This is a genomic window from Streptomyces sp. NPDC127038 (genome assembly GCF_042725875.1).
Lineage (GTDB): Bacteria > Actinomycetota > Actinomycetes > Streptomycetales > Streptomycetaceae > Streptomyces.
Genome location: NZ_JBHXDQ010000055.1, coordinates 1 through 56,750, shown reverse-complemented (window position 1 = coordinate 56,750; position 56,750 = coordinate 1). Strand labels below are relative to the sequence as shown.

Below are 56,750 nucleotides of genomic sequence, written 5' to 3'. Positions count from 1 at the left end.
CGTACGCCCCGGCGCAGTCGGGGGCCGAACTGCACCAGGCGCTGGGCGAGATGCTGCGCAGACGCTCCGCCGCCTGGACGCTGCTGGTCACCGGCGCGGCGAGCGCGCTGTGGTCCGCGTCGAGCTACCTCGCGGTGTTCCGCCGGGCCCTGCACCGCATGCACGACGTGGCCGACCACCGCTCGGCCTGGCGCACCGCGCACCGGCTCGTGCTGACCGCGCTGGCCCTGCTCGGGCTGCTCGTCGTGAGCGCGCTCGTCCTGCTGCTGACCGGCCCCGTGGCGGAGGCCGCGGGCCGGGTCCTCGGGGTCGACCGCACGGTGGCCCTGGCCTGGAACCTGCTGCGCTGGCCGGTGCTGATGTGCCTGGTGGCCCTGCTGGTCCTCGTCGTGTTCCGCACCGGGCCTCCGGCCGCCCGCCGCCGCCGGCACACCCTGCCCGGCGGTCTGCTGGCCGCCTTCCTCTGGCTCGCCGTCTCGGCCGGCTTCGCGCTGTACGCCTCCGTCCTCGGCACCTACAGCAGGCTCTACGGCTCTCTCGCGGGCCTGGTCGTGTTCCTCGTGTGGCTGTGGCTGTCCAACCTCGCGCTGCTGGCCGGGGCGCAGTTCACGGCCGAACTGAACAGGGCCGCGGCGGCGGACCGTACGCCTGTGTGAAGTTCCCAGGTTTGTTCCGGCCGGGACGGCGCACACGGTGTGAGGAAGCCACATCTTGTACGGACGGACGATGGAGGAACTGTGGGCATCATCGCGTGGATTCTGATCGGACTGCTTGCCGGCGCCATCGCCAAGCTGCTCCTGCCGGGCAAGGACCCGGGCGGCGTCATCGTCACCATGCTGATCGGTGTCGCGGGCGGCCTGCTGGGCGGCTGGCTCGGCAAGGTGATCTTCGGCGTCGACTCGATCGACGGGTTCTTCGACCTGTCGACGTGGGTCGCGGCCATCGCCGGATCGCTGATCCTCCTGATCCTGTACCGGGTGCTGACCGGCAACAGCCGCTCGCACCGCCACGCGTGACGGGCCCCCGGCCCGTTCACCGCGTCACCACCCACGGCCCGGGGCCGGCACCGGAATCACCGGTCGCCGGCCCCGGGCCGTTCCCCGTGGAGCGGCGCCCGTCCCTCCGGCGGGAGCCCGGGCACCCCGTCCGGGAGGGCGCCACCGCCCCGCCCCGCCTTTCCCGGTGATGGGCCACCTGCCATGATCACCGGAGAGCACGGACCCGCCCGGACACGGGACCCCGCCTGCCGAAAGGCGGTCGCGGGCCTCCCGGCGCGGGCCGCGACGCAGCCAGTGAGGAGCCCGAGTGACGTACGACGTCGGCGCCCTGCGCGCCGAGATCCCCGCCCTGCTGTCCGGTGTCGCGCACTTCGACGGGCCGGGCGGCACCCAGACCCCGGCCCGGGTCGCCCGGGCGATCGCGGACGCCCTCACCGGCCCGCTGTCGATCCGGGGGCGCCTGACCCCGGGCGAGGTGAACGCGGAGAACCTCGTCCAGGGGTTCCGGCGGGCGGTGGCCGACCTGGTGGGCGGTGAGCCGTCCGGGGTCGTCTTCGGCCGCAGCGCCACCCAGCTCACGTACGACGTCTCCCGGGCTCTCGCGAAGGACTGGGCTCCCGGCGACGAGGTCGTCGTCAGCCGTCTCGACCACGACTCCAACATCCGGCCCTGGCTCCAGGCGGCCGAGCGGGCCGGAGCCCGGGTGCGCTGGGCGGACTTCGACCCGGTGACGGGTGAACTGCCGCCCTCCGCCGTGGAGGCCGTGCTGACCGAGCGCACCCGGCTGGTCGCAGTCACCGCCGCCTCGAACCTGCTCGGCACCGTGCCGGACGTCGCCGCGATCGCCCGTCTGGTCCACCGCGACCCGCGGACGCTGCTGTACGTCGACGGGGTCCACCACGCGGCGCACGCCTTCGTCGATGTCGGCCGGCTCGGCGCCGACTTCTTCGTGTGCTCGCCGTACAAGTTCCTCGGCCCGCACCACGGAGTCCTGACCGCCTCGCCGGCGCTGCTGGAGCGACTGCGTCCGGACAAACTGCTGCCGTCCAGCGACACGGTTCCCGAGCGCTTCGAACTGGGCACGCTGCCCTACGAGTTGCTCGCCGGCACCACCGCCGCCATCGACGTCCTCGCCGGGCTCGCGGGCGACGCGGCGGGCGGGCGCAGGGACCGGCTGCGTACGGCGTTCGCGGCGATCGAGCGCCACGAGGGCGCGCTGCGCGAGCGGTTGGAGACGGGCCTGGCCGAACTCCCCGGGGTCACGGTCCGCTCCCGGGCCGCCGAGCGCACCCCCACCCTGCTGCTGACGTTCGACGGGCGGGAGGCCGCCGACGCCTCCGTGTTCCTGGCGGACCGCGGGGTGCACGCGCCGGCCGGATCGTTCTACGCGCTGGAGGCGTCCCGGCATCTCGGCCTCGGTGACACCGGGGGCCTGCGTGTCGGGCTCTCCCCGTACAACGACGAGGGCGACGTCGACCGGCTGCTGGAGGGACTGGCGGAGTTCGTGCGGTCCTAGCCGGACGGAGGGCTCCGGCCGTCACCGGATCCGGAGTCGTCCAGCGGTTCCGGAGCGGTCGCCGTGCCCGTGCGGTCGCCGTGCCCCGCGCGGACGTCGGGCCGAGGGTGGGCGTCGGTCCGGGTGCGGCCGTCGGGTCAGGCGCGGGCCGGAGCCGTCGCGGCGGCCGTCCGGTCGTCGGGGGCGGTGATCAGGCGGAGGGCCTCGGCGAGGTGCCCCGGGCGCAGGAGTCCGGGTCCGGGTTCGTCGCCCCAGCCAGGTCCGCCCAGCAGGACCCGGCTCCGGGTCCGTGCTCCCCGTACACCCCAGCGGGTCGCGGCGAGGTGCCGGGCGAGCGGCAGGTTCGCCGTGGACCACGACTGGGACCACAGGACCACCGCCGGGGGGCCGACGCGCCGCACCGCGGCCGTGAGCGCCTCCGGCGGGACGGCGGCGCCGAGCATCAGCACCGGTACCCGCCGTTCCGCGAGCGCCGCGTTGAGCGCTTCGAGGGAGAGGGTGTGCAGTTCGCCGGGGACGCAGGCCAGCAGCACGGGGGACGACGAGACGGGCGGTTCGTGGCCCGCGGCGGACACGTAGACGCGCAGCAGGGTGGCGGACACGTGCCAGGACATGAGCCGTTCGACCTCGACGTGACGGTCCCCCGAGGCCTCCCAGCGGCGGCCCACGGCCCGCAGGGCGGGCACCATCACCTCTTCCCAGGCCCGGGTCAGCCCGTGGGTACGGACCGCGGCCGTCAGCAGTTCCTGGACGGCGGGGGCGTCCAGGCGGACGGCGGCGCGCGCGAGGCCCCGGCATTCCTGGGCCAGGTCCGCCCCCGTCCGGCCGTCCGCCGTCTTGGGTTCCGGGCCGGGGCCCGCCGCCTTGGCCCGCTGCGGGGCCCGGGCGCCCGTCCGTGCGCGCGCGGTGGTCCGGGTCCTGGTCTCAAGCGCCGGTGAAGCCGCGACCCGCCCCCGAGCGGTCTCCTTCGCGGCCCGGGCCGCCTCGGCGGGCGGCAGACCGGCGGCGGTCAGCCGGCACATCTCCTGGAGCATGGCCACGTCGTCGGGGGACCAGCGGCGGTGCCGGCCGTCCACCCGCACCGCGGGCCCCAGGCCGTAGCGCCGGTCCCAGGAGCGCAGCGTGGTGGGCGACACGCCGAGCCGGCGTGCCAGGAAGCCGGTGGTGACCCCGGCGCCCGCGGTGCTCGTCCCGTCCTCGGTGGTCAGTTCCACGGTGCCGCTCCCGGGAGAGTCGTGGACGGTGGTCCGTCGAAGGCCGTGTCCCTCCGGCGGGCGGCGGCTGTCGATGCGGGGCGGCGGCGGAACATGACGGGCCTCACCTCGGTATCGGAGCCGTCGGGCGCCCGGCCGGAACGCCGGGCCCATCCCTGTCTTCGGCGCGGAGCGGCCCGCCGGATGCAGCGTTCCGGCCCGCCGTGGTGCCCTGCCGGCCCGTGTGGTCCAGGGGGCGGTGCCGGGGCCGGGTCAGCGGCTCCCGCGGGGACCGTCGAGGAGGCCGTGCAGGATCGTCTCGGGGTCGGTGAGCGCCGAGCGCAGCAGGGCCCGTTCGTAGCCGTCGTCGCCGAGGAGGGCGCGGGCCGTGTCCTCGTAGCGCTCCCGGACCGGGCCCAGTTCGGGGGTGCCGCGCTGGGGATGGCCCACCGCGCTCCAGTACGTCTCCCCGGCGCCGTACGCGGCGACGGCCCGTTCGCCCGCGCCCTGTGCGGCCAGGGCGGAGGCCAGCAGATCAAGGCCCAGCGCGATCCCGAAGCTGTCCCCGAGGTGCCGCTTGCCGTCCAGCATCGACAGGGCGTGGGCGGTGGCGTCCTCCGCGCGGTCCTCGAACAGGCCGATGAGCGCCAGCTGGTAGTCGGTGTACGAGCGGGTCCACCACTCGCCGCGCTCCACGCAGCCCCGCCGCAGTTCCTCCGCCTCCCGGCGTGCCTCGTCGAGCAGCCCCGCCCCGGTGAGCGCGAACACCCGGACCAGCCGGCACAGGAGGTGCCCCGCGGAGGTGAACGCCGTCCCGCCGGCGTCCCGCAGGGCGCGTTCGACCTCCTGCCTGGCCGCCATGGGCCGCCCCAGCAGCAGATGGGTCAGACCGAGGAGATAGGCGGCGTGCAGTGTTCCGTCGACGTCGTCCTGGACGTCCGCGCGGTCGCGGCAGAACGCGGCCAGCTGCGCCGCCTGTTCGTGCTCGCCGCGCAGCACGCGGGTGATGCCCAGTGCCCACAGCGCCCTCGTCCGGACCGGGCCGGAGGCGGCGGACAGCGCCAGCGCGTCCTCCAGGTAGGCCGCCGCCTCCCTGAGGTGCCCGCAGCAGCTCCACGGGAAGGCGAGCAGGCCGATCAGTTCGAGCGCGCTGTCGGGCTGCCGGGACAGCAGGTGGTCGAGCGCCGCGCACAGGTCGGCGTGCGCCGAGCCGAGCCGCTCGTACCAGCGCGCCTGCTGTTCTCCCAGCCAGCCGTCCCGGGCGTCGCGGGCCGTCCCGAGGAAGTGCGCGGCGTGCCGGTCCGCCGAGGCCCGGCTCTCGCCCAGCCGGTCGAGCCACATCCGGCCGTACTCCCGGACGGTGTCGAGCATCCGGTACAGGCCGTCGGCGTGGGAGAGCACCGACTTCCGCGACAGGCCCGTCAGCGCCCGGCCGATCTCGTCCCCGTCCAGCGGACCCCCGGCGCACACGAGCCGTACGGTGTGGGAGTCCACCGGCTCACGGAACACCGATATCCGTGCCCACAAAAGGCGTTCGGCGGGTGCGCACAGTTCGTGGCTCCAGCCGATCGTCGTCCGTACCGCGCGGTGGCGCGGCGGCCCGGGGAGCGTGCCGTCCGCCGTGATGTCCAGGCGCGCGCCGAGTTCCAGCTCGACCTCCTCGACCGTACGGTGGGCCAGTTGTCCGGCGATCAGCTCCACCGCCAGCGGCATGCCTTCGAGCCGTGCGCACAGCCGGGCGACGGCGACCAGGTCCGCGGGGGAGGACACAGGGGAACCGGCCGCGGCCGCGCGCAGCCGGAACATCTCGACGGCGTCCGTGGCGGGTGGCAACGGCCCCACGTCGACGAGGTGTTCGCCGGGGAGTCCGAGCGGCTCGCGGCTCGTCACCAGCACGGTCAGGCGCGGGCAGGAGTGGACGAGACGGGCGACCAGGCGGTGGCACGGCTCGACCAGGTGCTCGCAGGAGTCCAGGACGAGCAGGGCGTCCCGGTCGGCCAGCCAGTCGGCCAGGGAGTCCAGGGCGGGGTTCGTGGTGTGGTCGGCGAAGTCCACCGCGTCGGCCACGGAGGCGACGAGCAGCCGGTCGTCCGGCAGCGGCCACAGGTCGGCCCACGCCACCCCGCGTTCTCCCGCGCGCAGCGTCCGGTCCGCCGCCTCCAGCGCCAGCCGGCTCTTGCCCACCCCGCCGGCCCCGGTGAGGGTCACGACCCGCTGCGTGCGCAACGCCTCGGCCAGGTGGGCGAGTTCCTCCCGGCGTCCGACGAATCCGGCAGGAACGGTCGGCAGATTTCTCAGCACACGCACAGTCTTTCGGCCCGGGCGCCGCCGTGGGGCGACTTGGCCGACTTGGTACCGGGTCGGTGCACCGGCGGGCGGGCGGGTGCGAACGCCGTCGTGCGGCCGTTCCTCACACCACCGCCGTGACCGCCCGGGCGCGCTGCGGTGCCATCGCCCAGCGGACGGCCGAGGTGAACGCGCAGCCGAGCGGGCGTACGCACACGCTGTCCACCAACGAGAGCCGGGGCAGCCGGAGTTCGGACGCGGCCCAGGGCGGCAGCAGGGACACCGCGTTCGCGGCGAGCACCCCGTACGGCAGGCGGGCGACGAGCGGCACCGGCGGGTTCAGCAGCAGGAAGCGCGCGGCGTCGCGGGCCTCCGGCGTGGACCGCACCTCGCCGCGGTACGCGGCCAGCCGCTCGGCGAGCCCGGCGCGGTCGGTGGGCGGGTCCTGGACGCCCAGCGCGGAGGCGACGCGGGCGGTGTCCGCCACGTACGCGTCACACCCGGCCCCGGACAGCGGCCGTGCGCCGTACCGCTGGTGCGCGCGCAGGAAGCTGTCGACCTCCGCGACGTGGACCCAGCCGAGGAGATGCGGATCGGCCGCGTGGTACGGCGTTCCGTCCGAGGTGACACCGCGGACCCGCTGATGGACCGCCCGTACCCGGTCGCAGGCGTCCTGGGCGCTGCCGGCCGTCCCGTACGTGGTCACGGCGAGGAAGGTGCTGGTGCGCTGGAGTCTGCCCCAGGGGTCGCCGCGGAACCCCGAGTGCGCGGACACCGCGGCCATGGCGAGCGGATGGAGCGACTGGAGCAGCAGCGCGGACAGGCCGCCGATGAACATCGACGCGTCGCCGTGCACCGTGCGGATGGGGCGGTCGGGGCCGAACCAGCGCGGTCCGGGCGTGCCGTGGATTCGGGCGCGGTTCTCCGGTCCGTCCGGGCCCGCGACCCGCGCGAACAGGGCGCTGCCCAGCCGTTCCCTCACTCCGCCGCCGTTCGCTCCGGTCCGTGTCATGGGGCGTCGGCCTCCCTTCGCGTCCCGATCCGCCGGTGCCCGCGGTCCGTCCCGGACCGGTGGAACCGGCGGTGGCACCTTCAGCATGGTCGAACCGGGGGACGAAAGTCCACGGACCCGCGCCGGGCGCCCGGACCCCGTCTCACAGGGCGATGCGGGTGCCCCACCCCTCAGCGCGGGCCACCGCGTCGGCGACATGGGCGGCGGCCACGTCGAGCGCGGCGTGGCCGGTCGACTTGAACAGGGTGAGTTCGGTGTCGTCGCGCCGGCCGGGGTGCTCGCCGCCGAGGACCGAACCGAGGAGCGTCACCTCCCGCGCGGGCGGCAGGTCCTGGAGTTCGTGGGCGCCTGAGGGGGGCCGGGTCGTGGCGGCGCCGGGCCACTCGGCGAAGAGCGCCGCGTCCCGGACGGTGTCCGCGTCCAGCTCGGGCCCGTGGGAGCCGCCGACGGAGCTGACGTGCGTGCCGGGGGCGAGCCAGGCGCGACGGATGACCGGACGCTCGGCGCCGGTGCAGCAGAACACCGTGCCCGCCCCTCGTACGGCTGCCTCGATGCTCTCCGCGACCTGTCCGGCCGGGTGGAGCGCGGCGGCGCTCCCGGCGCGCACGGGGTCGCGGCCCGCGACGACGACGGGGGTGGCGGGGTCCACGGCCGCGAGCAGCGCGATCTGGGCCCGTGCCTGGGCGCCCGTTCCGACGACGGCGATCCGGCCGGCGTCCGGACGGGCCAGGGCGCGGGCGCTGAGCGTGGCGGTCGCCGCGGTACGGATCTCGGTGAGGGGCTCGGCGTCCATCAGGGCCAGCGGGCGGCCGTCGGTCTCGTCGAACAGCGCGACGACGCCCCGGTGGCTGCTGCGCCCGGGGCGCAGCGGGTCGACGAACACGGAGACGAGCTTCGCCGCGAGCCCGAGGCCGGGCACATGACCGGGCATCGCGCCGAGCAGTCCGTGCGGGGTGTGCGCGGCGATCCGCGGCGGTACGGAGACCTCGTCCCGGCCGATGGCGACGAGGGCCGTGGCCACCGCGTCCAGGACGCGGTGCGGATCGAGTGCGGCGCGCGTCCGCGCTCCGTCGAGGAAGAGGATCTCGCTCATGCCGTGCCTTCGGTGGACGGGGCGGGGGACGGGGGTGCGGAGGCCGCGGGGCCGGAGAGGATCCGTGCCAGGTCGTCCGTCGCCTCGCGCAGCCGCTCCCGCAGCCCGGGAAGACGGTCCTCGGCGAAGTCCGGCCCCAGTCCGACCAGGGTGAGGGCGCAGGCGGGCGTGCCCGAAGGGGTGACCACGGCGCGGGCCAGGGAGGCGACCGGCTGTTCGTTGCGCCCGTACTCGACGGCGAATCCGGTGCGCTCGGCCTCCTCGATGTCGGCCAGCAGCCCACCGGGTCCCTCCAGCGGGAACCCGGCCTCCTCGGCGGCGCGCAGATACGGGACCCGGTCGGCGGGGCCGAGCGCGGCGACCAGGGCGAGCGGGCCGGCGAACCGATGCACGGGCAGGGCCTGCCCGGTCAGACTGCTGATCATCGCCAGCCGGTCGGGCCGTACGACGTCGATCACCCGGGACCGGTCGGCCTCGGGCACCTGGAGGTTGACCATCAGGCCGGTGTGCTCGGACAGCGCCACCAGGACCGGCCGCGCCAGCGCGCCGAGCGAGTTCCGTGCCGCCGAGGACGACAGCTGGAGGACCGCCGTGCCGGGCAGGTAGCGGTCGCCGGCGCGGAGCACCCAGCCGCGCCTGACCAGGTCGACGAGCACGCGGTAGGCGGTCGCGCGATGCAGGCCGACCTCCTCGGCGAGGTCGGTGAGACGCGGTGGCTGTGCCGCCCGGGCCACGGCCTCGACCAGGTCCAGGGCCTTGTCCACCGCGGTGCGGGGTGCCTCGGGCAATTCGGGCCCCTCCTTGTGACGTCGTCGGATGCGAGCGTACGGTAGCGCATGTTGCGAGAGACGATACGGCTGTTACGTAGAGCGTAACAAGATGGTCCAAGCGGCCGACCGGACCGGGCGGAGCCACCGCCGACCCCGACACAGCTACCACTGAGGTGAAGATGACGGACGAGACTGCGGGCGCCCCGGCCCCGCACGCGCCCGCGGCGGCGGGAGCCGTCGCGGTCTACCGCGGCGCCACACTGTTCGACGGAACGGGCGCCCCGGCCCGGGGCTCGACGTCGATCGTCATCGACGGCCAGGTCATCCGCGCCGTCGGCGACGACGCCGAGATCGCCGCGGACCTCCCCGCCGACGCCCAGGTCTTCGACCTCGGCGGACGCTTCGTCATCCCCGGTCTGATCGACGCCCACCAGCACATCGCGACCCCGCCCGACCGGCCCGTCGCCGAGGCCGTGCTGCGCCGCCTCGTCCACAGCGGGGTCACCGCCGTCCGGGACATGGCCGACGACCTGCGCCAGGTCGGCGACCTCGCGCGGGCCACGCTCGTCGGCGAGATCCCCGGCCCCGACATCCGCTACGCAGCGCTGATGGCGGGACCCGGCTTCTTCGACGACCCGCGCACCCACCAGGTGTCCCAGGGCGAGACCCCCGGCGCCGTGCCGTGGATGCAGGCGATCACCGAGGAGACCGACCTGCGGATCGCCGTCGCCCTCGCGCGCGGCACCCACGCGTCCGCGATCAAGGTGTACGCCGACCTCGACCGCACCACCGTCGCCGCGATCACCGCCGAGGCGCAGCGCCAGGGCATCCCCGTCTGGGCCCACGCCACCGTCTTCCCGGCCTCGCCCGGCGAGGTCGTCGCGGCCGGCGTGAACAGCGTCTCCCATGTCACGCTGCTCGCCTTCGAGGGCACCGACGAACCGCTGACCAGCTACAAGACCAAGCCGAAGGTCGACCACGACCGGTTCGCCGACGGTGACGACCCCCGGATCGAGGAACTGTTCGCCCTGATGCGCCGGCGCGGCACCGTCCTCGACGCGACCGCCGGCATGTGGGCGAGCGAGGCCCTCGCGGGCGAGGGGCCCGAGGACGCGGCCCGAGCCGCGGCCAACACCGAGCTCGCCGCCGTCCTCACCGCCCAGGCCCACCGGGCCGGCGTGGAGATCGCGACCGGCACGGACTACGAGACCGACGCGGGGGACCCGTTCCCCGCCCTCTACGACGAGCTGGCCTTCCTCGTGCGGCGCTGCGGGATGTCCCCCGCGCAGGTGCTGCGCTCCGCCACGCTCGTCGGCGCGCGCAGCGCGGGCGCCGAGGACCTCATGGGCAGCGTCGAGGCGGGCAAGCTCGCCAACTTCGTCGTCCTGGAGGACGATCCGCTGCGGGACATCGAGAACCTGCGCAGCCTCACCCTGACCGTCAAGCGAGGCCGGCGCTTCGAGCGCCGGGACTTCGACGGCGCCGCCGTGAACCACCCCGCCGAGGAGACCCGATGACCGACCTCCCCCTGATCGTCAACGCGCTCGGGCAGCTCGACAATCCGAACGCTCCCGGCTCGGCCGAGGCCGCCGCACAGCTCAACCCCTCCAGCGAGCAACTGACCGTCGACGCCCGTACGCTGGCCGACGCCCACGCCTCCGGCCTCACCGCCGTGAACATCACGCTCGGCTACACGATGGGCGATCTGCCGCCCTACGAGCACACCCTGCACGAGATCGACGTGTGGGACGGGATCATCCGCGACAACGCGGCCGACCTGCTCAAGGTCCGCACGGCGGCGGACATCCGGCGGGCCCGCGAGGAGCGCCGGATCGGCGTGATCTACGGCTTCCAGAACGCCGTCGCCGTCGGCGAGGACACCGGACGCGTCGCCACCTTCGCCGAGCGCGGTGTCCGGGTCGTCCAGCTCACGTACAACCAGGCCAACCACATCGGCGACGGCTCCATGGCGCCGGAGAACCGGGGGCTGACCGACTTCGGCCGCACCGTGGTCGAGGCCCTCGACGAGCACCGCCTCATGGTCGACCTCTCGCACAGCGGCGAGCGGACCTGCCTGGAGGCCGCCAAGGTGGCGCGCCGCCCCGTCTCGATCAACCACACGGGCTGCCGCGCCCTCGCCGACCTCCCCCGCAACAAGACCGACGAGGAACTGCGCCTGGTGGCCTCGCGCGGCGGCTTCGTCGGCATCTACTTCATGCCGTTCCTGAACGTGTCGGGGCACGCGACGGCCGCCGACGTCGTCGAGCACATCGTCCACGCGGTCAACGTGTGCGGAGAGGACCACGTCGGCATCGGCACCGACGGGACCGTGACGTCCATCGACGACCTCGACGCCTACCGGGCGCATCTCGCCGAGCACGTGGCCCTGCGGCGCGAGGCCGGGGTCGGCGCGGCGGGCGAGCGCGACGACACGCTCCCCTTCGTGATCGACCTGCGGGGCGTGGACCAGTTCCGCGACCTCGTCCGGCTGCTGGAGCGGCGCGGCTTCCGCTCGGAGCGCATCGAGAAGATCCTCGGCACGAACTTCCTGGACTACGCCGACCGGGTCTGGGCCCCGGAGGCTTCCGTGTAGCCGGACTCCGCCCCCGGTGGGTTCCGGAGAGCGACAACTGATTCGAGCGTCCCTGCGCTCGAATCAGTTGTCGATACGCTCGAATCGAGCGTCGGACCTTGCTTCGGTGCCGCATGCGTTCGTACTCTTGATGTATCCGCTCGCCGTCCGCGCCCGTCGGCCCCATGGCCGACCGGCCCCGGCGATCGCAGCCGCCGACAGAGGAGCCCCCGATGGACCGCACCCGCCTTCAGCAGCTCCTGGCGCGTGAGAGCGCCGAGGCCGAGAGCCGCAACCCGCGGTCCAGGGCCGCCTACGAGCGCGCGGAGCACCTGTTCGGCCGGGTTCCGATGACCTGGATGAACAAGACCGCCGGAGCCTTCCCGCGCTATCTGGACGGCGCGCGCGGCGCCCGGGTCACCGACATCGACGGTCACGAGTACATCGACTTCTGCCTCGGCGACACGGGCGCGATGGCCGGTCACTCGCCCGAGGTCGTGGCCGAGGCGGTGCGGACCCGGTTCGCCGAGAGCGGCGGCGCGACCGCCATGCTGCCCACCGAGGACGCGGAATGGGTGGGCGCCGAACTGACCCGCCGCTTCGGGCTCGCCCGCTGGAGCTTCTCGCTCACCGCGACCGACGCCAACCGCTGGTCCATCCGGCTCGCCCGAGCCGTCACCGGCCGCCCGAAGATCCTGGTGAACAGCTACAGCTACCACGGCAGCGTCGACGAGTCGCTGATCGTGGTCGGCCCCGACGGGCACGGCGAGGCCCGTCCCGGAAACGTCGGCGCGCCCTGCGACGTCACCCTCACCAGCCGCGTCGCGGAGTTCAACGACCTGGAGCAGCTGGAGCGCGAACTCGCCCACCGGGACGTCGCCGCCGTCCTCATGGAGCCCGCCCTCACCAACATCGGCATCGTGCTGCCCGAGCCGGGCTACCTGGAGGGCGTCCGCGAGTTGACGCGCCGGTACGGCACCCTGCTCATCAACGACGAGACGCACACCTTCTCCGCCGGCCCCGGTGGCTGCACGGCCGCCTGGGACCTGGAGCCCGACATGCTCACCATCGGCAAGGCGATCGGCGGAGGGATCCCGGCCGGCGCGTACGGGCTCTCGGCCGAACTCGCCGACCAGCTGCTCGGCCGCGCCGACCTGGACCTGGTCGACATGGGCGGCGTCGGCGGCACCCTCGCCGGGAACGCCCTGTCCACGGCGGCGACCCGCGCCACCCTGGAGCACGTCCTGACCGACGCCGCCTTCGAGACGATGGCGAAGCTGTCCGAACGCTTCGAGGCCGGGGTGCGTGCTGGCATCGGCACCTGGGGCCTGCCGTGGTCGGTGAGCCGCCTCGGAGCCCGTACGGAATACCGGTTCGCCGACCCCGCGCCGCGCACCGGAACGGAATCGGCCGCCGCCGCCGACACGGAGCTTGAGGACTTCCTCCACCTCTACCTCGCCAACCGGGGCATCCTGCTGACCCCGTTCCACAACATGGCGCTGATGTGCCCGGCGACCACCGAACAGGACGTGGACCGGCACACCGAGGTCTTCGCCGCCGCCCTGGCCGAACTGATGGGCTGAACGGCGCCGATACCCTGGGTCCCGGCCAGCCGGAGAGGAACAGCGTGGACGAGATCGACCGGGCCATCCTGCGTGAACTTCAGATCGACGGCCGTATCGCCTACGCCGAACTCGGCCCCAGGGTCGGGCTGTCCGCCTCGGCGGCCCGCCAGCGCCTTCAGCGCCTGCTCGACTCGCAGGCGGTCCAGGTCGTCGGCGTCACCGACCCGATGGGCATGGGCGGACAGGCGATGGCCCTGCTCGGCATCGCCGTGGACGACGACCCGCGGACGGTCGCGGACACGCTGGCCGAGCGGCCCGAGGTCGTCTACTCGGTGCTGACCTCGGGCGGATTCGACCTGTTCGCCGAGGTCGTCTGCCCGGGGCCGATGGATCTGCTGGACTTCGTCAACGACGTCGTACGGCAGATCGAGGGCGTCCGGCAGGTGCAGTCGTTCCCCTACTTCGGGATCCACACGCACCGGTTCCTGTGGAACGTGGGCTGAACACCGGCGGCGGACGCGGGTCCGACGCCCGCCGCTAGCGTGCCGCGCTCCGGGCCGGCTCCTTCTTCGCGGGGGTGGAGATCCGCACGCCCAGCGGCCGGGCCAGACCGATCACGCCTTCGTCCAGACGCTGCAGATGACGCAGGACGCGGCCGGTGACCCGGTCGTGGCGGGGCGAGTCCGGGGTCTGCGGCTCCAGCATGGCGGCGAGGCTCGCCCCGGTCTCCGCGACGCCGTCCCCGGTGTCGCGCGTGACCCGGGCGACGAGGGCGTCGATGTTGTGGCTGAGCCGGCGGCCCGCCAGTTTGAGCCGGGGGTCCGCGGCGACCGACTTGCTGTAGGGCAGGAGCTCGGCCGTCGCCGCCAGCGAGCGCGCGTGGTAGGCGCACGTCTCCAGCAGGGCGACGATGTACCGCGCGGTCTGACGGCGGGCCCGCCACGGAGTGATCGGATGGGTCAGCGGTTTGGTGGAACCCCGCAGATTGTCCAGCGCCGTGTCGAGATCGCGGGCCCGGTCCAGCAGATCGAGCGCGATCCCGCCGCTCAGCTGCTCCACCGCCGCCCCGGTGACGTCCCCGAGCCGGACGAGCACGGCGGCGAGCAGCTCGTCCGTACGGCGGTCGGTCTGCACCGGCAGCACCACGACGGCCGCGACCATCCCGCAGACGGCGCCGAGCGCCGTCTCCTCGATCCGCAGGACGAGCACCGCGGGACTGTAGGTGTTGAGCACCGTGTACAGCAGCCCCAGCATCGCCGTCACGAAGAACGACATCAGGACGTACGACACCGGAGCGGTGAAGTACATGGCGAAGATAAACAGCAGCACCAGCGCGAACGCCGTCCAGGTGTGGTTGCCCACCACACCGGCCAGGATGACTCCCGCGATCACCCCGAGGACCGTCCCCAGCAGCCGGCGATAGCCCTTGACCAGGATCTCCCCGGTCGACGACGTGTTCAGGAAGACGACCCAGCAGGTCAGCACCGCCCAGTACCACCGCTGCGGGGAGAGCAGCTCCCCGCCGACGATGGCCAGCGAGGAACCCACCGAGACCTGCACCGCGGCCCGGGTCGTGGGCCGGTCGAGACCCGTGGGACGGGGGTCGTCGTGCTTCTCCTCGGCGGCGATGGAGGCGTCCTCGGCGTCCAGCTCCTCGCGGGAACGTTTCGTCTCGGGGGAGTCGTCGCTCTCGTCCTGCGGGCCGTCGAGCGCCAGCCGCAGTCCGAGGGCCGCGCGGGCCGCCTCCCCGATGCCACGGAACACGTCCTGCACGGCCGCCGGGGCGTTCGGCAGGTTCTCCTCCTCCCGGTAGCCGAGCAGCCGGTTGCGCAGCTGGGCCACCCCGGTCCCGTGCTCGCCGGTGACCGGGCCGGCCACCAGCACCCGCAGGGCTTCGAGATCGCGGTGCAGCGTCGCGATGGTGTCGTCGCGCTGCTGGAGCCGGTCTCCCGGCTCGGGCAGCGGCGCGTGCGGCAGATGCAGGGCGAGCGTGTCGGCCTGCTCGGCGCTGCGGGCGGTGAGGATGAGGATGCCCAGCCGCTCGGCGGCGATCTCGGCCTCGGCCACCCGCCGCTGGAGCAGCGAGGCGCTCGCGCTGTCGGAGGTCCCGTCGTCCAGGCGGTCCTGGATCATCATCGCGCTCTCGTGCAGCCGCGCGGTGTGCACCCGTACGTCGTCCAGGGCCTTCTCGACGTCGTCCCGATCGGCGTCGAGCAGGTCGATCTGGACGGAGACCAGCTGGGCCACGCGGGCCCGGAAGGCCTTGCGCAGCCGTTTGAGGACACGCTCGGTCGACTCGGCGACCACGCCGAAGCGGACCACGGCGCTGCACGCGAACGCGACGACCAGCGCCGCGCACAGCTCGGCGAGGGTGGAGTAGCCGGCCCCGCCGAACAGCGACAGGAAGTAGATCTGGAACGCGATCAGCCCGAGCGCGGTGCCGCGGTCGCCGTAGCGGCGGCAGTAGACGGCGACGAAGATCAGGGCGATGAAGCACACGTCGCCCGCCAGTGTGTGGGTGCTGAGCACGGCACCCAGCGACATCGCCGCGACGGCGACGGGCAGTCCGAGCGCGAGGGTGACGGCCTGCTGGCCGCGGTGCTTCTCCTTGATCGAGAAGGTGGCGACCATGGCGGTCATGGCGCCGCTCACCATCAGGCTGGGACCGGCCCCGCGCATTCCGAGGACGGCGAGGGTGAGGGCGATGGCACCGACGGTCCGCAGTCCGGCCATGAGCCGCAGCAGGCCCGGGTCGGACGCCACGAACCGGTTCCAGATCGCCGCTCGATTCGGCCGTGTCACTGTCCTCACGCTGCCGTCGTTCCCTGCTCCCAGGTCATGATCCGGTACTTCAGCATCGCATCAAGCGGCGCCCCCCGCTCCCTGTCCGGCCCCGGCGACGCCGCTGCGCCGACCCTTGTGGGAGCGCTCCCAAGGCGTCAGGATGCCGGTCATGAACCCATCGCCGATGATTCGTGCCTACCGGTCCGCCGACCGTGCCGCCGTCGCCGACGTGTGCGTGAGCACAGCGGACGAGGGAGGGGACTCGCGAGCCCTGTACCCCGACGAGCAGCTCATGCCGGCCCTCTTCGCCGCGCCCTACTGCGTTCTGGAGCCCGGACTGGCCTTCGTCCTGGACGACGGGAGCGGACGGGCCGTCGGTTACGTGGTCGGCACCGGCGACACCGCCGAGTTCGCCGCCCGGTTCCGGGACACCTGGATCCCGCGCGTCGCCCACCGCTATCCCGCCCCCACGACACCGCCCCGCACCCCCTCCGAGGCGATGGTCGCGCTGCTGCACACGCCCGAGCGCATGGTCCTGCCCGAGCTGGCCGCCTATCCGGCGCATCTGCACATCGATCTGCTGCCCGGCTTCCAGCGGCGCGGCCACGGCCGGGCGCTGATGCGCACCTTCCTCGCCGCCCTGCACGACCGCGGCGTGCCCATGGTCCACCTGGGCATGGTCACCGCGAACCGGCCTGCGCGCGCGTTCTACGACCGCCTCGGCTTCCACGAGATCCCCGTGACCGACCCGGGACCGCTGACCTACCTGGGCAGGCGGACGGCGCCTGAAGAAGCCGAACGCCGTCCGGTGCACGGCTCAGGCGATGCCCAGGGGGCCTGACGCGGCGAGGGGCGCCGGGTAGTCCTCGACGGTCACGGAGTCGTGGAAGCGCGCGCTCTTCGTGGTGAGGCGGACCAGGGCCCTGCTGGGGCGCGCGGGCAGGGCGGAGATCAGCCGGGCGCCCTGGGCCAGCCCCCACACGCCGAGCCGCGACGTGGGGACGAGGGTCTTCGCCGCGCTCAGCGCGACCGCGCGGCTGCCTCGTACGTGCTCCGCCATCGCCCGCTCGTACGCGGGGAAGGCGCGCTCGTGGTCGCCGCCGGCCCGCGCCAGCTCTCCGGCGAGAACATAGGCGCCGACGACGGCGAGGCTGGTGCTGCCGCCGACGGCGGCCCCCGGGCAGTAGCCCGCGTCGCCGACCAGCGTCACCCTCCCCTTCGACCAGGTGTCCATACGGAGCTGGGTGATCGAGTCGAAGTAGAACGCCGGGGTGCGGTCGAGCTCGTCCAGCCACCGGTCCACCTCGGTGTGCATGCCGGTGAACGCGGCGCGCAGCCGTGCCTTCTGCCGGGCCACGTCATGGTGGTGACAGCCGGGATCGAGCTCGCCGCGGAACAGGAACAGGGCCCGCGCGTCGCCGAGGTGCCGGGCGCCGTACAGGCCGGCGGTGCGGCCGACGCCGACGTGGATGAGGAGTTCGCCGTCGAGCCCGGAGACGTTCGGCAGGCTCATCACCCCGAAGTGGGCCCCGACGAAGGAGTCCGTGCGGGACCCCTCGCCGAAGACGAGCCGGCGCACGGTGGAGTGCAGCCCGTCCGCGCCGACCACCAGATCGAAGCGGCGCGGCGCCCCGTTCTCGAACGTCACCTCGCCGCCGGGCGAGATCCCGGTGACGGAGTCGCCGAAGACGTACTCGACGTCGTCGCGCGCGGCGTCGCGGTAGATCTCGCTCAGGTCGTCACGCATGATCTCGGCGTGCCGGCCCGAAGCCCCGCCGAAGATCTTGGAGAGGTCCGCCCGGACCGGACGCCGTGAGCCCTCCCGGTGAACGGTCAGCCGGTGCGTGCCGGTGGCCCGCTCCTCGATCCGCGGGAGCACGCCCATCCGCTCCGAGATGTCCATCGCGGGCCGGAACAGGTCGACCGCGTGACCGCCGGTCCTGCGCGGCGCCGGGGCCCGCTCGACGACGGTGACGCCGAAGCCGTACCGGGTGAGCCAGTGGGCCAGCACCGGACCGGCGATGCTCGCGCCGGAGACGAGAATCCTCATGACACCCTGCCCTTCCGCCGGTCCGCCCGTACGGCGGGGATCGCCGGGACCGTCCTGAGCCCACTGTCCCCGCCCGCACCCGTCGGTGGATTGGACGAATGTTCCCCTCAACCGGCGTGCGTAGCATGGGGACATGCGGACCTTCGTGCACGGTGCGGAGACCTGGGGCGTGGCCCGTCCGCCGCGGCCGAGCCGGGTGGCCGGTGTCGGCATGGCCGGGTTCCGCGTGCGTGAGCTGGACGGGCTCCGGATGGTCCCGCACCCGGCCGTCACGGTGCTGCTGGAGTTCGGTGCCGGTTCGCCCGTCGTCGTCGGCCCCGACGGAGACCGGCGGTGCGGAAGCGTCGTCGCCGGGCCGGGGACCGGGGCCGGCGGTGGTGTCCGGGCCTGGGGAGAGAACGTCGAGTGCGTGCAGGTGCGGCTGTCCCCGGTGATCGCCCGTGCGGTCCTGGGTGTTTCCCCCGAGGGACTCGACGGCGCCGTCGTGCCGCTGGACGCCCTGTGGGGCCGGGAGGCGTCACGCATCCGTGAGCGGCTCGGTGAACTCCCGTCGTGGCAGGCCCGCTTCGCGCTCACGGACGCGCTGCTCGCCCGCCGGTACGGGGCGGGGCCCGCGGTGGACCCGGAGGTGGCCTGGGCCTGGCACCGTGTCGTCGCCGCCCGGGGGATGATCCGGGTCGACGACCTCGCGGCCGAGGTCGGGTGGAGCCGAAAGCGGCTGTGGTCCCGGTTCAGGTCGCAGCTCGGTACGCCGCCCAAGCGTGCCGTGAAGCTGGTCCGTTTCGACCACGCGGCCCACCGCCTGGTCGCGGGCGAGGGCGCGGCCCGGGTCGCGGCCGACGCCGGGTACGCCGACCAGTCGCATCTGCACCGGGACGTCATGGCCTTCGCCGGGACGACCCCGGGGGCCGTCACCGCTGAGCCGTTCCTCGCCGTCGACCACCTCGCGTGGCCCGGTCGCGGGACCTTCACCTTCGCCGCGGGTACGCCGGACCGTACGGCCAGGCCGTAGGACTCCGCGTCCCGCCGCGCCCGTTCACCGGCAGGCGGGACGAGAACCCTGTCACCAGGGAGTACGGACGTACCGGCCCCGGCGAGCCCAGGGGGCGCCGGAGCCGGTACGGGGGCCGTGGAACCTCAGCGGGTGGCCGCGGCCGTCTCCGGCGTGGCCGTCGGGCCCGCCTTGTCGTCGCCCGCGGCGGCGCGGACCGCCGGGATGACCGCGCCGATGGCGGCGGCCAGCAGGGCGACACAGCCGCCGACGACGAGACCGGTGCGGAAGCCGCCCTCGGAGGTGAAGGTGTAGCCGGCCGCGCTGGTCGTCATCTGGGCGAGGATGACGCCGATGACCGCAGAGCCGACCGAGGTGCCGAGCGAGCGCATCAGGGTGTTGAAGCCGTTCGCGGCGGCCGTCTCGGAGAGCGGGACCGAGCTCATGATCAGGGCCGGCATCGAGCCGTAGGCGAGACCGACGCCGCTGTTGATGACCATGCCGGTCAGCATCAGGCCCCAGGGCGTACCCATCAGGGCCAGCGCGAGCCCGTAGCCGAGCGCGATCACGAGGACACCGCAGACCAAGGTGAACTTCGGGCCGCAGGCGTCCGTGAGCTTCCCGCCGAGCGGGGAGACGATCATCATCATGATGCCGCCGGGGGCCATCCACAGACCGGCCGCGAGCATCGACTGGCCCAGGCCGTAGCCGGTGGCCTCGGGGAACTGGAGCAGCTGCGGGATGATCAGCATGCTGGCGTACATGCCGAAGCCGACGAAGATCGAGGCCACGTTGGTGAACAGCACCCGGGGGCGGGCCGTGGTGCGCAGGTCGATCAGCGGGTCCTTGGTGCGCATCTCCCAGGCGCCCCACGCGATCAGGACCGCGACGGCGGTGACGAAGAGCCCCACGGTCGTCGCGGACCCCCAGCCCCAGTCGGCGCCCTTGGAGACGCCGAGCAGCAGACAGACCAGGCCCACGCCGAGCCCGAGCGCGCCGAGCACGTCGAAGCGCTGACCCTTGGCGCCGGCCGGCACGTCCGGGATGAGGAACCAGATCAGCGTTCCGATGGCCACGGCGAGCACGGCGGAGCCCCAGAACAGCACGCGCCAGTTCGCGTACTGGGCCACCGCGGCGGAGATCGGCAGACCGAGGCCGCCGCCGATGCCCATGGACGCGCTGACCAGCGCGATGGAGGAGCTCAGCTTCTCCGCGGGCACCACGTCACGCAGCAGGGCGATGCCCAGCGGCACCATGCCCATGCCCATGCCCTGGAGACCCCGTCCGACGATCATCGGGACGACGGAGGAGGAGAGCGCGCAGACCACGGAGCCGACCACGAGCGGGACGGAGCAGGCGAGCAGCATCCGCCGCTTGCCGAGCAGGTCGCCGAGGCGGCCGGAGACCGGGACGCAGACGGCCGCGACGAGCAGGGTCACGGTGATCACCCAGGCGGAGTTCGCGGGTGAGGTGTGCAGGATCTGGGGCAGCTCGGCGATGAGCGGGGTGACCAGCGTCTGCATGATCGCCGCCACGGTGCCGGCGAAGGCGAGCGTGGCGACCACGCCGCCCGCTCGGGCGGGGGGCTGGGGGGCGTCCATGGGACTCCTCGGATCTGTCTGCGGGGCAAGAGATGTGCATCGTACATGTCCTATGTATCGCGCATGCTGTGTGGCGTATACATGTGATGTGGCTCGTGCACGGGCGTGTGGGAGCATGGAGCCGGGCCGCACCGCAACGCGTGGGACGCGCGGCCCAAGGTGACAGCGGGAGGCGGCAGGCGGATGGTCAGGCCCACACACGAGGTCGAGTACGAGCAGATGCTGCTCAGCCGCCATGGATGGATGAACCACAGAGGCGGCCGCACCAAGGACGGCGTCCTGGAGCGCAGCGCCTACATCCTGCTCAGCCGGATCCGGATCCAGGGGCCGATGTCGATCGGTGAACTGAGCGACGCGTTCGGACTCGACGCCTCCACCCTCAACCGGCAGACCGCGGCGGCGATGCGCGCCGGGCTGGTCGAGCGGATCCCCGACCCCGACGGCGGCATGGCCCGCAAGTTCCGCATCACGGACGAGGGGGCGCGGCTCCTCGACGAGGAACGGCAGGGGCTCATCAGTTCCCTGGACCGTGTGATGGCCGACTGGCCGGAGGACGACATCGCCGCCTTCGCGTCCTACCTCCGCCGTTTCAACACCGACATCGAGCGCATCGGCGGACGGCCCTGGCCGCGTCCGTGACCTGCGCTCGGGCCGCGTCCGTGACCTCCGCTCCGGACGCCGTGACACCGGCCGCCGGTGGCCGGTCCGCGGGCCGGAGCGGAAATCGGGATGCCGTCCGGGTGTCCCCGCTTCTACGCTCTCGCGCATGAACAGTGCCGGGGGACTCCTGAACGTCGTCGATGTCGAGGCCACTTGCTGGGAGGGCCCGCCGCCGCCCGGAGCGGTGAGCGAGATCATCGAGATCGGTCTGACGGTCGTCGATCTGGACGAGGGCGTCCGGGTGGCGAAGCACCGTCTGCTGGTCCGGCCCGCGCGGTCGTCCGTCGGCGACTTCTGCACGGAACTGACCGGGCTGACGCAGGAGGAGGTCGAGGGGGGTCTCTCGTTCGCCGACGCCTGCCGTGAGCTGGCCGCGGTGCATCGCGCGGGGGAGCGGCCGTGGGCGAGCTGGGGCGACTACGACCGTCACCAGTTCACCCGTCAGTGCGAGGCCACGGCGACCCCGTACCCCTTCGGCCGGCGGCACACCAATGCCAAGGCGGTCTTCGCCGACGCCCACGGGCTGAAGAAGCGGCCCGGGATGGCACAGGCCCTGCGCCTGGCCCGGCTCCCGCTGGAGGGACGGCACCACCGGGGCGAGGACGACGCGTGGAACATCGCCGCACTCGTCCTTGAACTGGCGGGGGGGCGGGCACTGGCGTGAGGCGTGAGGTCTGGGGTCTGAGGTCTGGGGGTTGGGTCTGGGTCCGGGTCTGAGGTCTCGGGGCCCGAGGGCTGGGCCTTGAGACCTGGCGCCCGGGCGTCGGCGGGTTCGGACCCGGTGTCAGGCCTCCTTGGCGGCGTCCCGGGCCGCCTGCTCCAGGCGGGCCCGGTAGTCCTCCCACCACTCCGGGCCGCCCGGCATCACGCTCTCGTTCGTCTCGCTCATCCCGACGGTGCCGTCCATGAGTTCGCGGATGATGTCCGCGTGCCCGGCGTGCCGCTGCGTGTCGGCGATCACGCGGACGACCGCGTGATGCAACGTCACCTCGTCCTTCCCGGCGGGCCACCACGGCACCCTTCCGGTCGTCTCCAGCGGCAACGCGTCGATCGTCGCGTCCGCGTGGGCCCACGCCCGGCGGTAGAGCCCCACGACGAACGCGCGCGACTCCTCGGCGGTGGCCCACATGTCCCCGTTCGTCTCGCCCGCGTGCTCCAGCCAGGGCAGCGGCTCGGCGGACGGCCGTCCGAACGTGGCGCCGAGATAGCCCAGTTCCATGGTGGCCACATGCTTGACCAGACCGAGGAGGTTGGTCCCCGTGGGCGTGAAGGGGCGGCGGACGTCGTACTCGGAGAGACCTTCGAGCTTCCACAGCAGCGCGTCACGAGCCGACTGGAGGTAGCGGTGGAGGTCGGCCTTGGCATCCGGTGAAGTCATGCCGCCCAGTGTGCCGTTGACGCGATCCCCGGCCCCAGGATTCCGGCTTTCGAGGCGCACCCGGATCGAGTAGGGTCCTCCGACGTGAACACCGGACCGGCTCTGAGCCACACACGGATCGGCGATCCGGCGGAGGACTGACCGCGCGGAGAGTGCCTCCGAGGCGCCGACTCCCTCCGGCACGCGGACCTCCCGGCTGCCCTAGTGCACCCGTGAGTCCCCTTCCGTGCCGAGCACCGCTGAGGTCAGCCGAATGACAGTCACCTTCAACCACACCATCGTCGCAGCCAAGGACCGCCACGAGTCGGCGCGCTTCTTCCGGGAACTGCTGGAACTGCCCGAAGCGCCGTCCTGGGGCCCGTTCACCAACATCCAGTTGTCCGACGGCGTGCTGCTCCAGTTCGCCGAGCCGCCGGTGGACATCCAGATGCAGCACTACGCGTTCCTCGTCGACGACGACCTGTTCGACCGGGCGTACCGGCGGCTCTCCGACCTGGGCATCGTGCACTGGGCGGATCCCGGGATGCGGCGCCCGGGGGAGATCAACCACGAACACGGCGGCCGGGGCGTGTACTTCAAGGACCCGGCCGGCCACGCGATCGAGCTGATCACCCGCCCGTATCTGTAACCGCGCCGAGCCCGGCCGGGGGTCGCCGTGTGCGGCGCCCGGCCGGGCTGCGGCCCGGCCGGGCCGGTGCGCCGCCGGACGGAGCGGTCCGCCGGCGGGCGCACCTGTGCGCGGCCGGGCGCCGTGCGGTGCGGGGCCGTGCGCCGGAGTGCGGCCGGTTCACCCCGATGGGTTGTTTTGTGGCGGGTTGTCGTGATCGGGGCGTGGGCGCTGCCGGTCCGGGGAGAACCTGGGACGTACGCGAAACGCCGTCATCGAGGAGTGCCGCGTGTCCGATGTCGTCTTCACCGCGGATTTCGCCTCGCCTCGGCAATGGGTCGCGGGCCATTCCTGGGCCTATCCCGACGGCGGTCCGGTCAATCCGGACGACGGGAAACTCGACCACCTCGTCACCGATCCCGCCTACTGCCGCACGGGCCGCTTCCGGGCCACCCGCAGACCGGACGGCGACTGGGACGCGGGCCTGCTGACCACCGAGGGCAGCGCGGACGGCTTCATGGTCCGCACCGGGGACGTGCTGGAGACGCGGGTCAAGCTGCCGACGGTGACCGGGGCCTGGCCTGCCGTCTGGACCTGGCGGGACGGCGGCCAGGAGATCGACGTCTTCGAGTACCACCCGGACAACCCGGACCTGCTGGAACTCTCCAACCACGTACGCAACACCCACCGTTACTACCGCAATCCTGCCATTCGCCCCGGTGGCTGGGTCGACATCACGGTCGAGTTCGGCGCCCACCGGGTGGTGTGGTGGGTCGACGGGATCCAGGCCTTCGACGACCGGCGCGGAGTGGGCCGGTCGTGGCACGCCTATCTCATCGTCAACCTGTCCGTGTGCGCCGGGCGTTATCACCCGCCACCCCCTCCCGGGGCCACCGAGATGGACTTCGAGGTGGCCCGTCTGATGGTCCGCAGGCCCCCGGCCGACAGGCCGTTCCCGGTGGCCGCGGAGTACGAGGCGGACCTCCTCGACTGACGAGCCGCCCGGGCACGGGCCGGAAATCGGTTCTCGCCCGGTGCATCCGCCGGGGCCCTCGGCGCAGAAGCACGGCATCAGAAGCGGCGCAGCGCTCGTGCGCGTCGCACCGACTGGTGCCGAGGGTCATGTCGAATCCGCAGCCGGGGCGGGACGCCCCCGAGGCCGCCTACGTCAGTCACGTGGGCAACTGCCGTACGTGCCAACGGGAGTCGGGGCGCTGTCCGCAGGCCACCCGCCTCTGGCGGTTCTACCAGGAGTGGCGCAACGGTAACCGTGCCCGGTCCGAGAACGGGGACTGAGAGCTGCCGCCGCTGCCCCGAACGACCCGCCCGGTCGCGGTCGAGCCGCCGGCCGGTGAGACGATCCCTCCTCACGATCGAATGCGGGGCGTGGAGAGCGCCGTGCGGTGGAGAGGTGTCATGCGAGACCCTGTGCGGAGGTCCGCCGAAGATGTGGTCCGGCCCGGAGCGGCGGACGCTCCCGCTGCGCTGATGCCGTGGCACACGGTCCCCGCGGGCTCCGGTCCGGCGCGGGCCGCCGTCCTCGTCCTGCACGGCGGTGCCGCCGACAGCAAGGCCCCGCCGCGGCCGTGGAACGTCGCCCGCGCGCGGATGCGCCCGTTCCTGCGTCGTGTGACGCGGGCCCTGCCGGACGAGGGGACCTTCGTCGGGCAGGTGCGCTACCGCCACCGGGGCTGGAACGGCGCGGACGCCGATCCCGTCGCCGACGTCCTGCGGGCCCTGGATGAACTCTCCGCGCTCGTGGGGGAGGTGCCGGTGGTGCTCGTCGGCCATTCGATGGGCGGGCGCGCCGCCCTGCGGGCCGCCGCCGTGCCACAGGTACGGGCCGTGGTGGCGCTGGCGCCCTGGTGCCCGGAGGGCGAGCCGGTGGCGCACCTCCGGGACAAGAGGGTCATCGTGCTGCACGGAGACCGGGACCGGATCACCGACCCGGCGGAGTCCTTCGCCCTCGTCCGCCGGGCCGTGGAGGCGGGCTCCGCCGCGAGCGCCGTGCGGGTCGCGGGCGGTGACCACGCGATGATCCGCCGGGCACGGACCTGGCACCACGCCACGGGCACGACGGTCGCGGGCCTGGTCGCCCGGATCGCCGACGGGCTCGACCCGCTGCCCGCCCAGCGGCCCGGCGCGGAACCCGACGTCCTCTAGGGGCCGTCCGGCCGTTCCGGTGTGCCCGTCGACGCCCACACGTACTGCCCGTCGACGCCACGCACGCACTGTCCGTCGACGCCCCGCGCGTCCTAGCCGCCGGGCGCGTCGAGCCGGTCGTCGGGATGGGGCGTGGGGGAGAGGGAGCGGCGGGAGCCGGACGACGGCCGCGCGGCGGACGAGGGGAGGGGAGCGCCCGTCGACGGGTCCCAGTTGAGGATCCACTCGAAGTCGCGTTGCAGCCGACGGGCCTCGCTCCGTACGAGGGTCGGTATGTCGCCGCGTTCGGAGATCAGTTGGGCGTAGATCGGCGCATCGTGCACGTGGGGATCCTCGACTCGCTCTAGTGGTCCGACGTGCTCCGACGGTACGGGCGCCATGTGTTCCGAGCGGTCCTCCGGCCGGTTCGGTCGCAAACCGGTCGAGGTGTGACCGACGGAAGCCCGCGATGTCGAACGGCGCGCCCGGGAACGCCAGTTCTGTGCACACTTTCGACAGGATCGAGGCACCCGGGCGCTCGACCGGGCGACCGGGTCCCGTGGAGTCCGCCCCGTCGGACGGGAGTCGGGTCCGATCGTCCCGACAAGCCGTGCTCAGCCGCCCTTTCGGGCACGGCGTGTGTCCTCGCCGTCGCGCTGCGGGATGGTGCGATGAAGGTCACGAAAATGTATCGGACATCTGGGACGTGGATCTTCACATCGGGTGCACAACATGGCTAAGTTGGCGACCAGGCCGTCCGACTCCCTCCGGCGAAGCCCGCCGGGCGGCGCGGCCTCCGCCGAGTCCTGCCTGTCCTCGTGGCAGCGGGAGCCGGGGACCCACCGAACTTGGGGTGAATCGGCCAACTGCCTTTCGGGGCAGGGGTCGTAGGGCATACCTTCCGGAATCGTCCGCCCGAACCCGACAGCTAACCCGGTAGGCGGACGACGGAAGGAGCACCACTCCATGGCGCCGGAACGCACCCCGCCCAGTGGCGAAGAAGTCGCCCGCAGGCTCTCGTCCCTCTACGACCAGGCGGAGTTGGCCACCGGCAACTTCAACGGGACCCGCGCTTCGGCGAACTCCACCCGCAGGCCGGGCCGGCGCGGCGGTCAGGGCGGCGGCTCCGATCCCGCCCAGGAAGACCTGATGCGGCAGTGGTTCGACGGGGCGCGTTCCCGCTTCGGACCCTCGGCTCCGGCCATCCTTCCGGCCGACCGGATGCCGGACCGGGGCGCCGAGCCCGCCCGCCCGAAGGAGGGCGCGAGAGGTTCCAGGGGTTCTTCCTCGGATCTCCCCACGGTGTACGAGCTCGAGCAGATCATGCGGCCCGTCGCCGAGTTGACGGCCGCCCCGGTGCTCGAACTGACCGCGGGCCCCTCCTCGGAACCGGCCGCCCGGCCCGTCCTGGAGCTGACCGCGGGCCCGGCCGCCGAGCCCATGGCCGCCGGCGCCCCGGCGGGAGCCGGGGCCGCGGTCCGTGCGGCGCTCCCGCCGGGGGCCGCCCCGGCCGCCGCCTCGCAGAAGGCCTCGCTGCACGGCAGGAAGCAGACCGCCCGGCGCAAGCTCGCCGTGGCGCAGGAGCTGATGGCCCGGCACACGGCCCGGCAGGGCATGGCCGTCCCGCAGCAGCCGCAGGCGCCGGCCATCGAGTACCGGCCGGCCGCCGAGCCCCGGTTCCCGGCCGCCCCGCAGACCGCCGCGTACCAGGCGATTCCCCAGGCCCCCGCGTTCCAGCCCGCCCCGCAGCCCATCGCGTACGAACAGGCGCCCCGGACCCCCGCGTTCCAGCAGGCGCCCCAGGCCCCGTCGTTCCCGTCGGCACCGCAGCCCACGGCCTTCGACACGGGTTCGATGCCTCGCGCGTACGAGACGGGCTCGATGCCCCGTGCGTACGAGACCGGTTCCATGCCCCGTGTGCAGGACACGGGTTCCGTTCCCCGCGCGTACGACACGGGCTCGATGCCTCGCGCGTACGAGACGGGCTCGATGCCCCACGTGCAGGACACCGGCTCCGTGCCCCGCGTGTACGATCCCGCTCCCGCGGCAGACGAGTACAAGTCGGTGCTGCTGCCTCTCTCGTACGAACCGGCGCCCCCGGTCTCCGAGGTCAGATCGGTGCTCCTGCCCCTCTCGTACGAGACCCCGTCCCGGCCCAGCGGATATCAGCCGCCTCCGGCGCCTCCGGTGAGGGAACCCGCGCCGCAGCCGCCCGCGTACGAACCCGCGCCCCCCGCCTACCGGGCCGCCCCCATGCCCCCGGTGAGCGAGCCGGCACCCCAGCCCCCCGCGTACGCACCGGCCCAGCCCGCGGCCGCGTATCAGCCGGCCCCGATGCCCCCGGTGAGCGAGCCCGCGCCGCAGGCCCCCGCCTACGCGTCCGCGCCGACGCCCGCCGCCTACCGGTCGGCCCCGATGCCCCCGGCGAACGAGCCGTCGGCGCCGCCGGTCGACGACACCTGGCGTGAGTCGCTGCGGTCGGCCGGCCGGCAGCAGACGTGGCCCGCCGCTCCCGCCGCCGGAGGCACGAGCCCGGGGTTCGACATCGACAGCCTCGTCGCTCCGGCCGCCCCTCCGGTCGTCGGACAGGACAGCAGGGCCGCGGAGGCCGTCGCCTTCGCCCGCGCGCAGATCGGCATGCCGTGCGTGTGGGGAGCGTCCGGACCCGGGTCGTACGACCCCTCGGGACTCACCCAGGCGGCCTGGAAGAGCGCCGGGGTGATGCTCCCGCGCGCCGTGCAGGAGCAGGCCCAGGCCGGCCCCGCGGTCGCCCTCGGCGACATCCAGCCCGGTGACCTGGTCTTCTTCCACGCCAACGTGAGCCACGTCGGTCTCTACGTCGGCGACGGCATGATGGTCCACGCGCCGAGCCCCGGAGCGCGGATCGCCGAGGAGTCGGTCCAGTACGCCGGACATGCGGCCGTCCACAGCGTCGTACGCCCGGTCTGAGGCGTCCCCCGGCGGCGGCGCGCGGTCAGAACTCCCGGTCGATCCCCGTCACGGCGGCGGGCCCCAGCGGCGCGTCGTCGGCGGACAGACCGCTGTCCCGGAACGCGCCGGACACGAGCCGCACGGCCTCGGCCTCGGCGCTCTTGCGGTCCGCCGCCTCGACCTCCAGGCGGACGGAGAACCGGTTGTCCTCGTCGACGGTGAGCAGGCTCAGCTCCTCGGTCTCGCCCAGGTCCGTGTTCTGCGGGTCCTGGGGGCGGAGCCTGCGTTCGACGTCGGCACGGGAGGCGTCCGGGAGACCGTGGACGAACGTCCCGGGAACGGTGATGACGTAGGTGGTCACAAGTACTCCTCGTGCGGCCGGGCCGGAGGGCTGAGGTGCGGTCGGTTGCGTGATCGCCCGTCTACCCCGCATTGTGCCGGGCACCCGGATCTTCTTCGCGTCGGACGGCGCCCGCCGCGCGGGGCCCGGTCGCCGGGCGGGCCTGCCGGACGGTGATCGCGTGGCGATACGGTCGCCCCATGGCTGACGCAAGGCTGACCACCGCCTCCTACCTCGTCCTCGGCATCATCGACAAGCTGGGCGAGGCCAGCGCGTACGACGTCAAGGGAGAGGCGGCCCGGACGGTCGCGCCCTTCTGGTCGGTGCCCCACGCGCAGGTGTACGCGCAGTGCGACCGCCTCCTCGACGCGGGGCTGCTGTCGCAGGTGCGGCAGGAGAGCGGCCGCAACCGCAGGGTGCTGACGCTGACGGACGAGGGCAGGGCGGCCCTGCGGGGCTGGCTCGACGACCCCGCGTTCGTGCCGGTGGAGGCCCGCGAGCGCGGCATCCTCAAGCTGTGGTTCGGCGGACGGGCCGAGGTGCTCGGCCCCGTACAGCTCGACGAGCACCGCAGGACCCTGGCCACCTACGAAGAACTCGCCGAGACCGTCGGGGAGTTGCTGACCCGCGGGCAGCGTGACGCGCTGGAGTTCGGCATCCGCTACGAGCGGATGATGATCGACTTCTGGGGATGGGTGCAGCGCCGGGACGAGGACACGACAGACCGTTGACCCCGGCGGTGGACGGCCCTACCGTCTCGATAGTCCAAACGAGACTATCGATGGCCGGGTCGCGGCCACGAGCAGGGAGTCGTCGTGCGTCGTCCGACGGGCACCACCTGGCGCCGCCTCGCCGTCATCGCCTTGACGGCCGTGTGCGTGGGCTACGCGCCGATCGCCATGACCGAGCTGTGGCCGTACGCACGCCCCGGCGCGCCGGCCTACGGCGAGTGGGTCCTGGCCCACGTGGTCTCGCCGCGTTACGTGGCCGACGCGCTGGCCACCCGGATCGGTCCCTACCGCCACAGCCTCGTGCCGATGATCGTCCACTCGGTGCTCGGCGGTGTGCTGATGCTGCTGGGCCCGGCGCAACTGCTCACCGCCGTACGGCGGCGCACCCGGCTGCACCGGGTCCTCGGAGTGGTCTTCGCGGTCACCGTGTACGTCTCGATGGCGGGCGCCGGACTGTATCTGGCGCGCACCGCGCCCGGGGACGCCTTCAGCGGCGCGGCCTTCTGGATCGTGCTCGCGACCATCCTGGCGGGCACCGTGATGAGCGTGACCCTCGGGGTGCTCGCGGCCGTCGGCGGCTTCCCCGACCTGCACCAGCGCTGGATGCTGCTCTGCTACGGCTTCCTGATGACCGCTCCGCTGCTCCGGTTCGAGTGGGGCGGCCTGCCGATGCTCATGCCCGGGCTGTCCATGGCCGAGATCAACCAGCTGGCCACCATGCACCTGGGCTCCGTCGTCGCGTTCGGCGCCCTGATCGCCTCGCGTTCCCTCGACCGGCGCAGGCAGGTCGCCGGGGTGTCCGGGACCTGGGCGCCCGTCCCCGTCCTGGTCCTCGCGCAGCTGGCGGGAGCCGCCGCGCTGGCCTGGATCGCCCGGGCCCTGCTGGCCCACGGCGCAGCGGGGCGCCGGCTCCTGCTCGCCTACCTCCTGCCGTACGCCGTCACGTACGCGGTGATGGCCGTGCGGGCGCGCCGGGCCGGCCGGGAGGGGCGTCCGTGGGCGCGTGAGGAGTGGCGCCTGCACTGGGTGGCCCTGTGCCTGGCTCCGGTGCTGTCGGTCGGGGCGGCCCCGCTCCTCGAACGGTCGCTGGGTCTCGACGCGCTCACGGCCCTGGCGGCGGGGGCGGCGATCGGCTGCGGGGTGACGGCGTTCATGGCGACGCTGGCGGTGAGCATGCGGGTCCTGTACGCGCGGGAGGTCCTCAAGAGGGCCGTGCCCGCCCCGAGTTCGGCCGCACGCCTGTCGGCACCGGCCTCGTGACGTCGTTCCCCTCGTCCGGAAACGGGATCCCCATGTCCGACGCATCCGCATCCGCATCCGCATCCGCATCCGCATCCGCGTCCCCGTCCCCGTCAGAGGGCCCCTCGGAGCAGCCGGGACGGTCGTCCCGGCGTACCATGCCTCCGGAGCCCCTCGCGGCGGGTGGGCGGCCGCTGACCGCGGGAGTGGCCGTGCTGGCCACCGCGGTCGCCGTCGTCGGCGTCCTCGTCGGCGGGCTGCTGGCGGCCGTGGCCCTCACCGGGCACGTCTTCGGCGCGTGGCCCTCTCCCGAGTCGCTGACCCCGGGACTGCTCGGCGCGGCCATGCTCGGCACCGCGCCCGGACTGTTCGCGGTGAACCGGGCCCGCGCCTGGCACGAGGCCCGCTCGCTCGTCCAGCCGCTGGCCGTGGTCCTGCTCGGGCTGTTCACCGTGAGCCTGCTCGACGCGGGCCGGCTGTACGTGGCCACGGGCGGCCCCGTCGTCCCGGTCCTGTTCAGCCTCGGCTGGCTCTTCGTGCTCGGCACGCTCTGCGTGTGCGCCGTGATCGCGCTGGCCCGGCAGTACGTCACCCCTGGCCGGCCTCCCGGCCCGCGCGGCGCGCCGCTGCCCGGCTGGTCGAAACCGGCGCTGGCCGTGCTCGGTTCGGCGTGGCTCGGCATCGGTACGGGTCTGCTGGTCAGGCCCGGATTCTGGGCCGGCTTCGTGCCGTGGGACGTCGACCGCCTCGACGCGCGGGCGCTCGGAGTCTGGGCCCTGGCCCTGGGCGCCGGTGTCCTCGGAGCACTCGCGGAGGACGACCTCGCCCGCACCGGCCCGGCCCTGACCGCCCTGCCGGGCACCGCCGTCGCCATGGGTGTCGTCCTGGGCTGCCGTGCCTCCGCCGTCCACTGGTCCTCGGGCCCCGCGCTCTGCCTCGTCGCCATGGTGGCCGGGCTGCTCCTGGCCGGCCTCGGCGGGCGCGTCCTGCTGGCGAGGTCGGCGGCGGCCCACCCGCGCGGCTGACCGGTGGATCCCGGCCCCCTGGCCGACCGGCCGATCAGCGGCAGCCCAGTGCCCGGGCGGGTCAACGTGCCTTCAGAACAGTGTGGTTGACGTTCAGGCGACTGAACCGCGGAACAGTCCCGGCGCTCGGACGACGGCAGTGGATCACGTCGCTGCCGACTCCCGGCAACGTTGTCCGCGCCATCTGTTCCGGGCGGAGGCAGGGCCGCTGTCCGAGGCGAACGGCAGGATACGAGGCGTCGTGGGACGAAGAACGTCGCTGGGGGTGGTACAGCTATGCGCCGGTGGGATCGTCCTCCGCCCGTCCAGGAGCCGGACCTGCCGGAGTACCTGCGCAGCACGGTGTGGGGGCCCGCGGAGTTCGTCGGCTGGCCGCCCCGGCGGCTGGTGGGGGAGGGACTCCTCGCCGGGGTGGTCGGAGCGGGGTCGATCGTGGGCGCGGGGGTCGTCGGCGACCAGACCGGTATGCCCGTCCTGGCCAGCGGCGAGGCGGGGCTCGTGTGCGCCGGGGTCCTCGTCCTGCACCTGGTCCGCCTGCGGGTGGGACGGGCCCTGGTCGGCGTGGTCGCGGTCCTCGGCGTGTGTCTGGCCCTCCAGGTCCCGCGGGCCGCGGCGGACGTGGTGCACGTGGACGGGGAACGGGTGGCACCCATGGTCGTCACGTCCGTCGACGGCGACGGGCGACGGGGCGCGGGCCGTACCGGCTACCGGTGCTCGGTCGTACGACGCGACGGCGCACCGTTCAAGGCGCGCATCCGGCGGGGATGCGGACGCACCACCCGGCCCGGGGACGTGCTCGCCGTCGTCTACGACCCCCAGGGGCGCATACCGCCCCGCGCCCTGTCCGGGGGACCGGTGACGGCGGCGGGGCTGCGCGGCCCGGCCACCCTGGTCCTGGCCCTCCTCGCCGGATGCGTGCTCGCGGTCGTCCGCGCCCACCGCCTCACCCCGGCTGCCTCCACCACCTGACCCGTCCGGCCGCCCACGGCTGTGGCGGCGCTCCGCCGGCCGCGGCCGGCGCCCGCCGGGCGGGTTCACAGAGGGATGATCACCAGGGCCGTGTCGTCGGTCACGCCGCCGGGCGCGAGCAGGTCCGACAGCAGCGCGTCGGCCAGGGCCTCGGGCTCGGCCGCCCGGTGGCGGGCCAGCGCGCCGGCCAGCCGGCCGAGGCCCACGTCGATGTCCTCCGCACGGCGTTCGATCAGGCCGTCGGTGTACAGGACCAGCGTGTCGCCCAGGGCGAAGCCCGTCGCGGCCTCCGGGCGGTCCACGTGCTCCGGTCTGGCCCCCAGCGGCGGGTCCGTCGCCCCGTCCAGGAACTCCACGCTCCCGTCGCCGCGCAGCAGGGCCGGCGGGGGATGTCCGGCGCTGCTGTAGGTGATGGTGCGGGTCTCCCAGTCGATCCAGGCCGTCACCGCCGTGGTGGACTCGGCGCCCTCGACGGAGCGCGCGTACAGTCCGAGCACCTCGAGCGCCCTGGCGGGACCCGCCGAGGCGCGGGAGGCGGCACTGAGGGCGCTGCGCAACTGGCCCATGACACACGCGGCGGACAGCCCGTGACCCACCACGTCGCCCACCGCGACCGCCATCCGCGCGCCGCCGAGCGCCACCAGGTCGTACCAGTCCCCGCACACGTTCAGCGAACTCGTGGCCGGCCGGTAGCGCACGGCGGCGTGATGCGGCCCCAGCTCGCTCGGTGAGGGCAGCAGCGCGTCCTGGAGGGCGACGGCGACCTCGCGCTCCCGTGCGTGGGCGCGCCGCAGACGCTCGTTGACCTCTTGCAGCTCCCGGGCCCTCGTGTACAGCTCGGCCTCCAGCACCGGGCTCCGGTCGCCGGGTGCGAGCCCGCCCCGGGCCCGGATCAGCTCGGTGACCTCCTCCACCCGGTGGACCACCAGCGCCACGGAGCCGTCCGGACGGAGCACGGGCGCGTTGACCGGACTCCAGTACCGCACCTCCCAGACGCCCGGCCGGTCCGGTGACTCCACGTCGTAGCGCTGGAGGGCCATCGCGTCGCGCTCCCCGGTCTCCACCACCCGGCGCAGGGAGGCCTCCAGGTTGCGCATCCCGGTGGACGCCGGATCGTCCGGCCGGTCGGGGAAGACGTCGAAGAGATAGCGGCCAAGCAACTGCTCGCGGGAACGGCCCGAGTTGCTCAGGTAGTCGTCGTTCGCGTCGAGGAAGACCATGTCCGGGGTGAGCAGCGCGACCATGCCCGGCAGCGCGTGGAAGACGCCGCCGAAGTCGATCTCCGCTCCCGTCACCGGTTCACCGCCTCATGCCGCTGCCCTGGCCGTGCCCACGGTGGAAGCGGCGGAGCACCCTGCCCTGTCCCACCGGCCCGGGCCATGACCGGGGCCCACGTCCAGGGCGTACCCGTGGTGCAGTGCTCCCATCAGGCCACCGGTCGGCGACGCGCGCAACCGCAGGGCCTCGCCCCGCGCCCGCCGGGGTCCGGTGCGCCCGGGGCGAGGGGGCCGTCCGGCGTCCACCGGGGCGCCGTCGGCCAGTTGCTCCGTACGGGGTCACTGTGAATTCGGGAGACGTTTGAACACAACGCGAACCGTGTGCGTATAGGGCCGGGGGATTTCCATGCCGAGCCGACCACGACGCGTAGGAGCACGACCTTGGGACGCAACACGCGAAGACGCCCCACGGGCGCACGCCGAGCGACCTCTGCCGCCATCGCACTGATACTGGGCGGAGGCGGGCTGCTGGCACTCAACGTCTACGCCTCTGCGACCGAGACCGGGGCGGGAGGCGATCCGACGGGGGTCCACGTCCTGTCCGCCGGTTCCGCCACCATCGACTGCCCTGACGTCGGGGAGCAGTTGAAGACGGTTCCCGACGCCGCCAGGGCGGACGTCGACAAGGAACTCGCGGACATGGACCAGCAGATCGCCGCGGCGTACCAGCAACTCCAGGCGAGCGCCGACCAGATGCAGCAGACCGGGGACAGCGGCGCCGACGCGGTGATGAATCCGCTGAAGGACAAGCGGGTCGAGTCCATCGGTCGCATCGTGGCCGCCATCGACGCCGCGGGCGACCCGCCGAGCGGCCTCGACGCCCTCGCCCCGTGCATCCTGCGCCCCTCCGGCAACCAGCCCGGCACCGGCGCGGACACCGGCCAGAGCACCGCGCCGCAGGACCAGGGGAGCGCATCCCCGAGTCCGAGCGGCACGGCCCAGAACCAGGGCGGCCAGCAGGGCGCCACCCCGCCGGCCGGCAACGGTCCCGTGGCCGGCGACTACGCCGACATCAAGTCCGTCCAGCCCGGCGCGCAGAGCCCGCAGCCCCAGGCCGACGCCTCCCGGGGCGAGTTCGTCTCCAGCTGCGGTGTCAACGCCAACGGACTGTTCAACTCGGACAACGTGATCGTGGCCCCCGGTGTCACCAACGGCGCCCACCACTTCCACGACTACGTCGGCAACCAGTCCAACAACGCCTTCGCCACCGACGCCGACCTGGCCAAGGCGGACACCTCCTGCCAGGACAAGGGCGACAAGTCCTCGTACTACTGGCCCGTGGTGCGCCTCCAGAACGGCAAGCAGGAACGCGACGCGGGCTCGCCCGGAGGCGGGACCGAGGGCAACGCCGGGCAGATCGTCACGCCGAAGCAGGTCACGCTGACCTTCGTCGGCAACCCGCGCGGCAAGGTCACGGCGATGCCCCGCCTGCTGCGCATCATCACCGGTGACGCCAAGGCCTTCGTCAACGGGCCCGCGAACGCCAACGCCTCCTGGAGCTGCACCGGCTTCGAGGACCGGCAGCTGAAGGACAAGTACCCGCTCTGCCCGCAGGGCAGCGACGTGGTGCGCACCTTCAAGTTCCAGAGCTGCTGGGACGGCGCGAACATCGACAGCGCCAACCACCGCACCCATGTGGCCTTCGAGGACGCCCAGGGCAACTGCCCCGCCGGCTTCAAGGCCATCCCGCAGCTGGTGCAGCGCATCGTCTACGCCATCAACGCCCCGAGCCTCCAGGACGGTGGCCGTACCTCGCCGCTGTTCGCGGTGGACTCCTTCCCGGAGAACCTCCACAAGCCGGTCACCGACCACGGCGACTTCATCAACGTCTTCGACGAGAGCCTGATGAACGAGATGGTCGACTGCATCAACACGGGCCGGAAGTGCGGCGCGGGCGCCGGCAACGGTGGCGGCAACGGCAACGGCGGCGGTAACGGCGGCGGGCAGCAGGGGACTCCCCCGGCCACCGACAAGCCGTCCCAGAGCGCCGAGCCGAACCCCTCGGAAGCGGCTCCGAACCCCTCGGAGGAGGCCCCGAGCGCCTCCGCCAACCCGTCCGAGGAGCCGGCGCCCACCGCGGACGACCCGTACGGCGACAAGGGCGGAAACGGCGGCAAGGGCGGAAACGGCGACAAGGGCGGCAAGGGCTCCGGTGGCAACGGCGGCGGCCAGAGCGCCGAGCCCACCGCCGGGACGCCGGGCACCGAGCCGGCGGGCGGCGACACGCCTCCCGTCACGGTCGAGCCCAAGTCCGACGTGACGTCGTCGGCCGCGGACGGCTCGTCCGCAGCTCAGGAGACCCCGGGCGACGGCCAGGGCGGCGATGTCGGCACGCCCGCGCAGACCGAGCCGGCCGCCGGGGCCTACCCGTCCGCCACCTCCGGGATCGAACCCCAGGCCCAGGCGGTCGGGACCGGCGGCCTCGCCGAGACCGGCGCGAACCTGTGGCCCGGGGTGATCGGCGGGATCTTCGTCCTGTCCGGGATCTTCGTGCTCTACCGGATCCGGCGCACCTACGGGTGACCCCGGCCGTCCGGTACCGGCGACTCCCGACGGATGAGCCCTGACGGACGGAACCCGCCGGACGAGTCCTGACGGACGCGTTCCGGAGGACGAGTTTCGAGGGGGCTCGTGGCCTGTGCGAACAGGGCACGAGCCCCCTCGGCCGTGCTCCGGGCGTCCGTCTCGACCGGCGGGGTGCGCGAATTCACAGCATGCTGGTGGAAGACGCGATCATGTCGTCCACATTGGGGAAGGCGAAGCTCCATGGACGCATCAGAGCAGGCACCGGATGACCGGCCCCTCGACCTGTACCTCGAAATGCTCCGCCTGCGTATGGCTCCGGCGGACTACGCGCTCTTGCTGCGCATGGTCGAGCCCGTACTCGAAGCGATCAGGGAGGAGAGGGTGGGAGCGATCGAACTGTGTCTCGACGGCGAGGAACCCGAGAGCGTCCCGCAAGAGGTCCGCGACGAGGCGTCCCTCGTGGTCGCCGTGGCCGTCACGGGACGCCTGGACAACCGGATCGTCGAGCTGGAGACCGAGGAGATCGGCGTCGTGCGGGTCGTGACGGACTCGGGCACGGCGGACGATCCCGAGCGGTGCAGGGAGATCGCCGACTTCATCGGTGAGCGGCACCGCCAGGACGAGGAACTGCGGGGCATCGCCGAGGTGAGCGGTCTGCCCACCGACGTGTGACCCCGTTCGGAGGAAGCCGCGACCGCCCCCGAAGGCGCCCCGGCTCCCCTCGGCGAGCGATCATGGTCCTGAGCCCGGGAAAGTTGGCGTAGAGTTGGCTTCACCGACGCGGGGTGGAGCAGCTCGGTAGCTCGCTGGGCTCATAACCCAGAGGTCGCAGGTTCAAATCCTGTCCCCGCTACTCGAAGTCAGAGGGGCCGACATCCAATGTCGGCCCCTCTGTCGTGTCCTGCTCCAAGGCCGCCGGGAACCGCCTGTCGTCGGAACCTACGATTGTGCCGATTTCGCCGGGGCCGAGTGGTTGAGGCCGCCACAATCACCCCATGACGAAGATCGAGACAGTCGCGGAGCGCGTCGTGGCAGCCGCCCGCGCCCGCGGCGGCCGGGGACGGGTGCTGATCGCCGTCGACGGCATGGGCGGTTCGGGCAAGTCGACCCTGGCGTCGGCCGTGGCCGGGATCGCCGACGCCGTGGTCGTGCACGGGGACGACTTCTACCGGCCGATGGACGCCGACGAACGCGCCGCGCTGACCCCGGCCGAGGGCTACGACCGCTACTTCGACTGGGAGCGGCTGCGCGACGAGGTCCTCACCCCGCTCGCCACCGGCCATGCCGCGCACTACCGGCGCTACGACTGGCCGACCGGCTCCCTGGTGACGGACGAGCTGTGCGCGGTGGCCTGCGACGGCATCGTCGTGATCGAGGGCGTGTACACCGCCAGGCCCGAACTCGCCGACCACTACGACCTGGTGGTCTACGTCGACACCCCGCCCGAGGAGTCCATGCGCCGGCTCAGGGCCCGGGGCGACGACCACGGCCCCGTCGACTGGGAGGCCCGCTGGCGCCTGGCCGAGGAGCACTACCTGAGCGCCACCCGCCCCCGGGAACGCGCGGATCTGGTGGTCCCGGGGCACTGACGGAGGCGGTCCGCCCGGTGACCGGTGCCGCGCACGGAGCGGCCTCCGGTCATCGGCCGGGGGTCACACGGCGTTCAGACCGTACGAGGTGAAGACGGAACGGGCCCTCGCGACCTGGGCGGAGGTCGGCACGGGGGTGTCGGCCAGCGTGAACTCCATGCCAAGCTCCTCCCACTTGGCGGTGCCGAGCTTGTGGAAGGGCAGGACGTCGACCCGGGTCACATTGCCCAGGGACCCCGCGAACGAGGCGACTCCCTCCACGTTCTCGGTGGCGTCGGTCAGCCCCGGCACCAGGACGAAACGGACCCACACCTCCTTGCGCAGGTCGGCCAGACGGCGGGCGAAGGCCAGCGTCGGCTCCAACTGCCGTCCGGTCAGGCGCAGATACAGCTCGCGGTCCCAGGACTTGATGTCCAGCAGCACCAGGTCGACATCGGCCAGCAGTGTGTCGGAGGCGCGGGCCCCGAGGAAGCCGGAGGTGTCCAGCGCGGTGTGCAGGCCCAGCTCCCGGTGGCAGAGACGGAGGATCTCCCCGGTGAAGTCCGGTTGCAGCAGCGGTTCACCGCCGCTGATGGTGAAACCGCCGCCCGACGCACGGATGAACGGGACGTACTTGTTCACCTCTTCGACGACCTTGTCGGCCGTGGTGCGCCTGCCGTTGCGCATCCGCATGGTGTCGGGGTTGTGGCAGTAGAGGCAGGCCAGGGGACAGCCGGCGACGAAGACGACGAAACGCGTCCCGGGTCCGTCCACGCCGGTGGACAGGTCCCAGGAGTGCACCGAACCGCTGACCGGGCCCGCGCCGCGCAGCGTGGCCGCCTGTTCGGCGGGGGTGTCGGTGCTGACGGGGATCAGGGGCAGCAGTTCGCCCGGCTGGATCAGGGACATGATGAAACCTCCAGGCCTCCTGTCGTCTTTCCCACGGGCACCCGTCCACCCCGGGGAGCGCGCCCGGCGCGCCCCCCCCGGGACGGCGCCGGCTACAGCGATCCGTGGAACGTGCGGCTCAGGACGTCGAGTTGCTGTTCACGCGTCAGCCGCACGAAGTTGACCGCGTAACCGCTGACCCGGACGGTCAGCTGCGGATAGTTCTCCGGATGCTCCATCGCGTCGATCAGCGTGTCCCGGTTCAGCACGTTGACGTTCATGTGGAAGCCCTGACAGGTGACGAAGCCGTCAAGGACGCCCGCGAGATTGCGGATCCGGTCCTCGGGGGTGCGCCCCAGCGCGTCGGGGGTGATCGTGTTGGTGAGCGAGACCCCGTCCTCCGCCTGCTCGTACGGCAGCTTGGCCACCGAGAGCGCGCTCGCGACGTACCCATGGGTGTCACGGCCGTTCATCGGGTTGGCGCCCGGTGAGAACGGCTCGCCGGCGCGGCGGCCGTCGGGGGTGTTGCCCGTCTTCTTGCCGTAGACCACGTTCGAGGTGATCGTGAGCACCGACTGGGTGTGCTCGGCGCCCCGGTAGGTGGGGTGCTTGCGCACCTTGCGCATGAACTCCTCGACCAGCCACACCGCGATCGAGTCGGCCCGCTCGTCGTTGTTGCCGTACGCGGGATACTCGCCCTCGATGCGGAAGTCCACGGCAAGACCGGTCTTGTCCCGGATCGGCGTCACCCGCGCGTACTTGATCGCGGACAGGGAGTCCGCGGCGACCGAGAGCCCGGCGATGCCGCACGCCATGGTGCGCCGGATGTCACGGTCGTGGAGCGCCATCTCCAGCCGCTCGTACGCGTACTTGTCGTGCATGTAGTGGATGACGTTCAGGGCGTGGACGTAGGTCTCGGCCAGCCACTCCATCTGCCGGTCGAGGCGGCCGAGCACCTCGTCGTAGTCCAGCGTCTCGCCCGTGATCGCCCCGGTGGTCGGGCCGATCTGGGCGCCGGACAGCTCGTCCCGGCCGCCGTTGATGGCGTACAGCAGGGTCTTGGCGAGGTTGACCCGGGCGCCGAAGAACTGCATCTGCTTGCCGACCTCCATCGCCGAGACACAGCAGGCGATGGCTGTGTCGTCGCCGAAGCGCGGGCGCATCAGCTCGTCCGACTCGTACTGGAGGCTGGAGGTGTCGATCGAGACCTGCGCGCAGAACTCCTTGAAGCCCTGCGGCAGCGCCGGCGACCAGAACACCGTCATGTTGGGCTCGGGCGCGGGACCCAGGTTGTACAGGGTCTGGAGGTAGCGGAAGGAGGTACGGGTGACCAGGGTGCGGCCGTCCGTGCCGATGCCGCCGATGGACTCCGTGACCCAGGTCGGGTCCCCGGAGAACAGCTCGTCGTACTCCGGGGTGCGCAGGAACCGTACGATCCGGAGTTTGATGATGAAGTCGTCGACGATCTCCTGCGCCGTGCTCTCGTCGAGGAGTCCGGCGTCGATGTCCCGCTGGAGATAGGCGTCGACGAACGTGGACGTGCGGCCCAGCGACATCGCCGCGCCGTTCTGTTCCTTCACCGCCGCGAGGTAGGCGAAGTACAGCCACTGCACGGCCTCACGGCCGGTGCTCGCCGGACCCGAGATGTCGGACCCGTAGGAGGCGGCCATCTCCTTCAGCTCGCCCAGCGCCCTGATCTGCTCGGAGATCTCCTCGCGTTCGCGGATGACCTCCTCCAGGCGCGTGGCCTCGCGGGGCATGGCGTCCAGATCGGCCTTCTCCTCCTCCTTGGCCTCGATCAGCCGGTCCACGCCGTACAGCGGGACCCGGCGGTAGTCGCCGATGATGCGGCCCCGGCCGTAGGCGTCGGGCAGGCCCGTGACGATGCCCGCCTTCCTGGCCGCGCGGATGTGCGGGGTGTACGCGTCGAACACCCCGGCGTTGTGGGTCTTGCGGTACTGGGTGAAGACCTTCTCCAGTTCGGGCGACACCGGGTAGCCGTACGTCTTCAGCGCCCCGGCCACCATCCGCCAGCCCCCGAAGGGCATGATCGCCCGCTTCAGCGGGGCGTCGGTCTGGAGGCCGACGATCAGGTCCTTGTCGCGGTCGATCCACCCCGGCGGGTGGGCGGTGATGGTGGACGGGACGTCGTACGACACGTCCAGGACGCCCTTGGCGCGCTCCTCGGGGAACAGATCGGTGATCTTCTTCCACACGGCCGTGGTGCGCTCGGTGGGACCGGCCAGGAAGGAGCTGTCCCCCTCGTACGGGGTGTAGTTCTGCTGGATGAAGTCCCGCACGTTGATCTCGTCCCGCCACAGACCTCCGCGGAAGCCGTCCCAGGCGCTGCGGACGGGCCGCTGCTGCTGCGTGGTCATCGGAGTACGACTCCTTCTCGGTCGGTCGGTGCCGTTCCTGACGTGCCGTTCGTACGGGGGCTCACACCGGGTCGCCGTAGTAGGCGCGGCGCATGAGTTCCTGCATGTCGGCCAGCATCGGCAGCCGCGGGTTGGCGGGCGCGCACTGGTCCTCGTAGGCGTTCATCGCCTGCTCGGGCAGGGCGTCCAGGAACGCCGCCTCGTCGACCCCGGCGTCCTTGAACGACCTGGGGATGCCGACCTTCTCGCGCAGTTCCTCCAGGGCGTGCGCGAGGGACTCCACCCCTTCCTCCGGGGTGTCCGCGGGCAGGTCGAGCATCCGGGCGACGTCCTGGTACCGCTCGGGGGCGATGTAGTTGTGGTACTTCGGCCAGCTGGTGACCTTGGTCGGCGCGGTCCCGTTGTAGCGGACCACGTGCGGCAGCAGCAGGGCGTTGGTGCGGCCGTGCGCGACGTGGAAGGTCGCGCCGAGGGTGTGCGCCATGGCGTGGACCACGCCGAGGAACGCCGACCCGAAGGCCATGCCGGCGATCGTGCCGGCGTTGTGCATCTTCTCCCGCGCCACCGGGTTGTCCGGTCCGTTCAGCACGGCCTGTTCGAGGTTGGCGAAGATGAGCCGGATGCCCTGGAGCGCGAGGCCGTCGGTGAAGTCGTTGGCGTACACCGAGACATAGGTCTCCAGACAGTGCGTGAGCGCGTCGAAGCCGGAGTCGGCGGTGATGTCCCTGGGCAGGTGCGTGGTGAGCGCCGGGTCGCAGATCGCGACGCTTGGGGTCAGCGCGTAGTCGGCCAGCGGGTACTTCTGCCCGGTCGCGGTGTCGGTGATGACGGCGAACGGGGTGACCTCGCTGCCGGTGCCCGAGGTGGTGGGGATGCACACCAGGTCGGCCTTCTGCCCCAGGTCGGGGAAGGTGAACGCGCGCTTGCGGATGTCGAAGAACTTCTCCTTCAGGTCCCCGAACTCGACCTCCGGGTGCTCGTACATCAGCCACATCACCTTGGCCGCGTCCATCGGTGAACCGCCGCCGAGGGCGATGATGGTGTCCGGCTCGAAGTGGCGCATCATCTCGGCGCCGGCGCGCACGGTGTCGATGCTCGGGTTGGGTTCGACGTTGTCGATCACCCGGACCTCGGTGGGCGTGCTGCGCCGCCGGAGTACGGTGCGGATCCGCTCCAGGTGACCGATCTCCACCATGGTCTTGTCGGTGACGACGACGACCCGGCTGCCGCGACGCATGTCGGCGAGGTACTTGACGGAGTCGCGCTCGAAGTAGATCTTCGAGGGGATCTTGAACCACTGCATGTTGTTGTTCCGCCGCCCGATCCGCTTGATGTTGATCAGGTTGAGCGCGGTGACGTTCCCGGAGACCGAGTTGCTGCCGTACGAGCCGCAGCCCAGGGTCAGCGACGGCATGAACGCGTTGTAGACGTCTCCGATGCCGCCCTGTGAGGTGGGCGCGTTCCAGATCACCCGGCAGGCCTTGACGGCGTGTCCGTACTCCTCCGCGAAGGCCGCGTCCTCGGTGTGCACGGCGGCCGAGTGGCCCAGACCGTTGAACTCCACCATCTCGGTCGCCAGCCGTACCCCGTCGGCCCGGCTGTCGACGGTCAGCACGGCGAGCACCGGGCAGAGTTTCTCCCGGGTCAGCGGCTCCTCGACACCGACCTCGGAGACCTCGACCAGGAGCACCGAGGTGTCCTTGGGCACCTCGAAGCCGGCGCCCTCGGCGATGGCGACGGAGCTCTGCCCGACGATGTCGGCGTTCAAGTGGGCGCCGGAGCAGTCGCGTCCGCCCTGCTGCTCGGCACCGACCCCGAACAGGTACGACTCCAGGAGCGCCTTCTCCTGGTCGTTGACCGTGTACGCCTTGAGCTTGCGGAACTCGGAGATCGCCTCGTCCCGGATCTCCCGGTCCAGGATCACGGCCTGTTCGGAGGCGCAGACCATGCCGTAGTCGTAGGTCTTCGACAGCACCACGTCGTTGACGGCGCGGCGGATCTGCGCGCTCTTCTCGATGTACGCGGGGACGTTGCCGGCTCCGACGCCGAGGGCGGGCTTGCCGCAGCTGTAGGCGGCCCGGACCATCGCGTTGCCGCCGGTGGCCAGGATGGACGCCACACCGGGGTTGTTCATGAGGGCGCTCGTGGCCTCTTTGGAGGGCCGTTCGATCCACTGCACGCAGTGCGCGGGGGCGCCCGCCTTCACGGCCGCGTCCCGGACGATCCGGGCGGCCTCGGCGGAGCAGTTCTGCGCGGCCGGGTGGAAGCCGAAGATGATCGGGTTGCGGGTCTTCAGCGCCATCAGCGACTTGAAGATGGTGGTGGAGGTGGGGTTGGTGACGGGCGTGACGCCCGCGATCACCCCGACCGGCTCGGCGATCTCCACGATCCCGTCGATGTCGTCGCGGCGGATCACGCCGACGGTCTTCACACCCTTCATCGAGTGCGTGATGTTCTCGCAGGCGAAGATGTTCTTGACGGCCTTGTCCTCGAAGACGCCGCGCCCGGTCTCCTCGACCGCCATCATGGCGAGCCGTGTGTGTTCGGCGAGCGCGGCCAGACTGGCCTTCTTCACTATGTGGTCGATCTGTTCCTGGGTGTAGTCGGCGTATTCCTCCAATGCCTCCAGGCCGCGTGCCACCAGTTCGTCGACATCCTGCTCGACCCCGGCGGGCCCGGATCGAGGGGAGGGTGCGGCGGCTGCGCCGGTCCCGGAGGAGTGCTGGCCGTCCTTCTTTCGGCGGCTTGTCATCGGATCACCCTTCGGTCGAGGTGTGCCGAAACAGCCGGGCTCCAGCGGCTCCGGATTACCTCCAGCCTTGCACCGAGCGTCCGATCGTGCAGCCGGGCGGACCGCCGCCTTCCTTGTGTGCGCCGCACGTCACGGACGGTGCCGATCCGCGCGACTCGCCCGTGCGGCGGGAGCCGGTCGGCCCGTCCGCCGCGGCAGACGGAGGACGGCCGCTCGAACGGCCGGCGGGCCGGTCCGTACCGCGGACGGCTCGTCCCCGCGGTGCTTGCGGTGACGGCGGGCGGCGGGGCAGGGTGCGGGTGTGCCTACTCTGCTGATCGTGCATCACACGCCCTCGCCCAACTGCCAGGCCCTGTTCGAGGCCGTGCTCTCCGGGGCGACGGCGCCCGGGATCGAGGGCGTCCGGGTGGTGCGGCGGGCGGCACTGGAGGCGACCGCGTCGGACGTGCTCGCCGCCGACGGCTATGTGCTCGGCACCCCCGCCAACCTCGGTTACATGTCCGGTGCGTTGAAGCACTTCTTCGACCAGGTCTACTACCCGTGCCTGGACTCGACGTCCGCACGCCCCTTCGGCTGCTACGTCCACGGAGGGAACGACGTCACGGGGGCGGTGCGCGGCATCGACTCCGTGACCACGGGCCTCGGTTGGCGCCGCGCGGCCGAGACGGTGAAGGTGACCGGCGAGCCGGGCAAGGCCGACATCGAGGCGTGCTGGGAACTCGGTGCGACCCTGGCGGCCCGGCTGATGGACGAGTGAGGCCGGTTGCGGCGGGTGCGGACCCGAACCGTCACCGGGTGCCGGAGTCCGACGGGGCGAAGGTGCGCGCGAGTTCGGCGCCCAGCCGCGTCGCCGTCGGCGGGGAGAGCCGGGCGCCCACGTATCCGTCCGGGCGGACCAGGAAGGCGACCGGCCCGTCGGGGACTCCGTAGAGCCGGGCGAACTCGCCCAGCGTGTCGACGTAGACGGGCGGGAACGAGCTCTCCAGGGCGGTGCCGGAGGGCCGGATCACGCAGGTGCCGACCCGTCCGCCGGAGAACTCGGCCGCGGCCTCGGCGAGTTGACCGGCCTGACCGTCGTCCCCGTACACCAGCAGCGTGTGTCCGCGGCCGCGCAGCAGGTCGTACAGGCGCAGCGGGAAGCCGGCGATGTGCGTCGCGAGGCCCGTGCAGTCCGGCGCGCGGTCGCCCGGCTGGGGTCCGGGGTCCCCGGACGCCGGGCCGACCAGCGGGCTGCCGCGGTAGCCGACGAGGAGCTGGGCCTCGCGCAGCATGAGGGTCGCCGGGTCCGACGGGTCGGCCTGGATGCCCCGGGTGGCGTGGCGGACCGTGCGCGCGACGACCTCCTCGCCGACGGGCCGGCGCTCGGCGTCGTAGCTCTCCGCCAGGCCGTGGTGCGCGCCGCCCTCGATGGCGAGGGCCAGCTTCCAGGCCAGGTTCCAGGCGTCCTGGACACCCGTGTTCATGCCCTGCGCGCCGGTCGGTGGGTGGATGTGCGCCGCGTCGCCCGCGACGAAGACCCGGCCGTCGGCGTAGCGGTCGACGATCCGGTGGCTGATGCGGAACACCGAGGACCAGCGCAGCCGGGAGGCGGTGGTGGGCCGGGGCGACAGCCGGTCCAGCACGGCCTGGATGTCGCGGAGCGCGGGCCCGTGGCCGGCCTCCAGGCCGTGCACGACGCCGTCGGCCGTCTCACGCGGCCCGTCGCTCCGTCCCGCCGCGGAGAGTTCGGGCGGGACCGTCATCGACATGCGGTAGCGGTTGCGGCCGGGCAGCGGGATGCACACCAGAAGGTCGTCCACCTCGCCGTCGGCGTTCCTGTGCTGGGAGCGGACGCCGTAGCCCTGCGGCAGGTCCCAGTCGACCTCGACGTCCCCGAGCATGTACTCCTCCGGGAACGCGCTCCCCTCGAACGTGAGCCCCAGCTGCTTGCGTACGATGCTGTGCGCGCCGTCGCAGCCCACCAGGTAGCGCGCCCTGACCTCTTCCTCGGCCCCGGACGCCGACCGCAGGGCGACCGTGACGCCCTCGGCGTCCTGGGCGAACGACACCAGCTCGGTGTCCCGTTCGATCGCGGTCCCGGACCGCGCGAGGTGCGCTTCGAGGATGCGTTCGGTCTCGTACTGCGGCAACGCGGCGAATCCGTAAGGGACTTCGGGCGGCAGGACGAGGTCGATCCGGTCCTGTTCGGCGCCGTTGACGTAGGCCAGCTGCCCGTACATCGGCACGGCGGCCTCCAGCACCGTACGGGTGAGCCCCATGTGGTCCCAGATCTCCAGCGTGCGCGGCTGGATGCCGACCGCCTTGGCGTACGGGAGGCGAGCCGGGAGCCGGTCCACGATCCGGCAGCGGACCCCGTGTCCGCGCAGCACGGCCGCGGCGGTCAGACCCACCGGGCCGGCACCCGCCACCACGACGTCGGTTCCGAGAGCACGCGCCACGGGAGCCTCCCTGTGCCAGCCCCCTGGGTCGAGTCGATCTCTCCCATCGTGGCCCCGGGGCGACCGGCCTCGCTACTCGGGCGTCAGCGGGGCGCGGCGGGCGGCGATCCGTCGGCGGGGAGCCGGTGATGACCGTCCAGGGGGCGGTGCGGGAGGTGGAGGTGGTGGGCGGCGGTGCGCTCCACGACCAGGAACGCGGCGTCGTCGCCCGGCAGGTCACCGATGTGCCGGACGAGATCGTCGTGGATCTCGCGGACCAGGACGTCGGGGCTGGAGGCGGTGAAGCCGGCGACCCGCTCGGCCAGCGGGTAGAAGGTGCCGTCGGGGGACCGGGCCTCGATCACCCCGTCCGTGTACAGCAGCAGGAAGTCGCCGGGCTCGAACGAGAACGGGTCGGTGTGGTGGCTGGCGGCGGGCAGCTCGCACATGCCCAGCGGGGGCACGGGGTGGCGCGCGTACAGGACGCTGACCTGGCGGTCGCGCAGGAGCAGCGGCGGCGGATGACCGCAGTTGATCATTTCGACCTGGGTGCCGTCGTCCGGGATGTCGAGGACGAGCGCCGTGACGAAGTGTTCGCCCGGGTCGTGCTCGGTGTCGGCCACCTCGTCCAGGTCACGGCACACGCTCACCTCCAGGGCGGCGGCCAGTTCGGGCAGGGTGGCGTACCGGTGGGCGCCCTCGCGGAAGGCGCCCAGCACCACGGAGGCCTCGCCGATGGCGGCCAGCCCCTTGCCCCGGACGTCCCCGATGATCACGCGGGTCGACGCCTCCGCGGCCCGGCTGACCGCGAACAGGTCACCGCCTATCTGGGTGTCGTCATCGGCGGCCAGATACAGCCAGGCCACGCGCAGCGGGCCGATCCGGCGCGGTGGGGGCCGCAGCAGCACCCGTTGCGCGGTCTCCGCGATCGAGCGCGCCCGCACCAGTTCGCGGGCGCGCCGCTCCCGTACATGACACACGAACACCACCAGGGCGGTGAGCACGGCCAGGGCGATGAGCTGCGCGATGTGATTGGTGGTGCCGAGCCCGCCGTGCAGGACACCGATGATCATCTGGGCGGCGATGGCGAGCAGGCCGACCAGGGCGGTCAGGGCGGGGCCCGCGAGCGAGGCCGTCAGGGTCGGCGCGATGACCAGCAGCGGGCCCAGGTGCACATCGGTGGGGGAGCGGATGTCCACCACGGTGATCACGACGATCAGAGCGAGCGGGATCGCCACCAGAACGCGGCCCGACGGTTGCACCACGAGACGGTCCACTGACATGCGCCGGTTACCCACATGCCCCATTTTGTACCTGTTTCCGTGATGGCGGGGTTCCTCACGGTGTCCGTCACCGGCGAGTCAGGCGCCGGCGCCGGCACTCGGGTGACCCCTGGAGCGGAGCCCGTCGGCGACGTCGGCGCGCTCCGCCGGGCCGCTCCGCGTCGGGAGTCAGTTCCACAGCGGGTAGCTGACCTTGTGCGCGTAGCCGTCGGGGTGGTCGTGCGTGTAGACCAGCGTCATCCGCGCGTAGTGCTGGAGCTGCGGCTGCTTCTTCCACTGCTGCGGCTGGTCCAGGACGACGACGACCGGGTACGAGTGGAACTTGCCCGCCGCGCAGTACGGCTTGCAGTCGTTCACCATGTTGACGCCTTGGGCGACCGCGGAGTGCTGGTTCCAGTGCGACCAGTGGAGCGAGGTGAGACGGCTGTTGCCGTCGCCGCAGGCCAGGATGAAGTCCGCGGGGCGCACGTCGGGGTGCCAGAGGCAGTCCACGAGGACGGGGGTCGTCTCCCGGTGCTTGACGGGGTGCGGGGAGGAGGGGGCTGCTGAAGCGGTACCCATCACCGCTGCGAGCGCCGCGGCCGCGAGAACGGTGAACGCGGTCCGGATCGAGTTTGTGCGCATATCAGCTCCGTGCGGGACGCTCTGTCATGTGGCCGTCAGCGTGTCGGCTCTGCCTCGACGCTACGGCTTCGGGATGTGATGTACCACTCATACGGATTAACGATGCCATTTCGTGAGAACCGGGCGACATCGGCACGCAGAGCGACACATCGGGACACAGCGCAATTCCTCGGTACGCAGGGTCGCGCATCGGGACACAGAGCGAGGTGCGGGGCCTGGGGCGGCTGGGCGTCGGGGCGGAGGGGCGTGACGGTGGTGACCCCGCTCGCCGGCGCCCTAGAATTCGTCCGTGATGAATAAAGGCGGTTCCCAGCGAGGCCGCAGGCCGGGGAGCCCCGACACCCGGGCCGTGATCCTGGACGTCGCCCGACGCCGCTTCCTGGAGGACGGCTACCACGCCGTCACCCTGCGGTCCGTCGCCGGCGAGGCCGAGGTCGACCTCGCCCTCATCAGCTACTACTTCGGGTCCAAGAAGGGGCTGTTCGGTGCCGCCCTGGCGCTGGGCGCGAATCCGGCCGAACTCCTCGCGCGGGCCGTCGAGGAGGGCGACCTCACCACGCTTCCCGACCGGATCGCCCGTCAGGTCATCGCCGTCTGGGACGATCCCGTGACCGGCCCGCCCCTGGTCGCGATGCTGAAGACCGCGATAGACGACGACGCGCTCGGCTCGCTGGTGAAGGAGGCCGTCGAGCGCGAGATCGTCGAGCGGATCGCGGGCCTCGTACCGGGACGGGACGCCCGGCAGCGGGCCGCCGCGTTCACCACCGTGGTCGCCGGGCTGATCACCACCCGCTACCTGCTGCGCCTGGAGCCGATCGCCTCCATGCCGAGCGACGAGGTCGTCCGTTATATGAGCCCCCATCTGCGGCAGGCGCTGCGGGGCCCCGGACGCCCGGCGCGGAACGGCCGTGCGGAGGGGCGCTCGGTGCCGCGCCGCTGATCCGGTGCTGCGCTCCGCTCCGCGGTCCCGTGCGGGCGTCACGTCCGGCGGCCGGCGGTACGCGCCGGAGACCGGCGCCTCGCGTGGGGCGAGGGGCCGGTCCCGGGTGGTCGTGGGTGGTCGCGGTTGTCTCAGCGGTACGAGGGCTGCTTCCCCGTGCCGACCGCCTCCGGTACGTCCTGGTCCCCGGCGGGGGCCTCCGGCAGGGGGGCGGACCGCAGGAGCGCCGCGACGGCGACGGCGGCGAGGACGGCGGCCGAGGCCGCCCCGAGGAGTGCCACGTGCATGCCGTCGGCGAAGGCGGTCGTGGCCCGGCCGGAGACCGGGCCGCCGATGGCGTGGGCGGCGGCGAGGGACGAGCGGGCCGCGTCCGCGACCTGCTGGGGCAGCCCGGGCAGACTCAGGTGGTCGCGGTAGGCGGCGCTCAGCAGACTGCCGAGGACGGCGATCCCGAGGGCGCCGCCGAGCTCGCGCGCCAGGTCGTTCATGGCCGAGCCGACGTTCTGGAGGGAGCGCGGCAGGGCGTCCGTGATGGCCGTCGTGGCCGGTGTCATGGCCAGGCCCATCCCCGCGCCCAGCGGCACGAGACCGGCCGCGATCAGCCAGTACGGGCTGGAGGCGTCGATCCGGGAGAGGATCCCCATGCCCGCCGCGACTCCGGCGAGACCGGCCACCCAGGGCCCCCGGAAGCCGAACCGGCCGACCAGCAGCGGGGTGGCGCGGGACACCGGCACCATCGTGAGGGCCATGGGCAGCATGGAGGTCGCCGCCATCAACGCGCTGTCGCCCCGCACCAGTTGCAGGTACTGCATCATCACGAAGATGAACCCGAAGAACACGAAGAACTGAAGCATGATCGACAGCGAGCCGGCGGCGAAGTAGCGGTTGCGGAACAGCCGGGGGTCGAGCAGCGGGTTCTCGCGGCGCAGCTCGAAGAGGACGAATCCCGCGAGTACGGCCAGCCCCAGTCCGATGCCGGCGAGGGTGACCGGGTCGGCCCAGCCCCGGGTCGGTGCCTCGATGACCGAGTAGACCAGGGCGACCAGGCCCGCGACGGCGAGGACGGCACCGCCGACGTCGAGCCGCGGCTGCTGCGGTTCCGCGGACTCGGGCACGAACAGCAGCGTCCCGACGAGGGCGACCAGGGCGAGGGTGACGTTCAGCAGGAACACGGAGCGCCACGACCAGCCCTCCAGCAGGGCCCCGGAGGCGAACAGGCCCACCAGGGCGCTGGCTCCTGCCACCGCCGCCCAGACGCTCACCGCCCGGGCCCGCTGAGCGCGCGGGAACGTGCTGGTGATGGTCGACAGCGTGGCCGGCATGACGAGGGCCGCGCCCACGCCGAGGACGCCCCGCAGGGCGATGAGGGTGGAGGGCTCGGTCGTCAGCGAGGCCGCGGCGGACCCGGCGCCGAAGATCGCCAGTCCCGCGAGGAGGGCACGCCTGCGGCCGAAGCGGTCGCCCAGGGCGCCGGCGGGCAGCAGCAGCGAGGCGAAGACCAGGCTGTAGGCGTCGATGATCCAGGACAGCTGGGTCTGCGTGGCGTGCGTCTCGCGGGCCAGACCGGGCAGGGCCACGTTCAGCGATGCCATGGCGGCCACCACCGTGCCGAGGGCGAGGCAGGTGACCACGAGGACCAGGTTGTGACGTACGGCCGGCGCGGGACCGGCGGCGGGGGCGCGCGTGGAGGGCATGTGCTTCGTCCTTCGTCCGAGCGGGCCGGGCGGTTCCCGGTGCCTGCACCCAGAGTCGGGATTTCCCCCTAGGACTTCCACGCCGATGAATTAGGGGTACGGGCTGGTGGCGGGTGCCGGGGGCGTGTGCGGGGACACGGCCTCCCGGCACCGGTCCCGGTCAAAGCACAGGTGAACGGGGTCCGGTGTCCGGGGCGGAGGCCCACCCGGGGTGGACGCGCCGCCGCCGGAGCTGCCGGATCCGCGTGAGTGTCCGACCCCTGTTGAATTTCCCCGGCCTGCTCCTCCGGCGACGCGGGGGGCCGGGGGGGCGAGGCGGCCCGGGCGGAGCATACGGCTGCGGCTCGGGCGGGCTGCACGGCTTTGGCTGGCGCAGGCTGCACGGCTTCGGCCCGGGTGGGCCACATGGCTTGGGCCCGCGCTGACTGCTTGGCTGCGGCCCGCCCGGGCTGCACGGCTTCGCCCCGCGTGGACCGCATGGCTTTGGCTCGCGCAGCCTGCACGGCCTCGGCCCGGGCGGACCACGTGGCTTGGGCCCGCGCGGGCTGTACGGCTTTGGCCTGGGCGAACCACATGGCTGCGGCTCGGGTGGGCCACGTGGCTTGGGCCCGCCCGGGCTGCACGGCTTCGGTCCGACGGGACCGTACGGCTTCGGGGTGCGTCGGCTACGCGGCTTCGGGGCGCGCCAGCAGGTCGGTCACCTGCCGGCCGACCAGCTCCCAGGCCATGGCGGGAAGCCGGCCGAAGGAGGCGTCCCGCAGCCTGCGCAGCATGTCGTCGGCGCCGCCCTCGCACCCGGTGCTCCCGCTGAACACCTCGTCCTCGCAACGGACCGCGACCCGGAGGAGATTCGCGCCGCCGTCCACCGGGTGCAGCGCGGCGGCGACGACGACCGGCGACGCGCCGCCCGGCTCGGCCGCCGCCTTGTGGTGGTTGCTGGTGAGAGGTGTGCGCCAGCGCAGACTCAGCAGCAGCTGACGCTTGGCCAGCACCTCGGCCAGGTCGGTCTCGGTGACGCCCTCGGGCTCCAGGATCACCGCTCGGGCGTCGAGGACGAGGGCCGCGGGCAGCAGGCAACGCAGCGTGCTGCCCACGATGTTGCCGCCCACCGTGGCCGTCCGACGTACGGCACCGGTCCCCACGCCGGCGGCCGCCCGGCGCAGCACCTCGGGCACCCGGTCGTCTATGCGGTTCAGCACCACGGCGGCGCCCAGTGCCTCGGGGCCGATCGTGTTGGCCTCCGGGAGGTCGCGCAGCGACATGGCGCGGTCGGGGAACCCGTCCCGTTGCCAGGTGGCCCACACCAGGGTGGCCCCGCCGATCGGAACAGCCCCTTCGGTCAGGTACTCCTGTGCTTCGGACACGGACGTGGGCAGACGCAACAGCACGACAGCCGACCTGCTTTCCTGGTGACTTGGCGGCGGGGTACTCGATGTCTTGGCGAAATGACCGTCGACAGGCGCATTTTCGCCGTGCGGACGGGGGCGCGTACAGGGCACACTCCTCCAACCGGTGCGCCCCGCCCCGCGGATGCTCTCTCCGGGGAGGCCGCGCCGGCGCGGTCCCCGCTCGCCGTCCGCACTCACTGGGCGCCGTGACGCGCCCGTCATGTCCCTTTCCCGCGCCGCGAGTTGCTTCGTACCGCTGTCAACTACCCTGGTGGGAAGCGGAATAGGCGGCCCATCGCCCACCGTGCCGGGCCACGGTGATGCGCCGGCCGAAGCAGCTGGTCATCCAGGGGTCGGTCAGGGTGACGTCGACGGGGCCCTGGGCGAGGACGCGCCCCTCGCGCAGCAACAGGGCGTGGCCGACCGCGGGGGACAGCTCCTCCAGATGGTGGGTGACCGTCACCGTCGCCAGGTCCGGGCGGCTCTCGGCCAGCCGCTGCATGGCCTCGACGAGGTCTTCCCGGGAGGGCAGGTCCAGGGCGTTGAACGGCTCGTCGAGCAGCAGCAGGGCCGGTTCGGCCATCAGCGCGCGGGCGATCAGGACGCGGGCCCGCTGACCTCCCGAACAGACCCCGTAGGGCCGGTCGGCGAGCTCCTTGATGTCCAGCTCCGCCAGCAGTTCGTGGCCGCGACGGCGCACCTCGGCGTCGTACTTGCGCCACAGCGGCTGGACCGTGCCGGTGTGTCCGGTCAGGACGACCCCATGGGCGTCCAGGTCCTGCGGAACCCGCTGCGCCGTGCTCACATGGCCGATCCGGGCGCGCAGCTCGCGGACGTCGACCCGGCCGAGGCGGGAGCCGAGCACCTCCACGCTCCCCGTTGTCGGGTGCATCAGGGCGCCGAGCAGCCGCAGCAGGGTCGTCTTGCCCGCGCCGTTGGCCCCGAGCAGGGCCCAGTGCTCACCGGCCCGGACCGTCCAGTCGACCTCCGCGAGGATCACCTGGCTGTTGGTGTGTCGGTGGACGCTCACCTCGCGGAGCGCGACCACCGTCTCCCGGTCCCCGGCGTCCGCCCCGGTCCGCGCCTCGGCCATGTCCGTGCTCCCCTCGATCCGCCGGCTCCCGGCAGATTAGATGCGGAGGGCATCTTGTTGCCGGGATGTCCGGGTCGTGGACGGTGCCGGTCACTTCAGGATGTTCACCGCGCGGGCCACCACCAGCACCACCGTCATCAGGGAGACCGTGGACTGGAGCATCATCAGCATCTTGGACCAGCGGGACAGCGGCATCACGTCGGTCGGGCTGAACGCGGTGGAGTTGGTGAAGGACAGGTACAGGTAGTCGAGGAACGCCGGTTCCCAGTCCGGCCGGGCGGATTCGGGGCTCTGCATCTGGACGAAGAGGAAGTCGGCGAACTGCCGGTGTCCCATCATCCGGTTGGCCGGTCCGCCCCGGTCCAGCTCCCAGTACCACAGGGCGAACACGATGACGTTCGTCAGCCAGATGTTGCCGCCTGTCAGCAGCAGTGTCGCGGCCCCCGAGGTCTCGGTGCCGTGCACCAGGCCCCGCACCAGCTGGGCCGCGGCCCAGCCGTTGGCGAGGCTGATCACACAGATGAGCGCCAGGCCCAGCGAGCGCAGCCGCTTGTTCCGGGGTTCGACCCGGCGGGGGTTCGCGGCGACGAGGCCGACGAGCAGCACCACCTCCAGGATCGGCAGCACCCCGAACGGCAGCAGGGTCAGATGCTCCGGCACCTTCAGCTGGAGGGCGACCGCCACCAGGATCGCGGCCGTCACCGCCCAGCGCGGCTCACCGTGCGTGGCCCTGCGCCAGGCGGGCGCCACCTCGCGTTGCCCCGACTCCAGGAGCCGCTCGATCCTGACGAGCCGGCCCTCGGTGTCGTTCGATCTTTCGTCCATGCAGGTGATTGTCGCGTGCCCGGTGTCGGTCATGTCACCGGCCGGTGCGGTGACGGGCCTCTCCCGCTCCGGCCGTCTCGTGGAAGGCGGCGATCGCCTCGCCGTTGGACCTCGCCCACTCGGTGAGCTTCGCGATGGGCTCCTCCAGCGTGCGTCCCAACTCGGTCAGTTCGTACTCCACCCGTGGTGGCGCTTCGGCGTACACCCGCCGCTCGACGAGCCCGTTGCTCTGGAGCCGACGCAGCGTCTGCGTCAGCACCTTGCGCGAGACACCTCCGATCAGCTCGGCCAACTCCCCGTGCCGCAGGGGGCCTTCACTCAGCGCGAAGAGCGTGACCACGGCCCATTTGCTCGCGATGATCTCGATGGCCAGTCGGGCGGGGCAGTCGGCGAGGAAGACGCTTCCCGGGCGGAGGCTCATGGGCCGAAGGGTACCTTCGGGTACCTGTCGACTCCCTAACGTCGAAGGCACGCGGCACGGCGTCCCGACGGACGCGGATCCCTGCCCTCATGTGAAGGAAGTCCTCATGTCCCACCCGGCCACCTTTGTCCTCGTCCACGGCGCCTGGCACGACGGGCGGGCCTGGGACCGCGTCGTCCCGCTGCTCACGGCCCAGGGCCACCGCGCCTTCGCCCCGTCCCTCACCGGCCACGGGGACAAGGCGCACCTGCTCGGCCCCCGGGTCGGGCTCACCACCCACGTCGGCGACATCGTCGGACTCATCCTCGATCACGACCTGAGCGATGTCGTCCTCGCCGGGCACAGCTACGCGGGAATGGTCATCTCCACCGTGGCGAACCGGGTCCCCGAGCGCATCTCGCGCCTGGTGTACATCGACGCGATGGTGCCGACGCACGGCGAGACCGCCATCGACGTCATGCCGATCACGCAGGTCATGATCGACCGTGCCGCGGCCGGCGCCCAGCCCTGGCGCATTCCGCCGCTGCCCGAACTGCCCGCGCCGTTCGGCCTGTTCGGCGTCACCGACCCCGACGACATCGCCTGGCTCAGGACCACGCTCACGGACGAGTCGGTCCTCTGCTTCCAGCAGCCGGCCGAGATGGACAACCCCGCACAGGCGGCGATCCCCCGGGTCCACATCCTCAGCGTCGGCGGTGCGCCCGAGGGCGTCACCCGCCGGCCCGTCCCGAAGGCGCAGCCCAACGGTGAGCCGTCCCGTGTCCACGAGCTGAAGACCGGTCACGACTCCATGATCACCGAGCCGGTGGAGCTCAGCGCCCTGCTGCTGGAGAACGCCTGATACACGAGACCGGGCGCGACCGGGTCATCCGATGGGGCGCCGGCCCGTCGAACGGCCGGGGCTTCACAGCTCGACGGTGGTGCCGGGCTCCAGCTGGTCGACCGGGATGCCCGTCAGGCCGTTCTCGCCGAGGAGGTCGGCGGTGGACCGTCGGCCCAGGTCGCTCAGCATGAGTTCGTGGATCTGGATGACGCGCTCGGGCTTGACGGCGCGGACGTGGTCGGCGGCTTCGCCGAGCTTGGTCCACGGCCCGCTGGTCGGCAGCAGGAGGGTGCGCACGGGGGCCTCGGGCGCGAAGTAGGCGTCGCCCGGGTGGTAGACGACTCCGCCGTCGAAGAGATAGCCGACGTTGTCGGGGCACGGGATGTCGGCGTGGATCGGCGCGTGGCGGTGACCGTGGACGCTGACGCTGATGGACCCGACGGTGAAGCTGTCGCCCGCGGTGACGGTGCGGACGCGGTCGCTCGGGCCACCCAGGGCCGCCGTGACGGCCGCGGTGCCGTAGACCCGGAGCTCGGACCGGCCTTCGAGGGCCGCCGCGACGAGCTTCTCGTCGAAGTGGTCGAAGTGTTCGTGAGTGATCAGTACGGCGTGGGCCCGGGAGACGGCCTCCGCCGCGTCCGGGGTGAAGGTGCCGGGGTCGATGACCAGACGGGTGCCGTCCTTCTCGAGCGAGACACAGGCGTGGGCGTGCTTGGTGAGCTTCACGGGGAGTCCTCTCCGACCGAACAATGTCCTACAACTAAACTGTACACATAGGTTGTACATAATGAGCGCGGGCGCCGGTACGGACTGGCCTCGGCCGAAGGGGACGCGATCGCGCGGCGTACCGGCGAACCATGCATCCAGGGTGTACAGCCCGGGTGGAGAGTCACGGGTACGCTGGGACCATGGACGACGATCGGCTGGCCGAGGAGCTGCGCCTGGCCGTCGGGCAGCTCGTACGCGCCGTGCGCCCCGCCGACACGATGCCTCCCGGCGAGGCCGCCGTCCTCGGGTATCTGGACCGCGGTGGCCCCCTGACCACCGCCGACATCGCGCACCAGCGGGGCGTGAGCCATCAGTCGGTCGCCAAGGCGGTCAAGGAGCTCCTCGGTCAGGGCCTGGTCCTCGCCGAGGCCCATCCCAGTGACGGACGCAAGCTCCTTCTCCACCTCACGCCGGCGGGAAGAAGCCGGCTGACCGAGGAGCGCCGAAGGCGTGAGAACTGGCTGGGTGCCGCGATCGGCGACGTCCTGAGCTCCGACGAGCGGGAGACGCTGGCCGCGGCCGTGCCCCTGTTGTCGCGCCTGACCGCGCACTTGAAGACCAAGTAGACCGGACCTCTTCGGGCGTTCGGGGGCGGGGCTGGGAGCCCCGCGACCCCGAGCGCCCCCACCTGA

General features: G+C 72.7%; 50 protein-coding genes, 1 tRNA gene and 1 riboswitch (1 of these 52 running past the window's edge). Of the genes, 27 read left to right on the top strand and 24 right to left on the bottom strand.

All coding sequences use genetic code 11. The features are described from left to right. From ACFWI4_RS30465 to ACFWI4_RS30455, 3 genes are all read left to right on the top strand, one after another. Positions 1-656: the 3' portion of a YihY/virulence factor BrkB family protein gene (locus tag ACFWI4_RS30465; protein ID WP_387202718.1), read on the top strand. 259 nt of this gene lie to the left of the window's left edge; only the last 656 of its 915 coding nucleotides appear in the window; the start codon falls outside the window, past its left edge; its stop codon occupies positions 654-656. Positions 657-737: 81 nt separating this feature from the next. Further along, a complete protein-coding gene (locus ACFWI4_RS30460; protein WP_387202715.1) occupies positions 738-1,016 on the top strand; it encodes a GlsB/YeaQ/YmgE family stress response membrane protein in 279 nt (92 codons plus the stop codon). 289 nt (positions 1,017-1,305) lie between these two features. Continuing rightward, complete coding sequence (locus ACFWI4_RS30455) at positions 1,306-2,514, top strand: cysteine desulfurase-like protein (RefSeq protein ID WP_387202713.1); 1,209 nt, start codon at positions 1,306-1,308, stop codon at positions 2,512-2,514. A gap of 137 nt (positions 2,515-2,651) precedes the next feature. On the opposite strand, the gene ACFWI4_RS30450 is transcribed toward ACFWI4_RS30455, so the two are convergent. From ACFWI4_RS30450 to ACFWI4_RS30430, 5 genes are all read right to left on the bottom strand, one after another. Further along, complete coding sequence (locus ACFWI4_RS30450; RefSeq protein ID WP_387202710.1) at positions 2,652-3,728, bottom strand: MerR family transcriptional regulator; 1,077 nt, start codon at positions 3,726-3,728, stop codon at positions 2,652-2,654. A 252-nt stretch (positions 3,729-3,980) separates the two neighbouring features. Continuing rightward, the gene (locus tag ACFWI4_RS30445; RefSeq protein WP_387202708.1) at positions 3,981-6,008 is read right to left on the bottom strand and encodes an ATP-binding protein; all 2,028 of its coding nucleotides are present in this window, start codon (positions 6,006-6,008) and stop codon (positions 3,981-3,983) included. Positions 6,009-6,117: 109 nt separating this feature from the next. Next, the gene (locus ACFWI4_RS30440; RefSeq protein WP_387202705.1) at positions 6,118-7,005 is read right to left on the bottom strand and encodes an oxygenase MpaB family protein; all 888 of its coding nucleotides are present in this window, start codon (positions 7,003-7,005) and stop codon (positions 6,118-6,120) included. 142 nt (positions 7,006-7,147) lie between these two features. Next, positions 7,148-8,098 (bottom strand): ornithine cyclodeaminase family protein, encoded by a 951-nt coding sequence (locus tag ACFWI4_RS30435; RefSeq protein WP_387202703.1) that lies wholly within the window; start codon positions 8,096-8,098, stop codon positions 7,148-7,150. Next, positions 8,095-8,886, bottom strand: a complete 792-nt coding sequence (locus ACFWI4_RS30430; protein ID WP_387202701.1) for an IclR family transcriptional regulator — start codon at positions 8,884-8,886, stop codon at positions 8,095-8,097. Before ACFWI4_RS30430 ends, ACFWI4_RS30435 begins: the two co-directional genes overlap by 4 nt. A gap of 161 nt (positions 8,887-9,047) precedes the next feature. Between ACFWI4_RS30430 and ACFWI4_RS30425 the strand changes: the two genes are divergently transcribed. The 4 genes from ACFWI4_RS30425 (at position 9,048) to ACFWI4_RS30410 (ending at position 13,508) form a co-directional block, all read left to right on the top strand. Continuing rightward, the gene (locus ACFWI4_RS30425) at positions 9,048-10,385 is read left to right on the top strand and encodes an amidohydrolase family protein (protein WP_387202698.1); all 1,338 of its coding nucleotides are present in this window, start codon (positions 9,048-9,050) and stop codon (positions 10,383-10,385) included. Further along, positions 10,382-11,461 carry a dipeptidase gene (locus ACFWI4_RS30420; RefSeq protein WP_387202695.1) on the top strand — a complete coding sequence of 360 codons (1,080 nt, stop codon included), beginning with the start codon at positions 10,382-10,384 and terminating at the stop codon, positions 11,459-11,461. Before ACFWI4_RS30425 ends, ACFWI4_RS30420 begins: the two co-directional genes overlap by 4 nt. Positions 11,462-11,673: 212 nt before the next feature. Beyond that, entirely contained in the window at positions 11,674-13,023 is a 1,350-nt protein-coding gene (locus ACFWI4_RS30415; protein WP_387202692.1) for a transaminase, read from the top strand. Between the two features lie 44 nt (positions 13,024-13,067). Beyond that, positions 13,068-13,508, top strand: a complete 441-nt coding sequence (locus ACFWI4_RS30410) for an Lrp/AsnC family transcriptional regulator (RefSeq protein ID WP_385404232.1) — start codon at positions 13,068-13,070, stop codon at positions 13,506-13,508. Between the two features lie 34 nt (positions 13,509-13,542). On the opposite strand, the gene ACFWI4_RS30405 is transcribed toward ACFWI4_RS30410, so the two are convergent. Beyond that, a complete protein-coding gene (locus ACFWI4_RS30405; RefSeq protein ID WP_387202687.1) occupies positions 13,543-15,816 on the bottom strand; it encodes an FUSC family protein in 2,274 nt (757 codons plus the stop codon). A 142-nt stretch (positions 15,817-15,958) separates the two neighbouring features. Between ACFWI4_RS30405 and ACFWI4_RS30400 the strand changes: the two genes are divergently transcribed. Further along, positions 15,959-16,630 carry a GNAT family N-acetyltransferase gene (locus tag ACFWI4_RS30400; protein ID WP_387202684.1) on the top strand — a complete coding sequence of 224 codons (672 nt, stop codon included), beginning with the start codon at positions 15,959-15,961 and terminating at the stop codon, positions 16,628-16,630. Here ACFWI4_RS30400 and ACFWI4_RS30395 read toward each other — a convergent pair. Then, entirely contained in the window at positions 16,607-17,839 is a 1,233-nt protein-coding gene (locus ACFWI4_RS30395; RefSeq protein WP_387202681.1) for an FAD-dependent monooxygenase, read from the bottom strand. The genes ACFWI4_RS30400 and ACFWI4_RS30395 overlap by 24 nt on opposite strands. Positions 17,840-17,972: 133 nt before the next feature. Between ACFWI4_RS30395 and ACFWI4_RS30390 the strand changes: the two genes are divergently transcribed. Beyond that, positions 17,973-18,851 carry a helix-turn-helix domain-containing protein gene (locus ACFWI4_RS30390; RefSeq protein WP_387202678.1) on the top strand — a complete coding sequence of 293 codons (879 nt, stop codon included), beginning with the start codon at positions 17,973-17,975 and terminating at the stop codon, positions 18,849-18,851. 125 nt (positions 18,852-18,976) lie between these two features. On the opposite strand, the gene ACFWI4_RS30385 is transcribed toward ACFWI4_RS30390, so the two are convergent. Next, the gene (locus ACFWI4_RS30385; protein ID WP_387202675.1) at positions 18,977-20,431 is read right to left on the bottom strand and encodes an MFS transporter; all 1,455 of its coding nucleotides are present in this window, start codon (positions 20,429-20,431) and stop codon (positions 18,977-18,979) included. Between the two features lie 183 nt (positions 20,432-20,614). Between ACFWI4_RS30385 and ACFWI4_RS30380 the strand changes: the two genes are divergently transcribed. Then, positions 20,615-21,070 carry a MarR family winged helix-turn-helix transcriptional regulator gene (locus ACFWI4_RS30380; protein ID WP_385404216.1) on the top strand — a complete coding sequence of 152 codons (456 nt, stop codon included), beginning with the start codon at positions 20,615-20,617 and terminating at the stop codon, positions 21,068-21,070. A 127-nt stretch (positions 21,071-21,197) separates the two neighbouring features. After that, positions 21,198-21,755, top strand: a complete 558-nt coding sequence (locus tag ACFWI4_RS30375) for an exonuclease domain-containing protein (RefSeq protein WP_387202672.1) — start codon at positions 21,198-21,200, stop codon at positions 21,753-21,755. A gap of 120 nt (positions 21,756-21,875) precedes the next feature. On the opposite strand, the gene ACFWI4_RS30370 is transcribed toward ACFWI4_RS30375, so the two are convergent. Beyond that, a complete protein-coding gene (locus ACFWI4_RS30370) occupies positions 21,876-22,469 on the bottom strand; it encodes a DinB family protein (RefSeq protein WP_387202669.1) in 594 nt (197 codons plus the stop codon). A gap of 253 nt (positions 22,470-22,722) precedes the next feature. On the opposite strand from ACFWI4_RS30370, the gene ACFWI4_RS30365 reads away from it, so the two are divergent. The 3 genes from ACFWI4_RS30365 to ACFWI4_RS30355 all read left to right on the top strand — a co-directional run bounded on the left by ACFWI4_RS30365 (position 22,723) and on the right by ACFWI4_RS30355 (position 25,239). Beyond that, complete coding sequence (locus tag ACFWI4_RS30365; protein WP_387202666.1) at positions 22,723-23,097, top strand: VOC family protein; 375 nt, start codon at positions 22,723-22,725, stop codon at positions 23,095-23,097. Between the two features lie 268 nt (positions 23,098-23,365). Next, entirely contained in the window at positions 23,366-24,070 is a 705-nt protein-coding gene (locus ACFWI4_RS30360; protein WP_387202663.1) for a beta-glucanase, read from the top strand. 422 nt (positions 24,071-24,492) lie between these two features. Continuing rightward, entirely contained in the window at positions 24,493-25,239 is a 747-nt protein-coding gene (locus ACFWI4_RS30355) for an alpha/beta fold hydrolase (RefSeq protein WP_387202660.1), read from the top strand. Positions 25,240-25,331: 92 nt separating this feature from the next. Here the strand turns inward: ACFWI4_RS30355 and ACFWI4_RS30350 are convergent, their stop codons facing one another. Beyond that, positions 25,332-25,562 (bottom strand): hypothetical protein, encoded by a 231-nt coding sequence (locus ACFWI4_RS30350; RefSeq protein WP_387202657.1) that lies wholly within the window; start codon positions 25,560-25,562, stop codon positions 25,332-25,334. Positions 25,563-26,005: 443 nt separating this feature from the next. After that, positions 26,006-26,177: riboswitch (cyclic di-AMP (ydaO/yuaA leader) on the top strand. Positions 26,178-26,184: 7 nt separating this feature from the next. Between ACFWI4_RS30350 and ACFWI4_RS30345 the strand changes: the two genes are divergently transcribed. Continuing rightward, positions 26,185-28,167, top strand: a complete 1,983-nt coding sequence (locus ACFWI4_RS30345) for an NlpC/P60 family protein (RefSeq protein WP_387202654.1) — start codon at positions 26,185-26,187, stop codon at positions 28,165-28,167. 25 nt (positions 28,168-28,192) lie between these two features. On the opposite strand, the gene ACFWI4_RS30340 is transcribed toward ACFWI4_RS30345, so the two are convergent. Continuing rightward, positions 28,193-28,510 carry a hypothetical protein gene (locus ACFWI4_RS30340; protein WP_387202650.1) on the bottom strand — a complete coding sequence of 106 codons (318 nt, stop codon included), beginning with the start codon at positions 28,508-28,510 and terminating at the stop codon, positions 28,193-28,195. Between the two features lie 179 nt (positions 28,511-28,689). On the opposite strand from ACFWI4_RS30340, the gene ACFWI4_RS30335 reads away from it, so the two are divergent. The 4 genes from ACFWI4_RS30335 to ACFWI4_RS30320 all read left to right on the top strand — a co-directional run bounded on the left by ACFWI4_RS30335 (position 28,690) and on the right by ACFWI4_RS30320 (position 32,453). Beyond that, positions 28,690-29,220, top strand: a complete 531-nt coding sequence (locus ACFWI4_RS30335) for a helix-turn-helix transcriptional regulator (RefSeq protein WP_385404193.1) — start codon at positions 28,690-28,692, stop codon at positions 29,218-29,220. 84 nt (positions 29,221-29,304) lie between these two features. Further along, positions 29,305-30,480: a DUF2306 domain-containing protein gene (locus ACFWI4_RS30330; protein ID WP_387202647.1), complete on the top strand. Its 1,176-nt coding sequence runs from the start codon at positions 29,305-29,307 to the stop codon at positions 30,478-30,480. Positions 30,481-30,617: 137 nt separating this feature from the next. Next, entirely contained in the window at positions 30,618-31,484 is an 867-nt protein-coding gene (locus ACFWI4_RS30325) for a hypothetical protein (protein WP_387202644.1), read from the top strand. Positions 31,485-31,760: 276 nt separating this feature from the next. After that, entirely contained in the window at positions 31,761-32,453 is a 693-nt protein-coding gene (locus ACFWI4_RS30320; RefSeq protein ID WP_387202641.1) for a hypothetical protein, read from the top strand. A gap of 65 nt (positions 32,454-32,518) precedes the next feature. Here ACFWI4_RS30320 and ACFWI4_RS30315 read toward each other — a convergent pair whose 3' ends face one another. Continuing rightward, entirely contained in the window at positions 32,519-33,748 is a 1,230-nt protein-coding gene (locus tag ACFWI4_RS30315; protein WP_387202638.1) for a PP2C family protein-serine/threonine phosphatase, read from the bottom strand. Between the two features lie 363 nt (positions 33,749-34,111). On the opposite strand from ACFWI4_RS30315, the gene ACFWI4_RS30310 reads away from it, so the two are divergent. The 4 genes from ACFWI4_RS30310 to ACFWI4_RS30295 all read left to right on the top strand — a co-directional run bounded on the left by ACFWI4_RS30310 (position 34,112) and on the right by ACFWI4_RS30295 (position 37,845). Continuing rightward, a complete protein-coding gene (locus tag ACFWI4_RS30310; RefSeq protein WP_387202635.1) occupies positions 34,112-36,253 on the top strand; it encodes a DUF1996 domain-containing protein in 2,142 nt (713 codons plus the stop codon). A gap of 243 nt (positions 36,254-36,496) precedes the next feature. Beyond that, complete coding sequence (locus tag ACFWI4_RS30305) at positions 36,497-36,928, top strand: hypothetical protein (protein WP_339127402.1); 432 nt, start codon at positions 36,497-36,499, stop codon at positions 36,926-36,928. 107 nt (positions 36,929-37,035) lie between these two features. Further along, positions 37,036-37,109, top strand: a tRNA-Met gene (locus ACFWI4_RS30300). A 142-nt stretch (positions 37,110-37,251) separates the two neighbouring features. Continuing rightward, a complete protein-coding gene (locus ACFWI4_RS30295; RefSeq protein WP_385404175.1) occupies positions 37,252-37,845 on the top strand; it encodes a uridine kinase in 594 nt (197 codons plus the stop codon). 63 nt (positions 37,846-37,908) lie between these two features. On the opposite strand, the gene pflA is transcribed toward ACFWI4_RS30295, so the two are convergent. The 3 genes from pflA to adhE form a co-directional block, all read right to left on the bottom strand. Continuing rightward, entirely contained in the window at positions 37,909-38,733 is an 825-nt protein-coding gene (pflA, locus tag ACFWI4_RS30290; protein WP_387202631.1) for a pyruvate formate-lyase-activating protein, read from the bottom strand. Positions 38,734-38,825: 92 nt separating this feature from the next. Further along, entirely contained in the window at positions 38,826-41,090 is a 2,265-nt protein-coding gene (pflB, locus tag ACFWI4_RS30285) for a formate C-acetyltransferase (protein ID WP_387202628.1), read from the bottom strand. A gap of 61 nt (positions 41,091-41,151) precedes the next feature. After that, positions 41,152-43,842: a bifunctional acetaldehyde-CoA/alcohol dehydrogenase gene (adhE, locus tag ACFWI4_RS30280; RefSeq protein ID WP_387202625.1), complete on the bottom strand. Its 2,691-nt coding sequence runs from the start codon at positions 43,840-43,842 to the stop codon at positions 41,152-41,154. Between the two features lie 301 nt (positions 43,843-44,143). On the opposite strand from adhE, the gene ACFWI4_RS30275 reads away from it, so the two are divergent. Then, positions 44,144-44,599 carry a flavodoxin family protein gene (locus ACFWI4_RS30275; protein ID WP_385404165.1) on the top strand — a complete coding sequence of 152 codons (456 nt, stop codon included), beginning with the start codon at positions 44,144-44,146 and terminating at the stop codon, positions 44,597-44,599. A gap of 31 nt (positions 44,600-44,630) precedes the next feature. Here ACFWI4_RS30275 and ACFWI4_RS30270 read toward each other — a convergent pair whose 3' ends face one another. The 3 genes from ACFWI4_RS30270 to ACFWI4_RS30260 form a co-directional block, all read right to left on the bottom strand. After that, complete coding sequence (locus ACFWI4_RS30270) at positions 44,631-46,280, bottom strand: FAD-dependent monooxygenase (protein ID WP_387202622.1); 1,650 nt, start codon at positions 46,278-46,280, stop codon at positions 44,631-44,633. Positions 46,281-46,363: 83 nt separating this feature from the next. Beyond that, positions 46,364-47,542 (bottom strand): PP2C family protein-serine/threonine phosphatase, encoded by a 1,179-nt coding sequence (locus tag ACFWI4_RS30265; protein WP_387202619.1) that lies wholly within the window; start codon positions 47,540-47,542, stop codon positions 46,364-46,366. A 168-nt stretch (positions 47,543-47,710) separates the two neighbouring features. Further along, positions 47,711-48,166: a hypothetical protein gene (locus tag ACFWI4_RS30260; protein ID WP_387202617.1), complete on the bottom strand. Its 456-nt coding sequence runs from the start codon at positions 48,164-48,166 to the stop codon at positions 47,711-47,713. 292 nt (positions 48,167-48,458) lie between these two features. Between ACFWI4_RS30260 and ACFWI4_RS30255 the strand changes: the two genes are divergently transcribed. Beyond that, complete coding sequence (locus ACFWI4_RS30255) at positions 48,459-49,106, top strand: TetR family transcriptional regulator (RefSeq protein WP_387202741.1); 648 nt, start codon at positions 48,459-48,461, stop codon at positions 49,104-49,106. Positions 49,107-49,237: 131 nt separating this feature from the next. On the opposite strand, the gene ACFWI4_RS30250 is transcribed toward ACFWI4_RS30255, so the two are convergent. The 5 genes from ACFWI4_RS30250 to ACFWI4_RS30230 all read right to left on the bottom strand — a co-directional run bounded on the left by ACFWI4_RS30250 (position 49,238) and on the right by ACFWI4_RS30230 (position 54,527). Then, entirely contained in the window at positions 49,238-50,800 is a 1,563-nt protein-coding gene (locus tag ACFWI4_RS30250) for an MFS transporter (RefSeq protein WP_387202614.1), read from the bottom strand. A gap of 665 nt (positions 50,801-51,465) precedes the next feature. Further along, complete coding sequence (locus ACFWI4_RS30245) at positions 51,466-52,188, bottom strand: FAD binding domain-containing protein (protein ID WP_387202611.1); 723 nt, start codon at positions 52,186-52,188, stop codon at positions 51,466-51,468. A gap of 259 nt (positions 52,189-52,447) precedes the next feature. Next, on the bottom strand, positions 52,448-53,281 hold the full coding sequence (locus tag ACFWI4_RS30240) for an ABC transporter ATP-binding protein (protein ID WP_387202608.1): 834 nt from the start codon (positions 53,279-53,281) through the stop codon (positions 52,448-52,450). A 90-nt stretch (positions 53,282-53,371) separates the two neighbouring features. Continuing rightward, positions 53,372-54,106, bottom strand: a complete 735-nt coding sequence (locus ACFWI4_RS30235) for a hypothetical protein (RefSeq protein ID WP_387202605.1) — start codon at positions 54,104-54,106, stop codon at positions 53,372-53,374. A 34-nt stretch (positions 54,107-54,140) separates the two neighbouring features. Then, a complete protein-coding gene (locus ACFWI4_RS30230) occupies positions 54,141-54,527 on the bottom strand; it encodes a winged helix-turn-helix transcriptional regulator (protein WP_387202602.1) in 387 nt (128 codons plus the stop codon). Positions 54,528-54,633: 106 nt separating this feature from the next. Between ACFWI4_RS30230 and ACFWI4_RS30225 the strand changes: the two genes are divergently transcribed. After that, on the top strand, positions 54,634-55,368 hold the full coding sequence (locus tag ACFWI4_RS30225; RefSeq protein WP_387202599.1) for an alpha/beta fold hydrolase: 735 nt from the start codon (positions 54,634-54,636) through the stop codon (positions 55,366-55,368). Positions 55,369-55,431: 63 nt separating this feature from the next. Here the strand turns inward: ACFWI4_RS30225 and ACFWI4_RS30220 are convergent, their stop codons facing one another. Next, positions 55,432-56,076: an MBL fold metallo-hydrolase gene (locus tag ACFWI4_RS30220; RefSeq protein ID WP_387202596.1), complete on the bottom strand. Its 645-nt coding sequence runs from the start codon at positions 56,074-56,076 to the stop codon at positions 55,432-55,434. Positions 56,077-56,258: 182 nt separating this feature from the next. On the opposite strand from ACFWI4_RS30220, the gene ACFWI4_RS30215 reads away from it, so the two are divergent. Beyond that, entirely contained in the window at positions 56,259-56,684 is a 426-nt protein-coding gene (locus ACFWI4_RS30215) for a MarR family winged helix-turn-helix transcriptional regulator (protein WP_387202593.1), read from the top strand. Positions 56,685-56,750 lie beyond the last annotated feature (66 nt).

Coding starts and splice junctions, on each gene's coding strand:
- ACFWI4_RS30440 (WP_387202705.1), bottom strand. CDS start 7,005: ATGACACGGACCGGAGCGAACGGCGGCGGAGTGAGGGAACGGCTGGGC.
- ACFWI4_RS30435 (WP_387202703.1), bottom strand. CDS start 8,098: ATGAGCGAGATCCTCTTCCTCGACGGAGCGCGGACGCGCGCCGCACTC.
- ACFWI4_RS30425 (WP_387202698.1), top strand. CDS start 9,048: ATGACGGACGAGACTGCGGGCGCCCCGGCCCCGCACGCGCCCGCGGCG.
- ACFWI4_RS30420 (WP_387202695.1), top strand. CDS start 10,382: ATGACCGACCTCCCCCTGATCGTCAACGCGCTCGGGCAGCTCGACAAT.
- ACFWI4_RS30415 (WP_387202692.1), top strand. CDS start 11,674: ATGGACCGCACCCGCCTTCAGCAGCTCCTGGCGCGTGAGAGCGCCGAG.
- ACFWI4_RS30400 (WP_387202684.1), top strand. CDS start 15,959: ATGAACCCATCGCCGATGATTCGTGCCTACCGGTCCGCCGACCGTGCC.
- ACFWI4_RS30395 (WP_387202681.1), bottom strand. CDS start 17,839: ATGAGGATTCTCGTCTCCGGCGCGAGCATCGCCGGTCCGGTGCTGGCC.
- ACFWI4_RS30390 (WP_387202678.1), top strand. CDS start 17,973: ATGCGGACCTTCGTGCACGGTGCGGAGACCTGGGGCGTGGCCCGTCCG.
- ACFWI4_RS30385 (WP_387202675.1), bottom strand. CDS start 20,431: ATGGACGCCCCCCAGCCCCCCGCCCGAGCGGGCGGCGTGGTCGCCACG.
- ACFWI4_RS30380 (WP_385404216.1), top strand. CDS start 20,615: ATGGTCAGGCCCACACACGAGGTCGAGTACGAGCAGATGCTGCTCAGC.
- ACFWI4_RS30375 (WP_387202672.1), top strand. CDS start 21,198: ATGAACAGTGCCGGGGGACTCCTGAACGTCGTCGATGTCGAGGCCACT.
- ACFWI4_RS30370 (WP_387202669.1), bottom strand. CDS start 22,469: ATGACTTCACCGGATGCCAAGGCCGACCTCCACCGCTACCTCCAGTCG.
- ACFWI4_RS30365 (WP_387202666.1), top strand. CDS start 22,723: ATGACAGTCACCTTCAACCACACCATCGTCGCAGCCAAGGACCGCCAC.
- ACFWI4_RS30355 (WP_387202660.1), top strand. CDS start 24,493: ATGCGAGACCCTGTGCGGAGGTCCGCCGAAGATGTGGTCCGGCCCGGA.
- ACFWI4_RS30345 (WP_387202654.1), top strand. CDS start 26,185: ATGGCGCCGGAACGCACCCCGCCCAGTGGCGAAGAAGTCGCCCGCAGG.
- ACFWI4_RS30335 (WP_385404193.1), top strand. CDS start 28,690: ATGGCTGACGCAAGGCTGACCACCGCCTCCTACCTCGTCCTCGGCATC.
- ACFWI4_RS30325 (WP_387202644.1), top strand. CDS start 30,618: ATGCCTCCGGAGCCCCTCGCGGCGGGTGGGCGGCCGCTGACCGCGGGA.
- ACFWI4_RS30320 (WP_387202641.1), top strand. CDS start 31,761: ATGCGCCGGTGGGATCGTCCTCCGCCCGTCCAGGAGCCGGACCTGCCG.
- ACFWI4_RS30305 (WP_339127402.1), top strand. CDS start 36,497: ATGGACGCATCAGAGCAGGCACCGGATGACCGGCCCCTCGACCTGTAC.
- ACFWI4_RS30295 (WP_385404175.1), top strand. CDS start 37,252: ATGACGAAGATCGAGACAGTCGCGGAGCGCGTCGTGGCAGCCGCCCGC.
- pflA (WP_387202631.1), bottom strand. CDS start 38,733: ATGTCCCTGATCCAGCCGGGCGAACTGCTGCCCCTGATCCCCGTCAGC.
- pflB (WP_387202628.1), bottom strand. CDS start 41,090: ATGACCACGCAGCAGCAGCGGCCCGTCCGCAGCGCCTGGGACGGCTTC.
- adhE (WP_387202625.1), bottom strand. CDS start 43,842: ATGACAAGCCGCCGAAAGAAGGACGGCCAGCACTCCTCCGGGACCGGC.
- ACFWI4_RS30265 (WP_387202619.1), bottom strand. CDS start 47,542: ATGTCAGTGGACCGTCTCGTGGTGCAACCGTCGGGCCGCGTTCTGGTG.
- ACFWI4_RS30260 (WP_387202617.1), bottom strand. CDS start 48,166: ATGCGCACAAACTCGATCCGGACCGCGTTCACCGTTCTCGCGGCCGCG.
- ACFWI4_RS30255 (WP_387202741.1), top strand. CDS start 48,459: ATGAATAAAGGCGGTTCCCAGCGAGGCCGCAGGCCGGGGAGCCCCGAC.
- ACFWI4_RS30250 (WP_387202614.1), bottom strand. CDS start 50,800: ATGCCCTCCACGCGCGCCCCCGCCGCCGGTCCCGCGCCGGCCGTACGT.
- ACFWI4_RS30240 (WP_387202608.1), bottom strand. CDS start 53,281: ATGGCCGAGGCGCGGACCGGGGCGGACGCCGGGGACCGGGAGACGGTG.
- ACFWI4_RS30235 (WP_387202605.1), bottom strand. CDS start 54,106: ATGGACGAAAGATCGAACGACACCGAGGGCCGGCTCGTCAGGATCGAG.
- ACFWI4_RS30230 (WP_387202602.1), bottom strand. CDS start 54,527: ATGAGCCTCCGCCCGGGAAGCGTCTTCCTCGCCGACTGCCCCGCCCGA.
- ACFWI4_RS30225 (WP_387202599.1), top strand. CDS start 54,634: ATGTCCCACCCGGCCACCTTTGTCCTCGTCCACGGCGCCTGGCACGAC.
- ACFWI4_RS30215 (WP_387202593.1), top strand. CDS start 56,259: ATGGACGACGATCGGCTGGCCGAGGAGCTGCGCCTGGCCGTCGGGCAG.